This is a genomic window from Shewanella sp. MF08487, assembly GCF_050848685.1.
In the GTDB taxonomy this organism is placed as follows: domain Bacteria; phylum Pseudomonadota; class Gammaproteobacteria; order Enterobacterales; family Shewanellaceae; genus Shewanella; species Shewanella glacialipiscicola.
The window spans coordinates 230,685-285,795 of sequence record NZ_JBOZPB010000002.1 but is presented as its reverse complement, the minus strand read 5'-3'; the positions used below and the strand labels follow the sequence as shown (position 1 = coordinate 285,795).

At 45.6% G+C, this 55,111-nt stretch carries 45 protein-coding genes and 1 pseudogene (1 of these 46 running past the window's edge); 21 read left to right on the top strand and 25 right to left on the bottom strand.

Features of this window, described 5'->3' with window-relative positions; genetic code table 11:
- Positions 1 to 113: 113 nt before the first annotated feature.
- Positions 114 to 327 (bottom strand): annotated as a pseudogene (locus tag ACRN9H_RS02625) (DUF3624 domain-containing protein).
- Positions 328 to 669: 342 nt separating this feature from the next.
- On the opposite strand from ACRN9H_RS02625, the gene ACRN9H_RS02620 reads away from it, so the two are divergent.
- Positions 670 to 2,418, top strand: coding sequence for a GSCFA domain-containing protein (locus ACRN9H_RS02620; protein ID WP_432312341.1), 1,749 nt, complete (start codon positions 670 to 672; stop codon positions 2,416 to 2,418).
- A 41-nt stretch (positions 2,419 to 2,459) separates the two neighbouring features.
- Here ACRN9H_RS02620 and oleD read toward each other — a convergent pair whose 3' ends face one another.
- The 5 genes from oleD to ACRN9H_RS02595 all read right to left on the bottom strand — a co-directional run bounded on the left by oleD (position 2,460) and on the right by ACRN9H_RS02595 (position 9,159).
- Entirely contained in the window at positions 2,460 to 3,575 is a 1,116-nt protein-coding gene (gene oleD, locus ACRN9H_RS02615; RefSeq protein WP_432312340.1) for a 2-alkyl-3-oxoalkanoate reductase, read from the bottom strand.
- Between the two features lie 154 nt (positions 3,576 to 3,729).
- Complete coding sequence (gene oleC, locus ACRN9H_RS02610; protein ID WP_432312339.1) at positions 3,730 to 5,535, bottom strand: olefin beta-lactone synthetase; 1,806 nt, start codon at positions 5,533 to 5,535, stop codon at positions 3,730 to 3,732.
- Complete coding sequence (locus tag ACRN9H_RS02605; RefSeq protein ID WP_432312338.1) at positions 5,535 to 6,482, bottom strand: alpha/beta fold hydrolase; 948 nt, start codon at positions 6,480 to 6,482, stop codon at positions 5,535 to 5,537. The genes oleC and ACRN9H_RS02605 overlap by 1 nt, the downstream gene beginning before the upstream one ends.
- Before the next feature lie 94 nt (positions 6,483 to 6,576).
- On the bottom strand, positions 6,577 to 7,626 hold the full coding sequence (locus tag ACRN9H_RS02600; RefSeq protein WP_263188453.1) for a 3-oxoacyl-ACP synthase III: 1,050 nt from the start codon (positions 7,624 to 7,626) through the stop codon (positions 6,577 to 6,579).
- Positions 7,627 to 7,878: 252 nt separating this feature from the next.
- Entirely contained in the window at positions 7,879 to 9,159 is a 1,281-nt protein-coding gene (locus ACRN9H_RS02595; RefSeq protein ID WP_432312337.1) for a methyltransferase, read from the bottom strand.
- Between the two features lie 163 nt (positions 9,160 to 9,322).
- On the opposite strand from ACRN9H_RS02595, the gene ACRN9H_RS02590 reads away from it, so the two are divergent.
- Complete coding sequence (locus ACRN9H_RS02590; RefSeq protein ID WP_432312336.1) at positions 9,323 to 9,556, top strand: DUF1289 domain-containing protein; 234 nt, start codon at positions 9,323 to 9,325, stop codon at positions 9,554 to 9,556.
- Positions 9,557 to 9,616: 60 nt separating this feature from the next.
- On the opposite strand, the gene ACRN9H_RS02585 is transcribed toward ACRN9H_RS02590, so the two are convergent.
- The 3 genes from ACRN9H_RS02585 to ACRN9H_RS02575 form a co-directional block, all read right to left on the bottom strand.
- Positions 9,617 to 9,976: a YajD family HNH nuclease gene (locus ACRN9H_RS02585; RefSeq protein ID WP_220774491.1), complete on the bottom strand. Its 360-nt coding sequence runs from the start codon at positions 9,974 to 9,976 to the stop codon at positions 9,617 to 9,619.
- 128 nt (positions 9,977 to 10,104) lie between these two features.
- A complete protein-coding gene (locus ACRN9H_RS02580) occupies positions 10,105 to 12,081 on the bottom strand; it encodes a BCCT family transporter (protein WP_220774492.1) in 1,977 nt (658 codons plus the stop codon).
- Between the two features lie 401 nt (positions 12,082 to 12,482).
- On the bottom strand, positions 12,483 to 13,067 hold the full coding sequence (locus ACRN9H_RS02575; RefSeq protein ID WP_432312335.1) for a DUF502 domain-containing protein: 585 nt from the start codon (positions 13,065 to 13,067) through the stop codon (positions 12,483 to 12,485).
- Between the two features lie 495 nt (positions 13,068 to 13,562).
- On the opposite strand from ACRN9H_RS02575, the gene ACRN9H_RS02570 reads away from it, so the two are divergent.
- The gene (locus ACRN9H_RS02570; RefSeq protein ID WP_432312333.1) at positions 13,563 to 15,047 is read left to right on the top strand and encodes a SulP family inorganic anion transporter; all 1,485 of its coding nucleotides are present in this window, start codon (positions 13,563 to 13,565) and stop codon (positions 15,045 to 15,047) included.
- Between the two features lie 32 nt (positions 15,048 to 15,079).
- On the top strand, positions 15,080 to 15,931 hold the full coding sequence (locus tag ACRN9H_RS02565) for a universal stress protein (protein WP_432312332.1): 852 nt from the start codon (positions 15,080 to 15,082) through the stop codon (positions 15,929 to 15,931).
- Between the two features lie 114 nt (positions 15,932 to 16,045).
- On the opposite strand, the gene phoU is transcribed toward ACRN9H_RS02565, so the two are convergent.
- From phoU to ACRN9H_RS02545, 4 genes are all read right to left on the bottom strand, one after another.
- Positions 16,046 to 16,756, bottom strand: a complete 711-nt coding sequence (gene phoU, locus ACRN9H_RS02560; protein WP_220772798.1) for a phosphate signaling complex protein PhoU — start codon at positions 16,754 to 16,756, stop codon at positions 16,046 to 16,048.
- Between the two features lie 86 nt (positions 16,757 to 16,842).
- Entirely contained in the window at positions 16,843 to 17,661 is an 819-nt protein-coding gene (gene pstB, locus ACRN9H_RS02555; RefSeq protein WP_220772797.1) for a phosphate ABC transporter ATP-binding protein PstB, read from the bottom strand.
- Positions 17,662 to 17,694: 33 nt separating this feature from the next.
- Entirely contained in the window at positions 17,695 to 19,353 is a 1,659-nt protein-coding gene (gene pstA / locus ACRN9H_RS02550) for a phosphate ABC transporter permease PstA (protein WP_432312331.1), read from the bottom strand.
- A 59-nt stretch (positions 19,354 to 19,412) separates the two neighbouring features.
- Complete coding sequence (locus ACRN9H_RS02545) at positions 19,413 to 21,671, bottom strand: ABC transporter permease subunit (RefSeq protein WP_432312330.1); 2,259 nt, start codon at positions 21,669 to 21,671, stop codon at positions 19,413 to 19,415.
- 199 nt (positions 21,672 to 21,870) lie between these two features.
- On the opposite strand from ACRN9H_RS02545, the gene ACRN9H_RS02540 reads away from it, so the two are divergent.
- Together ACRN9H_RS02540 and ACRN9H_RS02535 are read left to right on the top strand one after the other, a co-directional pair.
- On the top strand, positions 21,871 to 22,371 hold the full coding sequence (locus ACRN9H_RS02540; protein WP_432312329.1) for a glycine cleavage system protein R: 501 nt from the start codon (positions 21,871 to 21,873) through the stop codon (positions 22,369 to 22,371).
- Between the two features lie 293 nt (positions 22,372 to 22,664).
- Positions 22,665 to 23,486, top strand: a complete 822-nt coding sequence (locus ACRN9H_RS02535; RefSeq protein ID WP_263188464.1) for a DUF2797 domain-containing protein — start codon at positions 22,665 to 22,667, stop codon at positions 23,484 to 23,486.
- 219 nt (positions 23,487 to 23,705) lie between these two features.
- Here ACRN9H_RS02535 and ACRN9H_RS02530 read toward each other — a convergent pair whose 3' ends face one another.
- Positions 23,706 to 24,317, bottom strand: coding sequence for a DUF4136 domain-containing protein (locus tag ACRN9H_RS02530; protein ID WP_432312328.1), 612 nt, complete (start codon positions 24,315 to 24,317; stop codon positions 23,706 to 23,708).
- 365 nt (positions 24,318 to 24,682) lie between these two features.
- On the opposite strand from ACRN9H_RS02530, the gene ACRN9H_RS02525 reads away from it, so the two are divergent.
- Both ACRN9H_RS02525 and ACRN9H_RS02520 read left to right on the top strand, forming a co-directional pair.
- Positions 24,683 to 25,276, top strand: a complete 594-nt coding sequence (locus ACRN9H_RS02525; protein ID WP_220772791.1) for a LysE family translocator — start codon at positions 24,683 to 24,685, stop codon at positions 25,274 to 25,276.
- 27 nt (positions 25,277 to 25,303) lie between these two features.
- Complete coding sequence (locus ACRN9H_RS02520; protein WP_432312326.1) at positions 25,304 to 25,852, top strand: DUF1415 domain-containing protein; 549 nt, start codon at positions 25,304 to 25,306, stop codon at positions 25,850 to 25,852.
- A 310-nt stretch (positions 25,853 to 26,162) separates the two neighbouring features.
- Here the strand turns inward: ACRN9H_RS02520 and sohB are convergent, their stop codons facing one another.
- Both sohB and ACRN9H_RS02510 read right to left on the bottom strand, forming a co-directional pair.
- Positions 26,163 to 27,179 (bottom strand): protease SohB, encoded by a 1,017-nt coding sequence (gene sohB, locus ACRN9H_RS02515; RefSeq protein ID WP_432312325.1) that lies wholly within the window; start codon positions 27,177 to 27,179, stop codon positions 26,163 to 26,165.
- 108 nt (positions 27,180 to 27,287) lie between these two features.
- Positions 27,288 to 29,771: a VolA/Pla-1 family phospholipase gene (locus ACRN9H_RS02510; protein ID WP_432312324.1), complete on the bottom strand. Its 2,484-nt coding sequence runs from the start codon at positions 29,769 to 29,771 to the stop codon at positions 27,288 to 27,290.
- Between the two features lie 263 nt (positions 29,772 to 30,034).
- Between ACRN9H_RS02510 and ACRN9H_RS02505 the strand changes: the two genes are divergently transcribed.
- On the top strand, positions 30,035 to 30,772 hold the full coding sequence (locus tag ACRN9H_RS02505; RefSeq protein ID WP_432312323.1) for a YciK family oxidoreductase: 738 nt from the start codon (positions 30,035 to 30,037) through the stop codon (positions 30,770 to 30,772).
- 136 nt (positions 30,773 to 30,908) lie between these two features.
- Here the strand turns inward: ACRN9H_RS02505 and ACRN9H_RS02500 are convergent, their stop codons facing one another.
- The 3 genes from ACRN9H_RS02500 to ACRN9H_RS02490 form a co-directional block, all read right to left on the bottom strand.
- Entirely contained in the window at positions 30,909 to 31,310 is a 402-nt protein-coding gene (locus ACRN9H_RS02500; protein WP_432312322.1) for a YbaY family lipoprotein, read from the bottom strand.
- Position 31,311: 1 nt separating this feature from the next.
- Complete coding sequence (gene tesB / locus ACRN9H_RS02495; protein ID WP_432312321.1) at positions 31,312 to 32,178, bottom strand: acyl-CoA thioesterase II; 867 nt, start codon at positions 32,176 to 32,178, stop codon at positions 31,312 to 31,314.
- A 92-nt stretch (positions 32,179 to 32,270) separates the two neighbouring features.
- Positions 32,271 to 33,209 carry an SDR family NAD(P)-dependent oxidoreductase gene (locus ACRN9H_RS02490; RefSeq protein ID WP_432312320.1) on the bottom strand — a complete coding sequence of 313 codons (939 nt, stop codon included), beginning with the start codon at positions 33,207 to 33,209 and terminating at the stop codon, positions 32,271 to 32,273.
- 350 nt (positions 33,210 to 33,559) lie between these two features.
- Here ACRN9H_RS02490 and ACRN9H_RS02485 point away from each other — a divergent pair, with 350 nt between their 5' ends.
- Positions 33,560 to 34,435: a 1,4-dihydroxy-2-naphthoate polyprenyltransferase gene (locus ACRN9H_RS02485; protein ID WP_432312319.1), complete on the top strand. Its 876-nt coding sequence runs from the start codon at positions 33,560 to 33,562 to the stop codon at positions 34,433 to 34,435.
- A gap of 142 nt (positions 34,436 to 34,577) precedes the next feature.
- Here the strand turns inward: ACRN9H_RS02485 and ACRN9H_RS02480 are convergent, their stop codons facing one another.
- Together ACRN9H_RS02480 and ACRN9H_RS02475 are read right to left on the bottom strand one after the other, a co-directional pair.
- Positions 34,578 to 35,393 (bottom strand): DODA-type extradiol aromatic ring-opening family dioxygenase, encoded by an 816-nt coding sequence (locus tag ACRN9H_RS02480; protein WP_432312318.1) that lies wholly within the window; start codon positions 35,391 to 35,393, stop codon positions 34,578 to 34,580.
- 97 nt (positions 35,394 to 35,490) lie between these two features.
- Complete coding sequence (locus ACRN9H_RS02475) at positions 35,491 to 35,973, bottom strand: DoxX family protein (protein WP_432312317.1); 483 nt, start codon at positions 35,971 to 35,973, stop codon at positions 35,491 to 35,493.
- A gap of 162 nt (positions 35,974 to 36,135) precedes the next feature.
- Here ACRN9H_RS02475 and ACRN9H_RS02470 point away from each other — a divergent pair, with 162 nt between their 5' ends.
- Complete coding sequence (locus tag ACRN9H_RS02470) at positions 36,136 to 37,035, top strand: LysR family transcriptional regulator (RefSeq protein ID WP_432312316.1); 900 nt, start codon at positions 36,136 to 36,138, stop codon at positions 37,033 to 37,035.
- A 158-nt stretch (positions 37,036 to 37,193) separates the two neighbouring features.
- On the opposite strand, the gene gndA is transcribed toward ACRN9H_RS02470, so the two are convergent.
- The 3 genes from gndA to ACRN9H_RS02455 all read right to left on the bottom strand — a co-directional run bounded on the left by gndA (position 37,194) and on the right by ACRN9H_RS02455 (position 41,439).
- On the bottom strand, positions 37,194 to 38,720 hold the full coding sequence (gene gndA / locus ACRN9H_RS02465) for an NADP-dependent phosphogluconate dehydrogenase (RefSeq protein WP_432312315.1): 1,527 nt from the start codon (positions 38,718 to 38,720) through the stop codon (positions 37,194 to 37,196).
- Between the two features lie 160 nt (positions 38,721 to 38,880).
- Positions 38,881 to 39,195 (bottom strand): quaternary ammonium compound efflux SMR transporter SugE, encoded by a 315-nt coding sequence (sugE, locus tag ACRN9H_RS02460; protein WP_432312314.1) that lies wholly within the window; start codon positions 39,193 to 39,195, stop codon positions 38,881 to 38,883.
- A 285-nt stretch (positions 39,196 to 39,480) separates the two neighbouring features.
- On the bottom strand, positions 39,481 to 41,439 hold the full coding sequence (locus tag ACRN9H_RS02455; protein ID WP_432312313.1) for a propionyl-CoA synthetase: 1,959 nt from the start codon (positions 41,437 to 41,439) through the stop codon (positions 39,481 to 39,483).
- A 291-nt stretch (positions 41,440 to 41,730) separates the two neighbouring features.
- Here ACRN9H_RS02455 and ACRN9H_RS02450 point away from each other — a divergent pair, with 291 nt between their 5' ends.
- The 10 genes from ACRN9H_RS02450 to ACRN9H_RS02405 all read left to right on the top strand — a co-directional run bounded on the left by ACRN9H_RS02450 (position 41,731) and on the right by ACRN9H_RS02405 (position 52,971).
- The gene (locus ACRN9H_RS02450) at positions 41,731 to 42,138 is read left to right on the top strand and encodes a MerR family transcriptional regulator (RefSeq protein WP_432312312.1); all 408 of its coding nucleotides are present in this window, start codon (positions 41,731 to 41,733) and stop codon (positions 42,136 to 42,138) included.
- A gap of 181 nt (positions 42,139 to 42,319) precedes the next feature.
- A complete protein-coding gene (locus ACRN9H_RS02445) occupies positions 42,320 to 43,489 on the top strand; it encodes an isovaleryl-CoA dehydrogenase (RefSeq protein ID WP_432312311.1) in 1,170 nt (389 codons plus the stop codon).
- 116 nt (positions 43,490 to 43,605) lie between these two features.
- Positions 43,606 to 45,213 (top strand): carboxyl transferase domain-containing protein, encoded by a 1,608-nt coding sequence (locus ACRN9H_RS02440; RefSeq protein ID WP_071939611.1) that lies wholly within the window; start codon positions 43,606 to 43,608, stop codon positions 45,211 to 45,213.
- 50 nt (positions 45,214 to 45,263) lie between these two features.
- Positions 45,264 to 46,136: an enoyl-CoA hydratase-related protein gene (locus ACRN9H_RS02435; protein WP_432312310.1), complete on the top strand. Its 873-nt coding sequence runs from the start codon at positions 45,264 to 45,266 to the stop codon at positions 46,134 to 46,136.
- Positions 46,136 to 48,193 (top strand): acetyl/propionyl/methylcrotonyl-CoA carboxylase subunit alpha, encoded by a 2,058-nt coding sequence (locus ACRN9H_RS02430; protein ID WP_432312309.1) that lies wholly within the window; start codon positions 46,136 to 46,138, stop codon positions 48,191 to 48,193. The genes ACRN9H_RS02435 and ACRN9H_RS02430 overlap by 1 nt, the downstream gene beginning before the upstream one ends.
- A gap of 1 nt (position 48,194) precedes the next feature.
- The gene (locus ACRN9H_RS02425; protein WP_432312308.1) at positions 48,195 to 49,139 is read left to right on the top strand and encodes a hydroxymethylglutaryl-CoA lyase; all 945 of its coding nucleotides are present in this window, start codon (positions 48,195 to 48,197) and stop codon (positions 49,137 to 49,139) included.
- Between the two features lie 87 nt (positions 49,140 to 49,226).
- Positions 49,227 to 49,931, top strand: coding sequence for a CoA transferase subunit A (locus tag ACRN9H_RS02420; protein ID WP_006082324.1), 705 nt, complete (start codon positions 49,227 to 49,229; stop codon positions 49,929 to 49,931).
- A 129-nt stretch (positions 49,932 to 50,060) separates the two neighbouring features.
- On the top strand, positions 50,061 to 50,717 hold the full coding sequence (locus ACRN9H_RS02415) for a CoA transferase subunit B (protein ID WP_432312307.1): 657 nt from the start codon (positions 50,061 to 50,063) through the stop codon (positions 50,715 to 50,717).
- Positions 50,718 to 50,946: 229 nt separating this feature from the next.
- Positions 50,947 to 51,708, top strand: a complete 762-nt coding sequence (locus ACRN9H_RS02410) for a sulfite exporter TauE/SafE family protein (protein ID WP_432312306.1) — start codon at positions 50,947 to 50,949, stop codon at positions 51,706 to 51,708.
- 105 nt (positions 51,709 to 51,813) lie between these two features.
- Positions 51,814 to 52,971 carry a PQQ-dependent sugar dehydrogenase gene (locus ACRN9H_RS02405; protein ID WP_432312305.1) on the top strand — a complete coding sequence of 386 codons (1,158 nt, stop codon included), beginning with the start codon at positions 51,814 to 51,816 and terminating at the stop codon, positions 52,969 to 52,971.
- Between the two features lie 141 nt (positions 52,972 to 53,112).
- On the opposite strand, the gene ACRN9H_RS02400 is transcribed toward ACRN9H_RS02405, so the two are convergent.
- Positions 53,113 to 55,111, bottom strand: the 3' portion of a protein-coding gene (locus ACRN9H_RS02400; protein WP_432312304.1) for a transglycosylase domain-containing protein. The gene runs 1,079 nt beyond the window's last position; the window shows 1,999 of its 3,078 coding nt (coding positions 1,080-3,078); the start codon falls outside the window, past its right edge; its stop codon occupies positions 53,113 to 53,115.

Below are 55,111 nucleotides of genomic sequence, written 5' to 3'. Positions count from 1 at the left end.
ACCTTTTAGAGCAGCATCCGCTAAAAGCCAGTAAACCAACCAAGATAAGAAAGGCAGCATGGAATGACGATTTTAGGCGCGAGATTTTCTTTGGTTAAGAGATTTAACAAAGCTTAATCCCGCCCTGTGAGGCGACGGTAAGCCAAGACAGTAAGGTGTAAGGCAAGTAACCCAGTAAAAGCGTTGCAGAAAAACAGTAAGGCAATCAAATTCACTTCCCTAGGCTCATCATAATAAAGCCATCAACAGCGGCCAAGTGATCACTGATGAAACCGTTAGCTGCCTTATACAAAGCTCATCATATTTTTGCCTAAAAAACCTCCAGATTTAACTTTTATCACCACAATAGCTACTGCTTCTATAATATCTATTGTAAAGTAAGACAACATAAACGAACCCTATAGTTAATCTCTTACATCATATATACCTGTAAGGACAACGTTGACGTTTAGAATGATAGAATATAAATGTAACCGTAAAAAATTACTCCTAAATGCCAAAACCAACAGATGAGTCAACACTAATTTAATCATTATTCATTTCTGCTATGATATTTATGATTAAATACCTAAAAATCTTTCGAGTTAAGTATAAATAATTTCGATTTTTATATAATGCCTGAATTTTTATAAATTTTATTGACAAAATATTTTAAAATGGAGTTATCTTATGACCACACTGCCCATTACTCCCTATAGTGAAAAAGCAGAAAAATCCTTTTGGAAAACGGGTGTTGCACAAGTTAACTTAGGAGATGAACCATTTAAGTTAATTCATAACCTACTTATATCAAAAGAAAATAGCAAATTATCATCTATAGGATCATGTTTCGCTCAACATGTTGGGAAATGGTTACTCGAAAATGATTATTCATTTAACCGTAGTCAACTTGATAAAAAACAAATATCAAGCTTTGCTTTTGGCAATGTTTACACCCCTAAATGTTTACTACAATGGTTGCAATCAAGCCGTTCAAGTAATAAATTCGATATTTATTATGATGAAAAAGTGGGACGTTACCTTGACCTTCTTAGACCGAGTGTTTTCCCTGAAGGGTTTGACTCGGAAGAGACATTGCGAGACTCAAGGAATGCAGCAAAAAATGAGCTGTTAGATACGTTAAAAAATACTAATGTGCTTATATTTACTTTAGGTTTAACTGAGGCTTGGAAAGATTTAGATAATATTTTCTACCCGAGTTGCCCTGGGGTTATAGCAGGAGAGTTTAATAAGAATATTTTTTATTTTCATGAGTTTAATTATAATGAAATACAATCTGATTTATTAGAAATAAAAGGTATAATCAAACATATCAATCCAAAAATTAAAATGATTTTGACTGTATCTCCCGTCCCTCTTACAGCAACAGCATCAGATAAACATATTCTTGTAGCAAGCCAATACTCTAAATCTGTACTACGATCTGTTGCTGGTTACCTATCTGATAATGATGATTTTTTTGACTATTTCCCATCATTTGAAATTATAACAGTTAATAATGTTGATGATTTTAGATTCAATGCGAATCGAAGAACTGTGTCAAATGATGCGATTGAATATGTTATGAGCCACTTCAAATCAGCATTTTCTAACGGTGAGATACATTCATCACAAAAAAACAAGAAAGAGCAATACGAAGAAACCGTTTGTGATGAAGAACGTTTAGAGGCATTAAACAAACTACCGATTAATTTAAATCACACCACAGTAAATCAATTAACGTTACTCGGTGATAGCCACATGGGTAAGTTAGCTACAGCACTCAAGGAAATGAAGATTATGTTTACTGGCGGTATGGTAATGAATGGTTCAGGATTTGCTCAAGGCAAATTCTCAATATGCCCCACTGAATATTTTGTACCACTAGAAAACGCCGCCTCACGGCAGCTTTATGCACCTATATTGAAAAATCTACAGGCACATGAGGAATCTCACTTTCAAGAAAAGTCGGTTATTATATCAAATATTGGTTTACAAACTCATCAAACAGTCGCTAGATTTTTCACATGGCTTCAGAAAAAAGAAGATGCAGATATTAAGAATATCACTCTACAAAATTATGTTGATTTTTTTCATGAAGATCAATCACAACAACTTTCAATATTGCTGGCAATGAAGGATAGGGGACATACCGTTATCGTGGTTTCTGATCCACCATTCTGTCGTCACTTCAAAGAATCGAATTCAATGGTAGGGCTAATATATTCTTACTTTGACGCAATTGAATACTTATGGTCACAGTTTGATATTTTATTTTTTAATGCAGCAAAAACATTCGATGAGGAAATTGATACTCCAATGATGTACGCCTCAGATATCGGCACTCCAGATGCTCCGCATGATTGGATCCACGGAAATTCATTATATTATAAATGGCTAGCAAATAAGTTATTAACAATTATCTCTGAAAACACCTAAAGTTCATACCAATGAGGACTCATAAAGTCCTCATTGGCTTGCTAGAATGATGCTTTAAGCCTTGCCATCCCTTCATTAATAGAAACTAGTGCACCATAGCCGAGATCTCGCTTGGCTGCGCTGATATCAAAATAATGGCTGCAGGATAACTGCCGTGCAACGAAGCGCGTCATTATGGGTTCTTCTTGCTTCTTTAGCAGCAAATACACACTCTCTAATACTGCGCCTGTCACATAAGCAACGGATTTAGAAACCCGCTTTGTCACAGGAGGTAAACCATCGCAGGCCAAAATCAGGTTGAGCATTTTTGCCATAGTGATGGGCTCATCATTACTCAAAAAATAGGCTTTACCTTGACACTTAGGCTGAGTTTGACAGAGCTCAAGCGCCGCCAGTACATGGGCGTAAGCAGCGTTATCAATGTAGATAGTATCGACCAGTTTATCCTCATGTCCAACCAGTTTTAGCTTACCTAAACGGCCGCACTCCAGCACTCGAGGCACTAAATGAGGATCTCCAGGGCCCCAGATCAAATGTGGCCGCAGTGCGACGGTTTTAAGCGCATAAGGCATTTGATTTATATCAGTATTCGCAGTCGCGGTATCACTCACTTGATTAGCATCCAGTATCATCTTTTCAGCGATGGCTTTGGAGTGGGCATAATAATTAAGGAATGATGTTGCATAGGGCGTGGATTCATCGATACCAGATTCATCTTGTCCCGCAAAGGTCACACTCGGCGTACTTGTGTACACTAAATTATTTATTTTTAATTCCTTACAAGCGGCAATCACATTAGCGGTGCCCTTAACGTTCGGGCTAAAATAGCTGCCCCTTGAGCCCCAAACGCCTGCTTTAGAGGCTACATGAAACACCATATCGCAGCCTTGCATCGCCTGTTGTAAAGCCTCTTTATTGACTAAATCCCCTTGCTGCATGGTCACGCCGAGCGCCTCAAGTTCGGGGTAATCTCCGCGCGCAAAGCCAGTAACCTTAATACCCGCAGCTAATAAGCGTACACAAATAGCTTTACCTAAAAATCCCCCTGCTCCCGTCACAAAGGCATGCGAAACCTTAAGGGCGAGCAGCTTAAGCGCCGTTTGCTCACGCGCATGATACTGCGTTAGCGTCGTACTGTTAGTTGGGTCTATCGTCATTTAGGTATCCATTTCTGCTCATTAATATGAGACTTAAAAGTCTGTGTAAGCATTTACAAAATAAGCATAAAGGCTAAAAAAGTTAAACAAGCTTAGTTAACGTGGGCACAGACTATAACGTAAAAAGGCAGAGAGAAGATCGCTGAGGCTAACATTAACCCTTTGTTTGTGATTGCGCCCAAACGGCTAATTTTTCTCTAAAAATTTTGGCGTTATGCCGTATGTCAACAGGAAAATCAGGATGAATAAGAAAGCGTTTTATGCCCTGAGTTTGGGAAAATTGCTCGGCAATATTGACGAGTTCTTGATACAGCTGCTGGCTCTTATTACATACCAGGGACTGGTCAAGTTCGATACAGATTAATGGCTCTATCTCGTTTGCTACCGTCACCGCCACTAATGCCGAACGTTTCACATTAGGATGGGTATTAAAGATGCGCTCGCAAGGAATGGAATAATAGCGCTTAGCAAACTGTCCTTTATGGGTGGCATCAACTCTGTGGGCCTTACGACCGCACATCCATAATCGGCCTTGGTCATCCAGATAACCCAAGTCGCCCATGCGATGCCTTACGCTGCTATTTACTGTGTCCCAAATTTTAGCCGTCGCTGTCGCGCCATCGAGTTGATAGTAGGCATGGCTCACCATAGGCCCTTGCACAACTATCTCGCCGATTTCGCCGCAATTAAGCAGTAATGTCTCATCCCATAGGGGGATGACATCTTCACTTATGCCAATAATACCAATCGTCACACCGTCAATCGCGCGGCCGACACAAATGCCGCCGCCGTTATCTGTGATGTCAGTAGTGGTAAATAAATCCTTACTGGCAATCATGCTAATGGGCAACGATTCAGTTGCGCCGTAGGAGTTTAGAATCGGCACATCTGGGTTAAGCATTTGCTTAAAGCGGGCAATAGAGGCAATAGTCGCGGGCGCACCGGCTGAAATAACCCGCTGTACACTAGGTAGCTTATGTTGTTTTTGTTGCCCAGCACGGCCTAAACGCTCTAATAAAGCAGGATTTACAAAAATATTACTGCATTGATATTTTTCAATCGCAGCAAATAGAAATTCGGGGTTAGCAGTAATCGGTTTACTGGCATCCATATCCGGTACGATAGATGCCATACCGAGCGCGGGTCCAAACAGCGAAAATAACGGAAACGTGGCTAAGTCGCGCTCACCGTGGGTAATACCATAATCATTTTTAAGCGCTTGAATTTGCGCTTCAAACATCCCATGACTGTACACAACGCCCTTTGGCGTACCTGTGCTGCCACTGGTGAATAAAATCGCCGCCATTTCATTAGGCTTTAGCATCACCATTGGATATTCAATGTGTTGCGTTGAGGTGTTTTTCGTTGAGGTGTATTGCAGCAAGGTCGATAAACTTATCGAGCCAGTCAGTATCTTCATCAGCTTAGCGGTTAGGTCAACTTTACCGCCATCCACATTGAGTAATGATCGAATACTGCCCTTACCCCAACCAAATAATCGTCTGGCAACATGGGCCTTAGGAATACCAATAAAGGCATCGGGCGACGCTTTTTCAAAACACTGTTTAAGATTATTAATGCCCATACCCGGGTCCACCAGAATGGGGATGATACCGGCTTTAAACAGCGCAAAGGTTAAGGCAAAAAAATCGAGGCTTGGCGTCACCATCAGCACAGCTTTCATGCCGCGCTCAATGCCATGGGCGTTAAGCGCAAAGGCGATGGTATCGCTCTGCTTATCTAGATTAAGGAAATCTAACTCGCTATAACGTAAATTCGCCACCGATGCACCATGCGCCTGTTGCACTGCCACAGCGAGGTGATGGGGTATCGCATGGGCAGCTTGCTTAAGGTGGCGGCAAATATTGGCATCAGCCACAGTTAAAACAGCTGATGTCGCGCTCGGTATAGATATGGATTGAGCCGACAGAGCAGCATCAGTCGCAAACAACGTAGACATTAACCGCTGACCTGTTCAGCCGCTGCCGTTTTGGCACTTGAACTCTCTATATTTGCAGTTTCTATCGCAGCACTATCTTCAGACATAAAGCCTTTGATGTGATGAATAACTTCATCACTGGCATCTTCCAAAATGTAGTGACCACAATCGGCAAATTCATGCACTGTTGCATGGGGCATGAGCTGACGCCATTGGGCCAAAAAGTGCTTATCAAATACAAAGTCTTTTAGGCCCCAACAAATCAACGTCGGGATTTTGGCAAATTGCGACAAACTCGCTGCAATATCAGAGACTAATTGATAGTTTCTGTCCCCTTCACGCAGCGGAATATCCTGCACAAAACGCAAGGTCGAAATCCGATTAGCCCAAGAGTTAAACGGCGCTACATAGGCATCGCGAATGTATTTCGACATAGGTTGGCGCTTCACGCCGACATAGGATGCAATAGATGAAAAAGCATTAAAACCACGAACTAGCACTGTACCTAACAAGGTATTACGGCAGATCCACAGCGGCCAAGGGAAAGGCTTAGACTTAGGTAGGTGAAAAGCGCCGGTATTTAAAATCACTAAGCGTTTAATGCGCTCAGGATAACGCGCCGCATAGCCCATACCTATCATACCGCCCCAATCGTGGACGACTAAGGTGATATTGTCTTTAACATTTAAGCTATCGAGCAGGGCTTCAAGATCGTCAATACGACTCTTAAGCGTATAATCATAACCGCTATCGTCGGGCTTATCTGACAAACCGCAGCCGATATGATCCGGCACTATGCATTGGTTAGTCTCTTTTAAAGCGCTGACTAAATTACGATAATAAAACGACCAGCTAGGATTACCGTGAACCATCACTACAGGTTCGCCTTGGCCTTCGTTTATATAATGCAACTTGTTGCCATTACGGCTCAAAAAATGACGTTGAAAAGGCAACAGAGTGTCTAACATAACGCTTCCTATCTTTTTAATACTATTGAACGCGAGCGCTATTTAAAGCGAATAAATATATTAGGTCGTAGAGATTAAAAGGCCTATGACGCTTTTACCACTTAATGCCTAACATCATACAATTTAATCCACTACCTATACCTAAAAAGCTCACTTGATCGCCCGCCTGTAAAAAACCTTGGTCGTGCGCCATCGCCGCAGTCACAGGTAAAGATACGGTGCCCATATTGCCAAGTAACTGGTAGGTTGGAAATTCTTTCTCTGGTGGAATATTGAGTGCACTAAGCACTTGCCTGCGGTTCGATGCACCGACTTGATGACAAATCACTTTATCAACTTGTTCAACCAGCCAATTGCGCTGCTCAAGAAAATGATCCCAAGTATGTTTGGCCAGCTCAACCCCTTCTTTGAGAAGCGTGACCGCATCGGTTCGCATAAACTCGCGATACAGATTGTGGCCTGCTTCCTGTAATCCCCACTGACATAGCTGGTGATGCTCAGGTGCCGATAAATGCGATGCGCCGAGCAATTGATGCTGACGCACATTGGTCAGTGGCAAACTGCCGTCGGTTAAGATAACCGCCACGGCGCCAGAGCCACCGGTTAAGGTCGCCAGCGACTGGGCAAAATTCTGCATGGTCGGATCGGCGAGCATGTTGTCGATAGTGACATCAACAATGTCCCTTGCCGATTCACATGACACCACCATACCTGCTTTAATTTGGCCCAACTCAATGCGATTAGCGATATCTAAAATACCCGATAACACCCCAAGGCAAGCGTTGCTGATATCGTAAATAGCGGTGTCTTTTGACACGCCCAATTCGGCAGCAATACGGCAAGCCGTGGCGGGTTCATGTTGGTCACGGCACACACCGGTGTAGACAACAGCACCTAAATCAGCAACGTTAATCCCGGTTTCAACCATGGCTTTACGGGCCGCTTTAATGGCACCGTCGGACAATTGATGCCCTTTTGGCCACCAGCGGCGTTCGGTGATCCCAGTCAATGCGGCAAGCTGTCCCATAGGAATACGGAACTTTTGATACAAAGGAGCGAGACGAGACTCTAGCTCACTACTGGAAACCACAACAGGTGCCAGTTCGTAGGCCAGGCTATTAATAAATACGCGGGAATATTTCATGAAACTGTTTTATTCGCTCACTAGAATGACTGACCTAAGATCAGCTTTCAGTTGTTATTCGTCATTAATGCGACATTTGAACAAGAAAAGCCGGATGATTCAATAAAAAACCATCCTCAGTGTAAGACTTGTCTCACAGCGCAGGTTCTAAACACGACGGCGTTGAATTTGCTTTAACTCATTTAAAATAGGCTAATAAGAAAATACTTCATAAAAAACATAACAGTACAGTATACTTTAAGACGTTCAAAATTATATCGCCATTTTTTGCGCTAAAATTAGCGCATTTCTAGGCGTGACGCTGTTTGCACAAAATTCACCCACGCAAACACCATATCCTTGTTCCTGCAAAAAACAAGCGCGATCTAAGATGAGCCACTGCTCCAGTACGCTACGAAATAAATGCGCCACTAAATCGATACGGCGAGTTAATTGTTGTCTTTGTCGCCCTATCTCAAGCCAAGCCTCAAAATCCCTGTTTTTGGCTAAATTAACGGCCTTCATCTGCGCCGCCCACAGGCAAAAATCAGTAAAACTGCCGCTCAACTGGCTCTGTTTTAACGAGGGTAAAGGCAAATATTCGTCGATTTGTCGACATTGACGTTGCAGTGCATCAAAGCCTAAGCGCCACGCGATTTCTTGATGGCGCAGCGCCTGTTGTTTGGGATTGGCGATCACGCTCTGCTGCAGCGGTAACTGTAAATCATGGCGGCTGAGTTTTAGGCTGCTCTGCTGAGCAAGATTGAATAACGGCTGATAATGGCTCGCTTGAATTAAATGATAGCAACAAGGAGAAATCGCCAATGCCTGCGTGCCCGCCTCGGCCGCCAGCGTTAACAGCCGAACATGCAAATCACCGCAAGCATGTAGTGCCACGACTTGTTGTTGCCTCGTGAATGGATTGGTATCAGCATCAATGGCAAAGGCATCAGCGCAAACAAAGGTTTGCGATAAGTGCCACTTATCGGCAAAGACTTGGCCAGCCTCACACAGTGGCGCTTGCCATTCTAGACTCACCACTTCGGCGCCGCGGGCCTTGGCAATCAAGCGGCCTAAATGGCCTTTACCCGCACACCATTCCAATACAGGTAAATCAAGATCCGGCAAATACTGCATAAATGCAGTAATTTGCTGCCATTTACGACCTTTAATGTGCGCACTAAAATGCGCTTCATCATCAATGGATAAACCATTAACCTGCGCCTCATCAACAACAAGTATTTTATCTGTAGCGGCAATCGATTCAGTGAATAAGGATAAATCCCAATCTTGGCCTAACGCCTTAAGATCTTCACTTAATGCCGGTGTTAGCGCCTCAACCAGCAAAGATTGCTCGGCATCGAGTTCATCAAGCTCATCGTCTGCCAGCATCCACACAGCGGCGGCCAACTGCGGAAAATCCTGTGCCCAAGGTAAAGCGATCACTTCAAATGCACGCACTTGCCACAGGGCAACGCTCTGTTCAAGCAACTGATTAAGTTGCTCAAATCGCTTTGAATAATTAAATGTGTTGTACGATTTATCTTGATTCACGTCATACCCAGTATCAAAAAACTTACCTTATTTTAGGCCAAGTGAATGCGCCTTAAAGATGACTTTATACGAAAAAATGTTAGTATCGCGCCACGTTAGACACTCAACCATATCGTTAACTGAAACCTTAACGTTATAACGATAAGGCACCCAGAGGACACCTATGCTTTCACCTTGCGTTGCACGCTGCGGTTTAAATGATGATGACTATTGCATGGGTTGTTTTCGGCATATCGATGAAATAGTCAGTTGGCGCACCGCCAGCGAAGCACAGCAAGCCGCGATTTGCGCACAATTACCAGCCCGTAAAGTCGCATTAGAAGGTCATGAAAACCAGCATGTTTTAAGCCGAGAAAAATGGCTCGCCGCTGAAGCGCGTTTTACCACTAAAGATTAAATCCCGCTAATTAACCCATCTGCCTTAACGCTAGCAATCTATCGCTCACATCATAAAAGGCTACTTTTTTAGCAGCGATTTCAAGTCAGCAAAAGGATTATAAGTGGCCGCCGCTTGCTTAGTTTCAGTGGTACCACCGTAGCGGATCAGCTCTTCAAAGCGGGAATGTTCGTTATCGTGGCAATACAGGCACAATAGCTCCCAGTTTGAACCGTCTGACGGGTTGTTATCGTGATTATGATCTTTGTGGTGGACAGTCAATTCACTTAAATTTTTAGGCGTAAACTCACGAGTACAACGACCACACACCCAAGGATAGAGTTTTAGAGCCTGTTCACGATAGCCACCTTCACGTTTGGCTTTGTACTCTCTCGCATCGGCTAATACTTTGTCTAATTTACTCTGGCCTGGTACTGACATAGTGACATTCCTAAAACAAACCCTAAAAAATTGCCCCAAGGATAATCGCTGTTATCACTTGGAGCAATATATCCCGCACTTTACAGGGTAATATGGCTTGAGATTTAGCCTTAGTAGGCTAAATAAAATTAGGTCACATGACCTTGGTCGGCATTAGACAAATGTAAATAGTGCAAGTATTTTTCATACTGAGTCACCACATCCGCGAGGATTTGGTCTTCGGTATAGCCCATCACATCATAATGCTGACCACCTTGCTCTAAGTAGACTTCAGCGCGGTAATACAAGGTATCACCCTGCTCGATTTCAGTCCCAACTGGGTTAATGATTTCAAAGCAACGCGTTCGTACACCGTAGACAAAAGGCAAGTTCAGCTCATTGCTGATCACCAGTCGTACCCGTCCATCTAAATATTCAAGATCGGCAGCAATCCCCTTAGCCATAAAATGTTGGCACACCTTTGACAGCGCAGGCGTTGCAACATTATTTAAGAAATACTGCGCTTCTTCATGGGTTGGATGCGAGACTAATACACCAATACGCTCCTCCCAGCTCATATTCGTCTTGGCATATTGCACGCTAGTATTGTGTAGCTGCACGCTATTAATTTTCAGCCAGTCATTCTTCAACGCTTTAAATAAGCCCAAACACATGAACAGCATCACCACTAAGAACGGCATAGCACTGGCGATAGCCGCGGTTTGTAGCGCCTGTAAACCACCAGCTAGTAATAATACTGATGCGACAACACCTTGTAATAACGCCCAAAAAACGCGCTGCCACACAGGAGCATTACTATCGCCACCGGAGGTTAGGTTATCGATCACTAACGATCCCGAATCAGATGAGGTGACAAAGAAAGTGACCACTAAACAAATCGCAATCCCCGAGAGTAATGTTGGGAACGGCATGTGCTCAAAAAATACAAACAACGCCACTGACACGTCGGTATTGACCGCATCAGCAAGATACTTAGCGCCGTGATTCATGATCGAATCAATCGCCGAGTTACCAAACACTGTCATCCAAAGGAAGGTCAGCGTCGATGGCACAAATAATACCCCAATCAAAAACTCACGAATGGTACGGCCGCGACTCACGCGTGCAATAAAGGTACCGACAAAAGGTGACCACGAAATCCACCAGCCCCAATAGAGCAAAGTCCAACCTCCGAGCCAATCTTCTTTATGTTGATAGGCATACAAGTTAAAGGTTTTATTAACTAAATCGCTTAAATAACCGCCCGTATTTTGCACAAATGCCTGCAGTAACATCACCGTAGGGCCAAGAACTAATACTATGATTAATAAAATAATGGCTAGACCAAGGTTAAGTTCGCTTAAACGTTTTACGCCCTTATCCAAGCCAGAAAACACTGACAGTGTCGCAAGCAAGGTTATAGCGATAATCAAACATACCTGCACGACAGCGTTATTGGGTAAACCTTCAAATAGATAACTCAGCCCTGAGTTAACCTGTAACACCCCAAAGCCGAGCGACGTCGCCACACCAAACATAGTGCCGAGCACGGCAAAGGTATCCACGGTATGGCCAATAGGTCCATAAATACGCTCACCAATTAAGGGATAAAGCGCACTTCTAGGCAATAAAGGTAACTTATGGCGATAAGAGAAATAAGCCAGACTCAATGCCACTACGGCATAAATCGCCCAAGCGTGCAGGCCCCAGTGGAAAAAAGTGATCTTCATCGCCTCTTTCGCAGCGGCGAGACTCTCAGGTGTGGCATCGGGCGGTGCAAGATAATGCATCACAGGCTCGGCGACGCCAAAAAACATCAAGCCAATACCCATACCAGCCGAAAACAACATAGCAATCCAGCTTTTATAGCTGTAATCCGGCACTGAATGATCTGGCCCTAGCTTGATATCACCAAAACGGCTGACCATAACAAAGAGGATAAAAATCAGGAAAAAAGCCACACTTAAAATGTAAAGCCATCCGGCTTGCGTTTCTATCCATGACTGTATTGATTTAAAAATAGTATTAGCCTCAGTGGGCCATACCGCGCAAATCATCACCATTAAAGTGATCAAAAAAACCGATGAATAAAATACCGGCGGATTAATACTCGATTTGATCGACATTGATTCTCCCAATTTCTAGCGAGTTCACTCTCGAAATATCTCAGCACACAGTGAGATAAGCATAAACTTATATTTAAAATTTGTTTTATGGGGTGGGTTTTTCCAATTGTAGTAAGGACTTATTTCCTCGGCTTATTATAACGATGCACTCTGGCTAAACGTGGTAAAGACTGACAAGCAGATTAATCGCATAACTTTATAAGTTAAGGCTATCTAACAACCTAAGCCGTAAACGCTAGGTAAAATAGCACTCAGCATAAAACAATTTTTTATTAGTATATTTAGCATAAAAAATGGCGACTAGATTAGTCGCCAAAAAATTATACCACAAAAATCATCAAACTTGATGTTAAACGCTAAAGCATACAAGCCAATAACGTAAAATCGCCTTTAGATAAAAGCTAAGGATTAGTCGGCGTCTGTGAAATTCCTGCGGTTAAATTAAAGCGCATCGCCTCTTCAAAAGACCAATCGACCATTATTAAATCGTCCCGTTTAATTAAACTTGTCACGCCAGCCATTTGATAGCTGAGTTGGAATAATACCGGCACCCAATCCCCTTCAGGTAAGGCATCGAGCAGCGGTTGTGGCGGCGTATCCGTCATGATAAACCCCACCACAAAACTGCCATTGGCTTGTTTCACTAACACTGTTTTTTGGCTCGTCGGTTTGCCATCACGATTCATTAACGAAGCAATATCTCGGATACTGCCATAAACCGATTTAAACAGTGGAAAGCGCATCAGTTGCCGCTCAATCCAACCATAAATCCATACAATTGGGCTGACGGAAAATAACAGCCCAACGAAAAACACTAATGCCACAACAAGGATAAAACCGGTACCAACAATATGTTGGTTAATACCCACTAGCTCTAAAATAACAATCCCTAGACCATCTAAGGATACAAATAACGACCAAAACAGCCACAAACTCAAGGCCATAGGTAACAAATTCATCAAGCCACGGGCTAAGGTATTCTTCATCACACTCTCATTTAGTCACAGGTTCACTAGGCATAAGATATTTACGCAAAAATGCGTGGCAGATGCTACCACAGAGTCAGCAATGCACCAGCACATGATGTATTCAACGCTTCTTGCACACTTTTTATCACCACTGCTTATATTCGCTATTTTGACTTTCCAGCCCCACAACTGTACTATTCGCGGCCACTTTAAGTAGCATGTGTAACTTAACGTCAGCGTTCTATTCATCTCACATTTAACATTTAATAAGGTTATTTTTTGTAATGAACGCTAAGCCACATTAGTTTACCCCTTCTTGTTCAGTCCACTGCGTATGCCCATAGTGACTACAGTCTTGAGGGCTGTTTGCTATAACCTATGATTCCAATCGTAATGTCGTTTTGCTAAATAAGTGCTGAATAAGTACCTGAAGCTGTACGCTGACATTTCTGCTTTTAGCCTTCATCTTTATTGTTGAAACGTATAACGACATTTTAAACAGAGTAAAAAGACATGATACAAACCCTAAAAAAAGAATGGTTCTCTAATATCCGCAAAGATCTGTTAGCCGGTATTGTGGTGGCACTGGCGTTAATTCCAGAGGCGATTGCCTTTTCTATTATTGCAGGCGTTGACCCTAAAGTTGGTCTGTACGCCTCTTTTTGTATTGCGGTGGTCATAGCCTTTACTGGTGGTCGGCCGGGAATGATTTCAGCAGCAACAGGGGCTATGGCGCTGTTGATGGTGACCTTAGTTAAAGAACATGGGCTTGAATATCTACTTGCTGCCACCCTACTTACCGGTGTACTACAAATTGCTGCGGGTTACTTAAAGCTTGGTAATTTGATGCGCTTTGTTTCGCGTTCTGTCGTGACTGGGTTTGTGAATGCGTTAGCAATTTTAATCTTTATGGCTCAATTACCTGAGCTCATCGACGTGACTTGGCATGTGTATGCAATGACGGCCGCAGGCTTAGGCATCATCTATTTATTTCCATTAATTCCAGTCATTGGTAAATCCTTACCCTCACCGTTAGTCTGCATTGTTACCTTAACGATATTTGCTATTTATATGGGTTTAGATATTCGCACCGTTGGCGACATGGGACAGTTACCCGATACATTACCGATATTTCTCTGGCCTGATGTGCCATTGACGCTTGAAACCCTGCTCATCATTTTCCCTTATTCTGCCGGTCTTGCTGTGGTCGGCTTACTGGAATCAATGATGACAGCCACCATAGTAGATGATTTAACCGATACACAAAGTGATAAAAATCGTGAATGTAAAGGCCAAGGTATCGCTAATATTGGCGCGGGTTTAATGGGCGGTATGGCCGGTTGCGCCATGATTGGTCAATCTATTATCAACATAAAATCTGGCGGGCGCGGACGATTATCAACACTAACAGCGGGCGTGTTTTTATTAGTGTTAATTGTGTTTCTTGGTGAATGGTTAAAATTGATCCCCATGGCAGCACTTGTTGCCGTGATGATTATGGTATCCATCGGCACTTTCTCTTGGGATTCTATTCGTAATCTTAAGCACCACCCAATATCGACCAACCTTGTGATGGTAGCCACGGTTATTGTGGTAGTCGCAACGCATAATTTAGCTATAGGTGTTTTTGTTGGTGTGTTACTCGCTTCACTGTTTTTTGCCAATAAAGTCGGTCGTTTTATGGTGGTTAAGAGTACAACCGCTGATGCTGGTCGTTGTTATCAAATTATTGGCCAAGTGTTTTTTGCCTCAGCAGATAAATTCTGTAACTCATTTGATTTTAGAGAAGTCCTTGATAAGGTAACCATTGATTTAACTCAAGCGCACTTTTGGGATATTACTGCGGTATCGGCACTGGATAAAGTGGTGATTAAATTCCGCCGTGAAGGAACCCAGGTTGAGTTAATTGGCCTTAACGAAGCCAGTGCAACGATAGTGGATAAATTTGGAGTACACGATAAACCAGAAGATGTTGAAAAAATCATGTCTGGTCATTAAGTCTGTAGTAACGCCGTTAAAGGAGAATAATAATGACAAATGTGATTGCCTGTATCGACGGTTCAAAAGCAATGCTGTCAGTCTGTGATGCCAGCGCATGGGCAGCGCTGAGATTAGATGCGCCAGTAACCCTATTACATGTTTTAGATAAATCATCCTACCTTACTGGATTTAATTTATCTGGCAGCATAGGTTTAGGCACCCGCGAACATTTACTGGCTGAAATGGTTGACCTTGATGAGCGCAGGAGCAAGCTGGCACTTGAGCAAGGTAAATACATGCTACAAGATGCAAGCGCGCATATTATTAAGCAATCCCCTGTCGTCGTTGAAACACTGCAGCGCCATGGAGGCTTAATTGAAACGCTGCTAGAACAAGAGCCTAACGCCAGACTGGTGGTGATTGGCCGTCAAGGTGAGCAACATCAAGAACAGACACAAGCCATTGGCAGCCATTTAGAAAGTGTTATTCGCACCCTGAAACAGCCTATCTTAGTCGTCATTGCTGAGTTTGAGGCGCCAAAGCGTTTTATGATCGCTTACGATGGCAGTGATACCGCCAAAAAAGTCATTAATCGGGTGATAAGCAGTCCGCTACTAAAAGGGCTGGAATGTCATTTGGTGATCGTATCGGGTAATCAGTCACAAGGAGAAGCGGAACTGGCATCGGTTGCTGTATCCCTTACAGAAGCTGATTTCAACGTCGTAACGGCAGTTTGTCAGGGTGAAGTACAAACCGCCCTTGAGGTTTACCAGCAAGAAAACCATATTGATTTGATGGTCATGGGGGCTTACGGCCATTCACGTATCCGTGAGTTTTTTGTTGGTAGTAACACCACTCGTATGATCAGCAAAAGCCAGATTCCATTATTATTATTGCGTTAATAGTGACTACTGCGTGAGTTACTATTTCGTTAGTATCCGATAAGATTAACGCCTATGCAGCTAAACTGCATAGGCGTTAAATACCCGTAAAAAGCACGTAAGCCAACATAAATCTTAGCTTTGCATGTCCTTTTCCATTTCTTCGTAGGAAGTGTGGCGCACATCTTTGCCTTTCACATAATAGATAATATATTCGCAAATATTTTTACAACGATCGCCTACACGTTCTACCGCGCGCGCCGCCCACAGTACATCTAATATATCGGGAATTGAGCGCGGATCTTCCATCATATAGGTCATTAATTGTCGAATAATGCCTTCGTACTCGCGATCTAACTTAGCATCTTCTTTGTGCAAGGCTAATGCGGCATCGGCATCCATACGAGCCAAGGCATCTAAAGTGGCATGTAACATACGGGTTGCATGGCGGCCCATATTTTCAACACTCACCAACAAAGGTTGTTGATTATTCAAACGCTTATCTAATGCGGCTTTCGCAATTCGCACACAGGCATCACCAATGCGTTCAAGATCGGCAATGGTTTTTGAGATGGCGATAATTAAACGTAAATCGCTGGCAGCAGGTTGGCGCTTAGCAATTATGCGCGTGCACTCTTCGTCAATCGACACTTCCATGCCATTCACCTTGTGATCGCCCACTATCACCTGCTGTGCAAGCTCGGCATCTAAAGCACTTAAAGCATCAATGGCTTGTTCTAATTGACGCTCAACTAAGCCGCCCATCGCCAAAACTCGATTACGAATATCATCCAGTTCGGCGGTAAATTGTCCGGATATATGCTTGCTTAAATTCATGTTTTCCATTGTAAACTCACCTTTTACTTAACGGTTGGTCAACCCACGCGAATAAGACAGTGCTTACAGCGCAATTCGTTAACGGCCTAGGACAATTAACCGTAGCGCCCAGTAATATAATCTTCAGTCTTACGCTTTCGGGGCGTAGTAAAAATAGTATTGGTATCTGCGTATTCAACCAATTCGCCCATATACATAAAAGCGGTTTGATCTGAGACTCGCGCCGCCTGTTGCATATTGTGCGTGACGATAACAACGGTATATTTAGTTTTAAGCTCAGAAATCAACTCTTCAATGGTCAAGGTTGAAATCGGATCCAGTGCTGAAGTCGGCTCATCGAGTAATAACACCTCAGGCTCGATGGCAATCGCGCGGGCAATCACCAACCGTTGCTGCTGACCGCCCGATAAACCAAAGGCGTTGTCGTGCAATCTGTCTTTTACTTCGTCCCAAATTGCTGCGCCGCGCAGTGAACGCTCGGCCGCTTCGTCAAGTTCACGGCGGTTATTCAACCCTTGTAAACGCAAACCATAAACCACGTTTTCATAAATCGATTTAGGGAACGGATTCGGGCGCTGAAACACCATCCCCACGTTACGGCGCAGGGCCGCGACGTCGATTTTTTTGTCGTAAATATTCTGACCGTGCAGCAAAATCTCACCGTCAATGTGGCAGTTATCAACTAAGTCGTTCATACGGTTAATACAACGCAGCAAAGTTGATTTACCGCAACCGCTGGGGCCGATAAAAGCGGTGACTTGCTTCTTGGGGATCTTCATCGATACATTAAACAGCGCTTGTTTATCACCATAGCGCAAATCTAAGTTACGGATCTCAAGCGCGGTGTCGTTGGGCGCTAAGTTAGCTAAATCAAGGTTGTTAGCTTTCAGGGCAGTCGAATCTATAGAAATCATATTCAGTCCTAATACTTTCAGGATAATCGCTGATTAGTGCTCAAGCGAACGGTATTTTTCACGTAAGTGGTTACGTACACTAATGGCCGTCAAGTTCAATGCCACAATCACAGACACCAACAAGAAGGAGGTTGCATACACCAGAGGACGCGCCGCTTCAACGTTAGGGCTCTGGAAACCAACATCATAAATATGGAACCCTAAGTGCATGAACTTGCGCTCTAAATGCACAAACGGAAAGTTAAGATCTAATGGTAATGTTGGTGCTAATTTTACCACGCCCACCAACATCAGCGGTGCCACTTCACCAGCAGCGCGAGCGACAGCTAAAATCAAACCCGTCATAATCGCTGGGCTTGCCATTGGCAGCACGATGCGCCACAGAGTTTCGGCTTTAGTTGCCCCCAATGCCAAACTACCTTGACGCACGGCGCTTGGGATACGGCTTAACCCTTCTTCGGTAGAAACAATCACCACTGGCAGCGTTAAAATCGCTAAGGTTAATGCTGACCAAATCACTCCGGGCGAACCAAAGGTGGGTGATGGCAATGCTTCAGCGTAAAACAATTGGTCAATCGAGCCGCCCATCACGTAGACGAAGAACCCTAAACCAAATACGCCATACACAATCGAGGGCACGCCAGCTAAGTTAATCACCGCAATGCGGATCATCTTAGTGACGGGACCTTTCTTAGCGTATTCATGCAAATAAACCGCCGCGACCACACCAAATGGCGTGACGATAACCGCCATTAACATCACCATGAACACAGTACCGAAAATAGCCGGAAATACGCCGCCCTCGGTATTGGCTTCACGCGGGTCGTCACTCACAAAACGGCCAATACCAATAAACCATTTACCGACTTTATCGATAAGAGTTAAGTGATTTACGTAGGTTACATCAAGCACAGTATCGAGCTTAAGTTCGACGTCTTTACCGCGCATATCCCGCACGATAACCGAGTCACGCGCCGCATCATCACGCAGGGCAAATAATGCTTTTTCAAGCACGAGATAATCTTTTTGCAGTTGCGCTTTGTTAGCAGCTAGCTCGGCTTTATTACTGTCGGTTAGCTCGCCATCTAACTCGTAACGGCGCTCCTGCAAACGCAGCTTTTCAATCGCGTAGTTAATCGAGCCGATGTCTTGTTTTTGCAAATCGACCGCTTTATCCGATAAGGCCACAGCGCGCTCAATATGATCCATTAAGGATGATTCAATCGCATCGTTGACTAAATCAAGACGTTTACCATTTTCAATTACAGCCACGGGATAACCATAAAAGTTACCGTTTTTGGTCCGTTCAATCATGGCGACATCGTTTGGCGTAGTACGGCTTAAAATATCTGTGCTAAGTACCCAGCGAAAATCTAAGCCAACAAATTCACGGTTGCCGGTTTTGACAAGATAACGGCTTACAAACTCACCAGGAGGCTGCTTAAACACATGGCCCGCAGCAATCAAACGCTCCGTTGGCACTTCTTCCCTGTCATAAATCTCACCAATTAAGGTTGACCGCACACCGGTGTTATCTTCCAGTTCCCACTGGTACACAGTGGCGGGCCAAAAGTAACTTAAGCCGCGCCATGCGATTAACAGTAGTAAGCCTAATACGGCAATCAAACTGATGCTCACCGCGCCGCCCGTCATCCATATCCATGGCGAGCCTGATTTTACCCACTTACCCATTGCACAAACCTCTCAAGGTCGTTGGCGAAATAGTATTTAATGTCATTATGTTATCCCCGTTACAGCGAGCTATAGCGTTCACGTAGACGCTGTCTCACCACTTCTGCAATGGTGTTAAAGAAGAAGGTAAAGATGAATAGCACAAACGCCGCGAGGAACAGCACGCGATAATGCGAACTACCAATAGCCGACTCGGGCATTTCAACAGCAATGTTTGCCGCTAAGGTTCGCATCCCTTCGAACACACTCCACTCCATAATGGCAGTGTTACCGGTTGCCATTAATACAATCATGGTTTCACCCACTGCGCGGCCAAGACCCATCATAATGGCCGAGAAAATACCTGGACTTGCGGTTAACAGCACCACCCGCGTCAGTGTTTGCCAAGGCGTGGCACCTAAGGCTAAGCTGCCGTTTGATAAATGGCGTGGCACGGAGAAAATGGCATCTTCTGCGATAGAGAAAATGGTTGGAATAACCGCAAACCCCATGGCAATACCCACCACCAGCGCGTTACGTTGATCGAAAGTGATGCCCAATTCGTTAGTAATAAACTCACGGGTATTACCATCAAACAGCGCCACTTCAATGGCAGGACTGATGAAAAAAGAGAACCAACCCACAAAACAGACCACAGGGATCAACATCAGTTCTTGGTAAACTTCAGGTAAACGTTGTTTCCAAATAGCAGGTAACTGACTCCAGCCATAGGCGGAAGCAAGAATCGAGGTGGGTAACAGGATAAGTAAAATCAAAATACCGGGCAGATGCTCCTCAATCAGCGGCGCTAACCACAGACCCGCCAAGAAACCTAAGATAACCGTCGGTAAGGCTTCCATAATTTCGATGGTCGGTTTAACTAAACCGCGCACTTTGGCCGACATAAAGTACGCCGTATAAATCGCACCGGCAATGGCTAAAGGTACGGCAAATAACATGGCATAGAACGCCGCTTTCATGGTGCCGTAAGCTAATGGCATTAAGCTCAGCTTAGCTTCAAAATCGTCAGATCCCGAAGTGGACTGCCAAACGTATTGTGGCTCTGGATAACCTTCATACCACACCTTGTCCCACATGGCGCTCCATGACACTTCTGGGTGGGTGTTTTCCACACTGAAGATATGTAGCTTTTTATCAGCCTCAACCACAATGCCGTTTGAGCGGGGGGTAAAGCCCATTTTACCGGGGTTTTTAAGGTCGAATTTTTCGTCAAACAGTTCACGATGACTCGTGGTGTAGAGCAATGTCAGCTCGCCCTCAGGGCTCACAGTCGCAAAACTCTTACGGTAGAATTCAGAGGTAAGTGACTCGATAGGCGGTAAGTCATCAAACTGGCGAATTTCTTGATACAAGCGCCCTTTGGGGCCGTTGACTTGGAAGTACTGCGCCACAATACCTGTATCGTAGCTGACCAGTAATGAACTCGCCCCCGCCAGTAAAGCCACGTTATTAACTTGTGCTTTGGCGCGTTCAACATCAATTACCTGCAGCAGATCAATACTGTCAGCCTCTGCAATGCTATACACGAAGATTTTATTGCCAGTTTGCAACATCAATTGACGTTGATCTGGCGTCATCAGCTCATGGGAGACTTTCTTCGGTGCATCTTGAATTTGTGACGTCGTAGACACCCACTCCACTTCTTCAGTCATCATGTTCTCTTGCCCTTCAAGGCGAGTCAGACGCCAAACACCACTGTCATCTTGATAGGCAAAGCTCATTTTGTCTGAACTGTAGGTGAAGGTCAGTTTATGAATTGCACTGCCCGTTTCATCGACTGTAATTGGGGTTTCGCCTGCGGGATAACGCAGTTTAGGCGTGATTAAGCGCTTGTTGTTTGGGTAACTTAAACCAAACTCTAGGCCAGCCACTAGGACCTGACCATTACTTAATCCCAGCGCAAAACGCTGTTCACTCGGCACGGCAACGGCGGCACTGGTCACCGTCACGCCCGCTGGCAACGGCGGTGTAAAGCTAGAAAGTAGGCTACCGTCGGCAACGGTATAGAAGTCCACTTGGCCATCAACGGCCACACGGTACATCACCTCATTTTGCTCTTCAGCCCCCACCATTAACGTAGGTACATCCGCGTGTTGATAGCTCACCGTTTTAACCGGCGTGACATCAGCACTATCGAAAATGGGTTTAATCACATACAACAGATAAAAGAAGATCAACAATAAGGCGACAAACACCATAGTGCCGCCAATAGTGACGCCGATTTGCGCCGCTTTATCCTTAAAGGCCCTGCGATTCGAGCGTCCGCCTTTAAGCATACTGTGCGATAAAGAACCAGGTTGAGTGACCTGACTTTCCATGAAGAACCTCGATGATTAATAACTAGCGAGTTTTCCGCTAGGATTTGCTAAGTGCTATGCTTACACTGTTTGAACGTAAACTGAGCAATAACAACATCCTTTATTCTAAGTGCGTTGGATTATATGACGCAAAGATGACAGTTGTGTTACACCCCACTTTAAAATCGGTGCTTTTTATAAAAAATAGGAGTCAGTCACTATGCTACGATATTTAATCACCTTACAAGCACCTGATAGAAAAGGATTAGTAGAACAAATCGCCCATGCAGTAAGCCGCCACGGGGGTAATTGGCTCGACTCAGAATTGCGCCATATTGACGGTGTTTTTGCTGCAATATTACTACTCGAAATGCCCTCACTGCGTATGGATGAGTTAATTGAAGCGCTAGAGTGCATCGATAGCCTCACCCTCACCTACTCAAAAACAGCTATTTCCCTTAAGCCAATCAAACGCTTAAGTTATAATTTAGTCGCCTATGATAGACCCGGACTCGTGCTTGATATCTCAAATAAAATTAATGCTCTTGGCATTAATATCGAGCAGTTTAGTAGCCAATATGAAACCGCTGGCCATACTGGCATCGCCCTGTTTAGAGCAACCATCGGCCTTGGACTCACAGATCCCGCCCAAGAAGATAAACTGCTGCAATCTCTCTATGATCTTGGCGATGATTTAGTGCTCGATAGATTAAGCCGTTAGCATACAAACAAATAGCAAGAGGTAAACAGTGTTCAATTTGCGAACAGTCCTATGCTGGCGGTTCGCATTAAGCCATCGATGCGGCTGGAACGGCAAACTGACTCAGCTGACGTTCTCAATTAACTCTCCCAATGGCTTCTCTCCTCCCCTCTCAATCGAGAAATTCTATCTAAACGGTATTGGATAATCTTGTATACTGACTGCCACGCTATGATGATAAAGATAATCTCTGTACTTAAACGCTTGATGGGCGACTTAAAGTACACCGATGACCGCAATACATTAGGATGACCATGTTAGGAACGCTAAAAAAAATGCGCGCACAGTTAGATGACGCGCAGCAAGTGCAATACCAGCTCGTAGTGGGTGATGAGTTACTCCCGCTCAATCCATTGATAGGCAAGCAATTAACCTTGACTCATACGGGCAATATTTTTTGCTGTAACTGCGGTAAAAAGAGCAAAAAGAGTTACTCGCAAGGCCATTGTTTTGTCTGCATGCAAAAGCTCGCCAGTTGCGATATGTGCATCATGAAGCCGGAAACTTGTCATTACGACCAAGGCACTTGCCGCGAACCAGAATGGGCGCAAAGCCACTGTTTTGTGCCGCATTATGTTTATCTGTCCAATACCTCGGGTGTCAAAGTGGGCATTACTCGCCACAATCAGCTGCCAACACGCTGGATTGACCAAGGTGCAACACAAGGCTTGCCGATTTTTAAAGTGTCGACCCGACAACTGTCTGGTTTAGTGGAAGTGGAACTGGCAAAACTGGTCAACGACAAAACCCATTGGCAAGCCATGTTAAAGGGCCACGCTGACGATATTGATTTAACAGCAAAAGCGGCTGAACTTATCCCACTAATTGAGGCTAAGTTGCACGAAATCGGTATGCAAAAAGGCGATTACAGTATTGAACGTTTACATGAAACGATTCAGCCGATTCATTATCCGATCAACACGTTCCCGAAGAAAATAACATCACACAACTTTGATAAAGAAGTGGTGGTTAGCGGCATTTTACAGGGCATTAAAGGCCAGTATTTAATGTTTGATACGGGCGTAATTAATATTCGTAAGTTTTCATCCTACGAAGTCACCGTTGAACACGGCTAATTATTCCGAAGAACAATACCCAGAGTATAAAAATAAGCATTTGAGAATTAAGCACAAAAAAGCGCAGCAGTTTTCACTGTCGCGCTTTTTTATTAGGATAACCATTGCTCAAACATGCCTTTGCGGCTCAAATCATCACTAAAAATAGCAAACACTTCGCAATTAAACCCCACTTGTATTTACATGGTTAACGCTGTGATAAAAGGCTTTTTACCTGTATTAAGGCGTCACATTAACCAAGGGCAGATTAGTCAACATTGAATCGATTAAGCTGTCAAAGTTTGTCGTCAACTCATCTATTTTTTCGACGTTACCAAAACCTTGGGCAAGCACTCGCCAAATGAGATCATTACCCCCTTGCACTCCGATAGGTTTAAAAAGCGCAATTAACACCGTACCTTTATCATATTTTTGGGTGTTAACACCTTCGGTAGACAACCCCGCGACCAATCCTGCTACTGCGAGAATTTGTGCATCACTCATTTCAGTACCCATAGCGACGCCAAATCCCACCTGAAAATCCGCCAATTGTGGATCTTCAACAAAACGATAACCCTTAGCTTGCAAGGTCTGTTTCAACACATCTTGCATATGCTGTGATACTTGCTGTGGATCCAATCGTTTATCGGTAATAATTCTATGTAACTCGGGATGCCAAGAAAATGTCGTTGCAGAAGTAGATAATCCACTGAGATCGCCAGCCATAACAATGGTGGTTCTCAAGGGCTGTGCAGCATTATTTTCTACTGTGACACACCCTGTCAGGCTGGTGATGGCCATAAAACTCAGGGCTAACATCCGCAAACATCTGTTTAACAGGCTATCTATCATGCTCGTTTACCCCATTTAGTCCAATTTGCTGTAAGGATAGTGACTATTTTAAGCTTTAAAAGTTGATATCCATCATAGTGTTAAATCATCTTTTTTCGATATTAACGTACCATGTGCTTAATAGCTAAAAAATAACCACCATGCTCATGCCAATAACCGTTTCAAGAAAACATATTTCGTTATTATTTTTATCTTATAAACTCGTTATAACCTATAGGCGTTGCAATCTTTAACCGCTAAAATGCGTCGCCTGCGCTAAATTAACCATATAAATAACAGCTTGATTACTAACAAGTGAGCAAATTGCCACTATATAAGATAAGCAATTCGATAACCACAACACACTAAAGGTATAAGATCTATCTATGGAGTTAATACTCGCTATCGCGCTATTTGCCTTTTCATCTGGGATAACCCCTGGACCGAACAATATTATGTTGATGACCTCTGGGGTTAACTTCGGCGTTAAACGCAGTATTCCGCACCTTATGGGGATAAGCCTTGGGTTTCCCACCATGATCCTCGCGATTGGTTTAGGGTTAAGCGCCTTATTTCAAACTTATCCCGTTATCCATCAAATCATTAAGGTCGTAGGTATCGCGTACCTTTTATATCTATCGTGGTTGATTGCCAATAGTAGTAGCAAAATGGAAGGCAAGACCATTGCCAAACCCTTTAGCTTTATTCAAGCCGCTGCATTTCAATGGGTTAATCCTAAAGGTTGGATTATGGCTGTAGGCGCTATAGCGACCTTTACATCGGTACAGCAAGATTTAACAGCACAAGTGATCACTATCGCCACAGTGTTTTTATGTATTGCTTTCCCCTGCGCGCTCGTCTGGCTTGGTTTTGGCGTGGTGCTAAAGCGCCTGTTGAAAAATCCTCGGCAGCAAAAAATATTCAATATCAGTATGGCCGTCTTGCTTGTGGCGTCTATCATCCCTATGATCGCCCCCTAGTTTTAACTCCAGCACGAGCCACCTACCATGAACGAAACCGACATGATCATTGAACACACCGACAACTGGGTCAAAAATGTGATCATGAAATATAATATTTGCCCGTTCGCCAGGCGAGAAGTCGAGCGCGGCAGTATTCGGTATCTGGTGGTGGAACAAACAAAAGTTAAATTCGTACTCAAAGCATTAATTGAAGAATGCCAATTCCTCGACGCGCACCCAGAAGCCGAAACCACGCTATTTATTCTACCCCGCGGTTTTGAGGGTTTTTACGCCTATCTCGATCTTATCGATATGGCAACTGATGCGCTTATCGACAACGACTATGAAGGTATCTACCAACTGGCCACCTTTCACCCAGATTATTGTTTCGATGGTGAACCACAGGACGCTCCAGCCAATTTCACCAACCGCGCGCCCTACCCAACCCTACACATCATCCGCGAAGCCAGCATGGAACTCGCATTAGCCAACTACACAGATCCCGAAACCATCCCAGAGCGCAACATCGCCTTTTGCCAACGTAAAGGCAGTAACTTTTTCGTCAAGCTGTTAGCTGAATGTATGGGGAAATAGCTTTTACATTTCATTCTTAGCGATGAAAATAAAGTCATTATGAAGGATTAGTAAAACTTAACGCAGACATATGGATCTGGAGGTTTGATCATGGAATATGGAAGTTATTGGAAGCTAACGATACCACAAGGACTTTGCCTTGTATAAAATCTAGCCAAACCTAGGCAAAAACTGACGCTAAAAAGTTAACACATCCTAATCATTCAAAAGTGTTATTAGGGTTGAGGTGTCCACTACTTTGCTAGATTGTAGATAAATATTTACTGCAAAAAAGTGTGAATACTCATCAAAGTATCCACACTTTGACCCATTACATTGGGCGGTTTTTCTCGATAAGACGATTAAAAATCGCGTTCACAGATAACGAAGCGCCATGGGCAATTTTATCGGCTAATTTTTTTCTAATTTGATAACGTATCTTGTACACAGTACGCTCTGTGGCGAGTGACATTATCACATCATCACTGGTCGAAATCGCATCAACTAAACCTAATTCAATAGCTTGCTGACCGTACCAATGCTCGCCAGTAGCGACTTTCACTAAATCCAACTCAGGGCGATACTTACCAACAAACGCTTTAAATAAAACATGGGTTTCTTCCAATTCTTCTTGAAACTTCTGTCTTCCCTCATCGGAGTTTTCACCAAATACTGTCAAGGTGCGCTTAAAATTACCGGCCGTATGTTGCTCATAATCAATTTCATGCTTTTTCAGCAGGCGATTAAAGTTAGGCAGTTGAGCAACAACACCAATAGAACCGACAATGGCAAAAGGTGCAGCATAAATTTTATTCGCTACACAAGCCATCATATAACCACCACTGGCAGCCACTTTATCAACGCACACCGTGAGCGGGATATTTGCTTGGCGTAAACGATCCAATTGGCTAGAGGCTAGGCCATAGCCATGTACCATACCGCCGCCACTTTCAACATTAACAACCACCTCATCGCCTTTGTCGGCAATCGCCAAAATGGCACTGATTTCTTCACGCAGTGACGCAACCTCAGCGGCATCGATACTACCTTTGAAATCGATGACAAACACTTTGCCCGTGCTGGCATCATCAGCAGCTTTGTCTTTCGCTTTTTCTTCAGCCTTTAGTTGCTTTTCATAGGCTTTGAATTGCTTCTTTGAAAGGAGTTCTTCTTTTAAGCCATGCTTCAGTTCTTCTAACTCTTCAGACAGATTAGTGATCCTTAGCTCGCCCTTATCTGACTTATGCTTAACAGTGGAAGCCAACACCACAATAATAACAGCAACAATTGCGACAACTATCGTGGCAGCTTTCGCCAAAAACATTCCATACTCGTATAAAAATTCCAAAGCGCTCTCCGTTAGGGTACTTCACTCAATCAATTACGCGCTATTCTAACAGCCTAAAGGCCCATAAAAAAACCCAGCATTTGCTGGGTTTTTCAGATTAAAGCAAGATTAGTTAGGACACGTCGCAATGACTTCATTGTTTGTCACTAAAATCGTCGCATCGTTTTTACCTGCAGTAGCTGCATAGGTTGACACTTGAGTCTGCATTTCAACCGTGGCAGCCGCAGCCATACCATCCGTTGATTCCTTTTCTTTAGGATCGACAATCGAACTGTGGTGACCTTTAGCGAAGCGCACAACGCCATGACCTTTGCTCGTGCTATCGGCACAAGGTAGCCCGATTGCAGCGATCAGCGGCTCAGTGCCCGATAATGGGAAGTTATCTACCCGGTTCGGCAGCACTTGATCGGCTAAGTTACCGTTACCATCACCCGCCACTTCAATTAAGTGCACAGGTAAGCCTGTCGCTTTTAACATAGCAGCATGGTTAACAGGATCCGCCGAATCCACGGCCGTTTGTACTGCAAAGGCAAACGTCGGAATAAACTGTGCGTATACCGCCTGCACCAATGCCGCATATTCAGGGCTACCGGGCTCATAACCTGCTGTATTAGCCGCATCGACCTGTGCTTGGAAAGTTGCAGATGCAGTAATATTACTAAACAGCACTGGGCCAAAGGTTGCAGAACCTGCGAATGATCCGGCTAATCCACCTGCTGGCGCAACTAAGGATACAGCATTGATAGCATAAGCATTTGGCAAGGCATCGCCGGTTGCTGGATTCTTCATGCCTGTGCTGGCATAGGTCGCAAAATCGGTGCCCACAATGGCACCTAAACTCAGACCTTGCGCACTGATTTTAGTCACATCAAATACTTGCGGCTGACCTGCTTGTGCTAAGCCCTGTGCTAAGCCCGTAAGAGCAAGACGCACCCCTAAATGGTCCATCGTCGCTTGACGGAAGTTATCTCGCACCGACAAAGTGCTAGAAATATTCACAAACACCAACGGGTTACCATTTTTAAAGGCGTCCGGTTTACCAACAACTGCACCGAAGGTAGGATCTGTCGCAGAGACTTCATAAATCCCATCACCGTTAGCATCGAATGAACGCGCACCGTGAAGTGGCATATCAATAGCAACAGTCGCAACCCCCATTGCTGCATAAGTGCCGGCATAGGCCAATGACATTTCTTTACCGCCACCTAAACCGTGAAGGGCAATGGTTGTTGGCCAACCAGATGTAGGAGGAATAAACTCACGACCTTGCTGTTGATAAAAAGCGGCCAATTTCGTTGCATTGGGCATAGAAATCAGCACAGATACTGTTTCATAACCTTTGATTGCTGGAATAGGATTGAATTTAGTCAGATGTTTGGTTTTATCAACTGCCGTACCATCGTCTAAAACCCATGTTTTACCCGCCATTAAAGACGGATTCGCTAAAGCATCGGCAGGATTTGCAATACCATTAGCGACTGCCTGCATACCAAAATTGGTTTGACTTAGTTTACCTGTTTGTAATGCAAGCAATACCGAGACAGGGCTATCACCTTGTGCTTTCCAATGGCCGTTAATTAATGGCTGCCCTGCAGACGATAAACAGCTCACTGAAGAACAGTCACCGTAAATAGGCAGTTTAATTTTAGCGGTATACACATCGGCTAAACTTGATACTACGTAGGCAGCTCCAGCTGCCTGCGTTAAGCCTGCGGCTTGTGCGACTGTATAACCGGCTGGTGTTGGCGTTTCGACAAAACTTGGTGCATAGGGAGCCCCCCTCGCCATCAGTAGTTTGGTGGTTTCATATACGTTGGCGACGGATTGGGTTGTAAATAAACCAGAGTAACTAATCGTTGATGGATCAACATTGTGAGCCGCAGCGATCCCTTTTTCATAGCTATTGATTAAGGTTTGCAGCATGAGCTGGTCGGGCGTTTCTAACGGTAACGTATCGATATCCATCTTCAACAAACCATAGGTTGATGATGGCGCAATACCGCGACCATCAGAATCTTGAATAAGATTTGTTGTCACATAAATATAAGATTGACCTGCTTTCAGTGGCTTAAGAGGCACAATCACCACTTTTTTACCCGATGCGGTAGAGACAAAGTCAACGCCAAACTGCAATTCAGCGCCCACTTTACACGCTGACACCGACGGCTTGGCCGTACATTCGGGATCAGAGGACAATGGACCGCCAACCGTAGCCTCAAACACTCTTACCGCGCCCGGTTGTGCAACCGATGCAGCCACTAACGTCAGTGGTGTGCCATCATTCTTTTTCGCTAAATCGATATCAATAGAAATGGGTGATGTTGTCGACCAACCATCTAACGCCCCAAGCGCTATTTGTGGGTCCACATAGTTGCCCGAGCTTTCACCGGGAATGGATAAGGTACCGTCAGTGGTACCACTGAAGAGCAAATCGTTTGGTAATGGTACTTTAGCATTGGCAGGGTCGAACACCATGTGCGATTCAGGGACGAGCGGTTCTGTCTTATCCTTGAGTTCGTTATAGCTATCCTCACCACATCCAGTGAGTCCTAGCGCAGATGCAATCGCAACACCCAAAATGAGTCTTTTCATCTTTTTTCCCCAAATCTTGTTGTAATAGTTTTGTTTTCCCCAATAAATTAGTCACAATAGCTTCCAGCTCTGTGACTAAATAGGGCTTATGTTAGCCCCTAACTCATTTCAAGTTAACGTAAAAATATTTAGTTAGCTACAAGTTTGTCACAAATACTACGGCTATTAATAACAAAGTTTCATTCATTTGTTTGAAACATGCGTTTATCACTTCGGCGACTCTAGAAGTGGCGGGCATTCCCGCCAAGAGGAAAAAGAGACTCATGTTGGAATATCAAGCAGTAAAAGATTTACTCCAAGGCAAAACGATTTTAGTGACAGGTGCTGGGGCTGGTATTGGTCGCACTGCTGCCATAGAGTTTGCAAAGCACGGCGCTACGGTGATTTTACTGGGTAAAACAGTGAAAAAACTAGAGGCTGTTTACGATGAAATAGAACAAGCAGGTTACCCCAAACCTGCAATCGTCCCATTAGATCTTAAGGGCGCGACCGAACAACATTATCGTGATATGGCTGATACCATCGCTGAGCAATTTGACTCTTTAGACGGCTTATTACATAACGCGAGTTTGCTTGGCGCCTTAGGTCCGTTTGAACACATAGATATTCCATCACTCGAAGATGTATTGAAAGTAAACGTCATCGCGCAAGTCATGCTAACAAAAGCCTTATTGCCTGTGATGCGCCAAGCGCCAAGCGCCTCGATTATTTTTACCTCAAGCAGTGTCGGTCGCCAAGGTCGTGCTTATTGGGGGCCTTATGCCTTCTCTAAATTTGCTACCGAAGGCATGATGCAAGTCCTCGCCCATGAGTGCGATGGCACGTCAATCCGTGTCAATAGTATCAATCCTGGAGCGACTCGCACTGAAATGCGCGCTAAGGCTTATCCTGCTGAGAATCCATTGGATCTTAAAACCGCAGAGGAGATCATGCCGACCTATTTATACTTAATGGGTTCAGACTCAAGCGCTGTGAACGGTCAGCAGTTTAACGCTCAATAGATTTCGTTACGCACAAAAAAGCCCTTTCAACCGAACATTGAAAGGGCTTTTTTTAAATCAAAATCAGGTTCCGACTAGGCAATAGCCATAGTGACTTCGCCCATCGTTATTTCAGCTATAGCTATTTCGGCTACAACTACTTTGCCATAACTGCTTTCATTAATACTTCAGTGGTGAATTTATCATTATTGATCACCGGGAATCTGTCATAGGTTTGGAAAATCACTTGGTCTTGATACTTAATCATAGCCACAACGCCATATTGAATATTTTTGTCGATTGATTTGGCGGGTAGCGTAAATTTAAATGGCACAGGCGCCCTAGCAATATTAAAGGTTTTTTGCGCAACAATAACACCCGGTGTATTCAAATCTATGATAGCAATAGTAATTTGACAACCTTGTGGTAACGGTAGCTGTTCTAAATAACCAGCGGCGCCATTGATGATAACAGGCTGCTCGGGTTGTACCGTCACGCAGCCATTAAGCAACAATGCCATCAGAGAGAATATAATTAACGTCTTAATTTTAAGATACATCTTAATTTCCTTTTACCCTACGGATCAGCCCTTCTTGCGTAGCTGAAGCAACTAACTCACCCTGTTGATTGAAAAATTGCCCTCTAACATAACCTCGGCCACCACTGGCATTGGGGCTATCAATACTATATAGCAACCATTCGCCCATATTGATGGGACGATGAAACCACATCGCATGATCTATCGTCGCCATTCTTACGCCAGGCGTTAAAAATGACACGCCGTGGGGCTGAGCTGCCGTCACTAAAAAGTTAAAGTCGGATGCATACGCGAGTAAATACTCATGAATATGTGCATCATTTGGCATAGGGCCATTAGCTCTTAACCAAACATAACGATAGGGCTGGGTTTCATTAGGAGCAAACGGGTGTAATGGATTGACGAGCCTCATCTCGATTGGCGCATCGGCCATAAATTTTTCGAGCATCCTTGTCGGTACTTTGTCCCGCAACGTCATCGCTAATTCTTGTTGGTTCAATAACCCTTCTGGGCCAACCACTTGCGGCATCGTCGCTTGGTGACTAAACCCTTCCTCTGGTTCTTGGAAAGAACAGGTCATATGGAATATCGGCCGGCCCTTTTGGATAGCACTAACACGGCGGGCGCTAAAACTACCACCATCACGCATGTTTTCCACTTCATAGACAATGGGTAACTTCTCGTCACCTGCCCTTAAAAAATAAGAATGTAATGAGTGAACTTTGCGTTCAACGGGGACAGTTTGTTTCGCAGCACTCAATGCTTGTCCCATCACTTGGCCACCAAATACATGTCCAAATCCCAGATCTTGACTTTGACCACGGAACAGACCGATTTCAATTTGTTCAAGGGAAAGTAATGATAAAAGATCGTCTAATACCTGACTCATGGGGATCCTATTGCACAATTAGCCATTAATGCTAAAGGGTAACTCAGTTGGCCTTTAGCTGACTAGCCTTGTGTCGATTATTCGCAATCTGATCAATCAATTTTAATATGATGTTCTAGGGCACTTAAGATAGACCAAGACAGTACCTTATCTTCACCACAGGGATGTAAAGTTACAGGGAAAGAGCGGTATAACTGTCGCCAATGTTGTAACAGGTTATTAGGCGTCAGCAGATCTTCATTAAAATACATCGGCTCAAACTCGACAAACATACCATGGCTAACACTGCCAGCTCCGGCAAGTAAATGTTGACCGTTAGGCGCTTGTTCGCTCACTAAAAATGCGGTAGTCGCCGTTAATGACTCAAAAGAAAATAGCGGCTGAATAACACTGGCTAAATGATGCTCTGTCATCGCAGTAACAGCGTGGGGACATAAACTATTCACGTAAATATTATACGCATCACCTTCTAATGATAGGCAATTCACCATACCTACCAGCGCCATCTTACTCGCACTGAATCCTACTTGATGCAAATCGCCAAACAAAGCCGAAGTGCCAGTGGTCATCATCACTCGGCCAAAATTTTGTTGCTGCATATAGGGCCATACGGCTTGAGTCAGATAAAAGCAACCATTAAGATCGACATCCAATTGCCGTTGCCACTGCTCAAGCTTAATGTGCTCGAACGGACAAGCGCCGTAAACTCCCGCGTTATTAATCAAGATATCAATGCGATGCCAGCGTAGGATCACCTCCTCGACCATTCGATTAACCTCATCCCTGTGGCTCACATCAAGCATAAAGTAAATACAATCGCCACCGAGTTTAATAATACTGTCGTAAGTTTGTATTAACGCCTGATTAGTCTGAGCGGCCTTTTCGCCGTTAATAAGCACTGACTCCTTGCAAGATAGCAACTGATCGACAATTACGACTTTAGCCCCCCTCTCGGCCAACATAATTGCATAGGCACGTCCAAGCCCTGCCGCCGCCCCAGTGACTAATGCCACTTTATTATCGAAACGCATCCCAATGTGTCCTTACTGGTGAAGTTATGGCAGCAAAGCTTCGCCAAAATAGTGCATAAAGTGCAACCGTAATGAGCATCAATCGCCTCGTATGGCCTCAAGCCATATATTGAAGTAATCAACAATACGAGCCCCCATCAACATCAACTATAGGAACACAGACTTTTATGCTTTTCTTTGAGCTTGGCGACAAATATCCGCCAACATCAATGCACATATGTGCGCCAATTCAAACTCTGTTGCATGCGTTTATTAGATAGTGCTCACTTTCGAGTTAAATCTTGTTATGCTATGCATTAATAGAGCCCTTGCTTGAACCCATTCCCATTTACCCATAACGACTGGACACTATGAATCCTTGGATTTTAGCCATAAGACCTCGTACGCTCCCCGCAGCCATAGGTCCTTTACTCATCGGCAATATTCTTGCCCTGCATCTTGAGAGTTACAGCTGGTTAATTGCTGCAACCTCTATGCTTTGCGCTGTTTTATTACAGATTGCAGTCAATCTCGCTAACGACTATTTTGATTTTAAAAATGGCATTGATACCGCAGAACGCTTAGGACCCATTCGCGTGACTCAAAGTGGTTTAATTTCACCAACAAGCGTTCGTAATGCGATGATCTTATGTCTGCTAATGGCGCTTGCGGTTGGTTCTTATTTAATTTGGCATGGTGGCTGGCCTATCGCCATTCTCGCCGCAGCCGCTATTTTAGGTGCTCTTGGCTACAGTGGTGGCCCCTATCCCCTCGCCTCCCATGGGCTCGGTGAAGTCGCGGCATTTGTCTTTTTTGGCTTAGTTGCAGTGGTGGGCAGTTATTATCTGCAGGCGGGCGATACGACTATTAATGCTTGGTTATTAGGCTGTGCGATTGGCTTATTTAACGCTGCGATTATGTTGGTGAATAACACTCGCGACATCCGTACCGACACCCAAGCGGGCAAGCATACTCTAGCGGTACGTATTGGCGAAGCTCAGGCAAAAGTGCTTTATCAAGCTTTAATCTATTTGCCCTTTGGCTTAGTCATCGCTGGCTTTTTATTCGGTATTTTACCCGGCTTACCAGTACTACTTGCGGGATTATCTCTGCTTATTGCCCGCAAACTCAGTAGCGATTTTTATGCGGTTTCTGGTGAAGCCTTAAATCCGTTACTCGGCCGCACAGCTAAGTTAACCATGATTTTCAGTACCTTGTTTAGCGTGGGTTTAGTGTTTACCGCATAAAAGTAAAGCCGCTATAAGACGCCCAAGCTTAATCCTGATACAAAAAAGGTTCGTATCCTCAACAGATACGAACCTTTTTATTGGCTGGCGAAGCTTAATCTTAGTTTACTGCCATGTTCAACCACGGCAATCCAACATCCGACTATTGCCATATATAGCCTGAGATCAGTGTATTTAGCAAAATACCGTTAAAGTTACGTAGCGCTTGGGATGTATCACTGTGACCAGCGCCGAAACACACATGCAGAGGTAATAAATGCTCTTCCCGCGGATGGCTAAAACGCGCTTCAGGTGCCATTTCCCAGTGGATTAACGCAGCTTTAGCCTCGGCAGAACTAACACTTGCCGTTAAAGTTTGCGTCAACCAATGATCAAATTCTGCACTGCGGCTTTGCACTGTGAGATCGCTTGAGAAAAACGCCCGCATATTATGAAACGACATGCCAGACCCCACGATCAACACCCCTTGGTCCCGCAGCGGCGCTAAAGCCTCCCCAATCGCTATATGGGTTTTAGGATCGAGACTGTGGACTAACGACATCTGCACCACGGGAATATTCGCCTCAGGATACATCAACTTAAGTGGTACAAAGGTACCGTGATCAAATGCGCGTTCGCGGTCTAAGCGGGCGGCGATGCCCTTATCCGCTAGCATATTCGCAATCTGTGCGGCTAATTCTGGCTCACCGAGTGCAGGATATGTCAGCTGATAAGCCTCAGGTGGAAATCCATAGTAATCATACAAAATACTTGGCTTTGGGCTACTCGACAAGGTCACTACAGATTCTTCCCAATGGGCAGTGATCAACACAATCGCCTTCGGAGTTGGCATTGACGCTGTTACTGAAGTTAAAAATGCACGCAATTCCCTATGATTAACATCATTGAGCAAAGGCATTGGGCCACCACCGTGGGGCACAAATAGCACAGGCATACGACTCGCGTTAACTTGCATCATAATCCTCTCGTGTTGATTAACTTATATCTGTACTACTGGCTTTAAACTCAGCACTTCTCGCTTAACTCACTGTTCTACATAACACTTCAATGCACGCTTAAAATGCGGAACGACTCTGCACCAACTGCCGCTGAAATCGCACTAAACGCTCAACAATTTCATCGAGTTTAATAATCAGAAAGAGTCCTGCCGATAAGCTCAATGCCGGCAGTGCATTAATCGGCGCTTCATAGTTAAAGTGAAAATAAATCGCCCCCATCATAATCGCCAGCAAACCGCTCGCCGACAGCACTCGATAGTCACGTAGACACAATCCAAGGGCGCCAATCACTTCCATCAAACCAATAAAATAGCCAAATCCGGTGGGAAGATTCATCAAAGTAAACGGAACATGGAACATAGGCACGCCAAATAACTTGGTAAATCCCGAGATAAAAAACACTATACTCATCGCCAGTGTGACGGTTGCGGCGGCGCGATTGAGTGTATTGGCACAAAGGAATCGCTTCTGAATATCGGCCTCAGCAACTAAGCCATTGATACTTGAGCCCTTAGCACCACATAAGTTTGAAAATCGCATCGCACACACCCCATTGATCTTAATATTGCCATCAGTCTTGGGCATAAATGCGCAAACGACGAGCGAGAATGGAGTAGATTATGAGCCGATAAAAGATAAATAAATATGGAATAAAATCTAATATCTCATAAACTAATACTTTATGACTTGCGAGCAATCCCAGTGACCTTAGACCAACTGCTGATGTTTAAAACCGTGGCTGAGGCGGGCTCACTCAAAGCCGCCAGTGACAAGCTACATAAAACCCAACCCGCCATTAGCCAAAGTATCAAACAGTTAGAATCTCAACTCGATCTCATCTTATTTAACCGTGAAGGTTATCGACTCGCTATCACAGAGCAAGGCCGAAAACTGCTGCAACATACCCAGCGGGTACTGAACGAAGCGCAGGAAATGAAGCAAGTCGCGAAACATTTAGCCAAAGGCAACGAAGCGAGTATCACCTTAGCTTTTGAAGCTTCTTTCAATCTCGCTCGAATTCTACCGATTTTAGAGCTGACTCAAAATGAGTTTCCCTACACCCAAATCATTCTCAAACAAGAATTTTTAACTGGTGCGCTCGAAGCGCTGAATCAAGATAAAGCCGAAATCATCATCTCAGCGGGCGGAATTGAGCCCATACGTTCGAGCCATTTAGAATTAGCCTATCTATTTTCCGGTAGCCTGCTCGATGTCGCCGCGCCGCGCATGCTTGAGCGCCATCCGACACTGAACTACGCACGAGAGCTCGTTAACGAATACCAAATCGTGATCCAAGATACGGGCTCAGGCACTGCGAATATTGAGTTTGGGGTACAGGCGGGGCAACGACGTTGGTATGTTAATGATTTTTATACCAAGAAAATGCTTATTCAAAGTGGTATGGGCTGGGGCAAGCTGCCGCACTATATGATTGAAGATTCACTCAAACAGGGCGCATTGATTGCACTGGATCTGCGTGAAAGGCAAAACAATATTCAACTCGATTACTATGTGATGCGAAAACCCCACTCACCTTTAGGCCCCGTCGCCCAAGCACTCTGGCAAAAGCTGATCACCTTTTCATCTGAGCTGAATGCTTAAGACTTCAAGCTTCAGGTTTGGTTTTAGTGGCTTTAAATAAGGTGAAGTAACCAAGGTATATGCCCTTATAAAGTCATCGGCCATAAACAAAAACGCCCCTCGATAAGGGGCGTCTTTCATTTCAATAACAGGCTAAACCTTAGATTTAAACCTTAGACTTAAACCTTAGCTAAGGTGCGCTCTTTAGCGCTCCAATCTAAGTGATATTTCTCGCCGGCTGGGGTATCGATACGCTCAAATGTATGGGAACCGAAAAAATCACGCTGACCTTGGAGCAAGTTTGCCGGTAATGTTTCGCAGCGGTAACTGTCGTAATACGCCAGAGCCGAGCTAATACACGGTGCTGGAATGCCTTGCATCACCGCAGTCGCGACTGCGGTACGCCATAGGCCTTGCTTTTCAGACAAGGCAGACGCAAAACTGTCCGCCATCAACAGATTGCTAAGATCAGATTTGTCTTCATAGGCTTGAGTGATTGATTGCAAGAAAGTCGCGCGAATAATACAACCCGCACGCCAAATTTTTGCAATTTCAGCAAAGTCTAACTGCCATTTTTGTTCATGAGCCGTCATCGCCATCAACTGGAAGCCTTGGGCGTAACAACACACTTTCGCGCAATATAACGCGCTTTCAAGGGCTTCAATCAACAGTGCTTTTTGTGCGTCATCGATAACAGGTGCATTTGGCCCAGCCAATTTCTGGCTGAGTTGTAGACGTAAGGATTTTTGGGTACTTACGGCGCGCGCATACACAGCTTCAGCAATCGTCGGCGCGGGACAGCCAATTTGTAAACTGCTCACGGCCGTCCACAAACCCGTGCCTTTTTGGCCCGCTTTATCTAAGATCATTTCCACCAGCGGTTTACCCGTTAAGGGATCGGCCTGTTTTAATACTTCGGCGCTAATTTCCATCAAGTAGCTATTCAAGCAGCCTTTGTTCCAACGTTCAAACACATCGCCCACTTCCGATGCGCTCATGCCTAAACCGTCATGCAACATTTGATAGGCTTCGCAAATCAACTGCATATCAGCGTATTCGATACCATTGTGCACCATCTTCACATAATGGCCAGCACCCGCAGGACCTATATAGGTGGTACATGGCTCTCCTTCAAGCACTGGATTACCCGGCTCGAAGCGTTCGATAGGTAGCCCAGTTTTGGCATCAACCTTAGCGGCAATGGCTTTCCAAATCGGCGCAACATGATGCCATGCATAGATATCGCCGCTAGGCATAAGTGAGGGGCCGAAACGCGCACCGACTTCGCCTCCCGAAACTGCAGAACTGAAAAATACAAACTGCCCTTTGTAGCGTGCTTCACGCTCAACAGTATCAGTCCATAGGCTGTTACCAGTATCGATAACGATATCATCGGACTCAATTCCGGCAGAAATCAAAGCACTACAGACACCATCAACGGGTGCACCAGCAGGAACAGAAAGCACAAGAATACGGGGTTTTGTGAGACTGGCTAACATTTCGGTAAGATTAGCACAGCCAAGAATACGAGGTTCGAGTCCAACGCGTTCGTGCTTTTCTTGCTGTACAACAGCATTAACTTTATCAGCATCGAGGTCAAATGCACTGACGTTATATTGATTATCCGCGATGTTTAGCGCAAGGTTTTTACCCATTACGCCAAGACCTATTACGCCGATATCATTAAGGTTTTTGTGGTTTTGCATTATATTATTCCCACGGGTCACAGAGGTTAGATCTAACCAATTTTGAGGCGTAATTATACCGATCTTTGTAACTTAATTACCAGAGACATACGATTGGCAATTTCGATTGTGCCGAAAGTACCAATCGTTTAGGTCTCATTTTATCCAGTAGAACAGCCAATTAATAGGCAAGTTTAAGCCCTAAAACACCCAGTAATATCAATGTCAAACTGGCGATTTTAAGTAAGCTAACGCCTTCTCCTAAGAGGATAATTCCCGCAATCGCCGTACCCATGGCACCAATGCCAACCCACACGCCGTAAGCCGTACCAATAGGCAAATGCTTAACTGCGAGTCCGAGTAGCAACATACTCACGGCCATCGACGTGACGGTAAAGATACTTGGCCACAAACGCGTAAAACCTTCGGTGTATTTCAGCCCAACGGCCCAACCAATTTCGAATAAACCCGCAAGGATTAATAAAAACCAGCTCATAGTAAACCCCCATAAAGGGGTCGTCCCCATGATAGATTTGGCGTATTTAGGGTCGTCCCTAGGCCATTTGATTACAGTAAAACTGTAGGTGATGATTTTACGTGATAGCTGTGCGTGATAACTGTACGTGATGAGCCTGCAAGACTAGCAAATTTGAGGTGGAAATTTCAATCTTTGATTTTACCGAAATAAGAAATGCAATGAGCAAAAAGGTGATAGTAAGCTTGGTCAATTTACTATCGCCTTGATATTTCAACTCTCTATAAGACCTTTACGCTCTATTGCTTACACTAAGGCATCGGCATAACCCATGCGAGTAAGTGCAGTGCGCACTAGCTCTAAGGTCTGTGGATCTTCTATGGTCGCAGGTGCGGTATATTGCTGATTATCGGCAATTTTTCGCATAGTACCACGTAAAATCTTACCCGAGCGCGTTTTAGGTAATTTTTGAATCGCACTGACTAACCTAAAGGAAGCGACGGGACCAATCTCTTGACGCACCAAGGTAATGAGCTGTTTATGCAGCTCTTCATCACTGATCGTCACGCCCTTTTTCAGCACCACTAATCCTAAAGGCACCTGACCTTTAAGCTGATCATCCACACCAATCACCGCCGCTTCGGCCACATCAGGATGTTGACACAAGACTTCTTCAAAACGTCCCGTCGATAACCTGTGCCCCGCCACGTTTATGATGTCATCAATACGACTCATAATGTAGAGATAACCGTCTTCATCGGTATAACCCGCATCGCCAGTTAAGTAATAACCTGGATACATAGACAAGTAACTATCTTGATAGCGTTGATCATTTTGCCACAGAGTCGTTAAGGTTCCCGGCGGCAAAGGCAGCTTGATCACTACATTTCCCGAGGTATTGGGCGCAACTTGTTCTCCCAATTCATCCACCACTTCAACCGCATAACCAGGCACAGGTAAAGCGGGCGAGCCCGGCTTAATGGCGACGGGCGCTGTGCCCATCAAATTTGCCGCGACTGGCCAACCCGTTTCGGTTTGCCACCAGTGATCGATAACAGGTTTAGCGAGTTTAGTGTGTGCCCAAACTAAAGTGTCGGGATCGCAACGTTCTCCCGCCAAAAACACGTTTTTAAGACAAGCTAAATCAATACCTTGTAGATACTCACCATCAGGATCTTCACGCTTGATTGCGCGAATGGCTGTCGGCGCGGTGAAGAAACTTTTAACCTTATATTTGGCAATCGTACGCCAAAAAGCACCGGGATCGGGCGTACCCACAGGTTTGCCCTCATACATTAAGGTGGTAGCACCCACCAGCAGCGGTCCGTACACAATGTAAGAATGACCCACAACCCAGCCCACATCAGACGCGGCCCAAAACACATCGCCCGCTTGAATATCGTAAATATGCTGCATCGACCAAGCCAGTGCCACTGCATGGCCGCCATTATCGCGCACCACACCTTTAGGCTGACCCGTGGTGCCAGAGGTATAAAGCACATACAAGGGATCGGTAGCCTTGAGGACGACACAATCGGCCTTAGGTGCAGTCGCTAACGCGGCTTGCCAATCTAAGTCACGGCCCTCCTGCAAATCGGCTTGATACTGGCTACGATTTAAAATCAGGCAATGCTCAACCTGATGAACAGCATGTTCCAATGCTTTGTCTAGTAAAGGCTTATAAGGAATGAAGCCCGAGGGCTCGATTCCGCAGGATGCTGACAATACCAATTTAGGCTTGGCATCGTTAATCCGAGTCGCGAGTTCATTGGCGGCAAAGCCACCAAAAACCACAGAATGAATCGCACCTATGCGAGCACAGGCCAGCATAGCGAAGGCGGTTTCCGGCACCATAGGCATATAAATCACCACACGGTCGCCCTTCTCTATACCAATCGATTGCATAAAACCCGCAAGTCGGCTTACTTGAGCCTGTAACTCCGCGTAGCTAATGCCGTATTCAGTGTCTGTCACTGGGCTCACATATTGGATCGCCACTTGATCACCGCGTCCGGCCAACACATGGCGATCAACGGCGTTATAACAAGTGTTCATCTCACCATCGGCGAACCAGTGATAAAACGGTGCCTGCGACTCATCGAGTACCGTTTGCGCCGGCTTAATCCAATCGAGCGTCTTCGCCGCTTCTCCCCAGAATTCGGCTTTATTAAGCAAGGATGCTTGGTGCAACGCTTGATGTTTTTGTTGGTTCTGTTTTTGATTTGCGGCTTGCGCTACAGATGCATTTTGCTGTTCGGTCAACATATGTCCTCCAATCAGGACTGCGGCTAAAATCGTCAGCCGCAATAACTACCCCTTCCCACAACCATTATTAACAGGGGGACCTCAAGCCCACTATTAGACGTTAGCCTATAACCAGAAGATATTTGTGGTTTTATGTGAGAACACTAATTTAAAGCACTCGTTTTAATCTCGCTGTACAGGCTTATGGCAATTGGGATTGACACTTTTTTGCCAACAGAATAAAAGCCAAAATCTTTACCTTTACGTAAACTTCATATATCTTGCTTAAAACTGATTATTTAGGGTGCATAAATGAGCGTTACGAACACACCACAAACGACTTACTCGATCAGTGATCTCTCAAAAGAGTTTGATATCACTACTCGTAGTATTCGTTTTTACGAAGACCAAGGTTTGCTTAAACCTAAACGCCGCGGCCAAACCCGTATTTATAGTCTCAAAGACAGAGTGCGTCTCAAGCTCATTCTTCGCGGTAAACGCTTGGGCTTTTCTTTGGCAGAAACCCGTCGCTTGTTCGAATTATACGATGCCGACAAGAGCAGCACCTCACAGCTCAATACCATGCTGGCGCTAGTGGAAGAAAAGAAATCCTCCCTACAGCAGCAAATGGACGACATTAAAGTGGTGTTGATGGAACTCAATTCCGCCGAGCAGCAGTGCCGCTTAGCCTTAGAAGATAACAAAACGGCAAAAGCCTAAATCCCAGTGATAACAAGATCAAGTCAATATGATTGGCTAGCGCATCTCAAGACGCAGGATGTTAGCACTAGGATTAAGGACAAGATTTAAAAGACTCAAGCACCTAAAAATCATAAAAACTATAAATTTAAACATCAGAGTTTAACCATCTGAAATTAGAACATCTGAAAGGACACAAGCAATGAACTCTCTCTACACAAGTCTAAATTTTGGCCTAGGCGAAGACGTCGATATGCTGCGCGATGCAGTGCAGGATTTTGCCGCGAATGAAATCGCTCCGATTGCCGCGAAAGTGGATCACGACAATGCCTTTCCCAATGAACTTTGGCCTGTGCTGGGGAGTATGGGATTGCTCGGCGTAACCGTACCCGAAGAGTACGGCGGCGCGAACATGGGCTACCTTGCCCACGTCGTGGCGATGGAAGAAATCTCCCGCGCATCCGCTTCTATCGGCCTAAGTTACGGCGCCCACTCAAACCTGTGTGTGAATCAAATCAACCGTAACGGTAATGCAGCGCAAAAAGCCAAGTACCTGCCAAAACTGGTGAGCGGTGAGCATATTGGCGCGCTGGCCATGAGTGAGCCAAACGCGGGTTCTGACGTGGTTTCGATGAAGCTGCATGCCCGTAAAGAAGGCGACCGATTCATCTTAAACGGCAACAAAATGTGGATCACTAACGGCCCCGATGCGCACACCTATGTGATTTACGCGAAAACCGACTTAACCAAAGGCGCACACGGTATTACCGCCTTTATCGTTGAGCGTGATTCGAAAGGCTTTAGCCAAGCGCAAAAACTCGACAAACTCGGCATGCGCGGCTCTAACACCTGCGAACTGGTGTTTGAAGATGTAGAAGTACCAGAAGAAAACATTTTAGGCGGCCTCAATAACGGCGTAAAAGTGCTGATGAGCGGCCTAGATTACGAGCGCGTCGTGCTTTCTGGCGGCCCGCTGGGGATCATGAACGCCTGTATGGATATCGTTGTGCCTTACATCCACGAGCGTGAGCAATTTGGCAAATCCATCGGTGAATTCCAACTAGTGCAAGGCAAGTTAGCCGACATGTACACAGGCATGAATGCCGCCAAATCCTATGTGTATGCCGTGGCAAAATCCTGCGATCGCGGTGAAACCACCCGTAAAGATGCCGCGGGCGCCATTTTGTATAGCGCAGAACTCGCCACCAAAATGGCACTGGATGCAATCCAACTGCTCGGCGGCAATGGTTATGTGAACGAATACGCCACCGGCCGCTTACTGCGTGATGCCAAACTGTATGAAATCGGCGCAGGCACCTCAGAAATTCGCCGCATGCTGATTGGCCGCGAACTGTTCAATGAGTCGAAATAACGCGAGTTCCAATAATCTCTCACAAGTGAATGGGTAGCCCCTCACTGTAATTTACAGTTTGCGCCACCCATTCGAGCAAGGTGATACCGAGTTTCCGCTTTATAAGGACAATCAAAGTGACGCAAATAAGCAGTCGTATCAACGCCCGTAGCGATGAATTTAAAGCAAAATCCGACGATATGGCCGCCCTAGTGGCCGATCTTAAAACTAAACTCAATAAAATCGAACTCGGCGGCGGCCCTGTGGCGCTGGAGCGCCATTTATCTCGCGGTAAATTACTCCCACGTCAACGGGTTGAAAAGCTGCTCGATGCAGGTTCACCCTTTTTAGAACTGTCGCAATTTGCCGCGTTTGAAGTCTACGACGAAGAAGTGCCCGCAGCGGGCATTATTGCCGGTATCGGCCGTGTGAGTGGCGTGGAATGCATGATCATCGCCAACGACGCAACAGTTAAAGGCGGCACTTACTACCCGATTACCGTCAAAAAACACCTTCGCGCCCAAGATATTGCCAGCCGTTGTCACTTGCCTTGTATTTATTTAGTCGACTCGGGCGGCGCTAACCTGCCCCGCCAAGATGAAGTGTTCCCAGACCGCGACCATTTCGGCCGTATCTTTTACAACCAAGCGCAAATGTCCGCCAAAGGTATCCCACAAATCGCTGTGGTCATGGGCTTATGTACCGCAGGTGGTGCCTACGTGCCCGCCATGGCGGATGAATCCATTATCGTAAAAGATCAAGGCACTATCTTCTTAGCGGGCCCGCCATTAGTGAAAGCGGCCACTGGCGAAGAAGTTAGCGCCGAAGAACTGGGCGGCGCCGAAGTGCACACCAAAATTTCCGGCGTGGCGGACCATTTAGCGCAAAACGATGAGCACGCGCTGGAGCTTGCCCGCCGCGCGGTATCACGCCTGAATCATCAAAAAGAAATCAAATCACTGCTGAGCCCAGTCAAGCCGCCAAGATTTGACATTAGCGAACTGTACGGCATTGTCGGCACCGATCTTAAAAAGCCCTTTGATGTCAAAGAAGTGATCGCCCGTATCGTCGATGATTCTGATTTTGATGAGTTTAAAGCCAACTACGGCGCAACCTTAGTGTGCGGTTTTGCCCGTATTCACGGTTACCCTGTCGGTATCGTCGCCAACAACGGCATTCTGTTCTCAGAGTCGGCGCAAAAAGGCGCACACTTTATTGAACTATGCTGCCAGCGCAAAATTCCGCTGCTGTTCCTGCAAAACATCACCGGCTTTATGGTGGGTAAAAAGTACGAACACGAAGGCATAGCCAAACACGGTGCCAAAATGGTAACCGCGGTGTCTTGTGCCAATGTGCCTAAATTTACTGTGATTATCGGCGGCAGCTACGGCGCGGGTAACTACGGCATGTGTGGCCGCGCGTTCGAACCGACCATGATGTGGATGTGGCCTAACGCCCGTATCTCTGTGATGGGCGGCGAGCAAGCCGCAGGCGTTCTCGCCACAGTGCGCCGCGACGGTTTAGCCCGTAAAGGTGAAGAATGGTCACTTGAGGATGAAAAAGCCTTTAAAGCGCCGATTGTCGCCCAGTACGATAAAGAAGGTCATCCGTATCATGCCAGCGCCCGTTTATGGGATGACGGCATTATTGACCCAGCGCAAACCCGCGATGTGGTCGGCCTTGCCCTATCGGCGGCATTAAATGCTCCTATCGAAGACACCCGTTTTGGTGTGTTCCGTATGTAAAAGGCACATGTGAAAAACATATGCCACACAAGAAGATAGGGGAAATAATAATGACAGACACATTAAACAGCACTAGCGGCACAAAGGATTTAAGCAACTTACAGCACGTCACTTATGCGCTCAATAACGGCGTTGCCGAGCTTATTCTTGACCGAGCAGAAGTACACAACGCCTTCGATGAAGTGATGATTAGCGAAATGATTAGCGTCCTTAGCTATTTTGCTGAGCACAAGCAATGCCAAGTGCTGGTGCTCAAAGCGAACGGCAAAAACTTCAGCGCCGGCGCCGATCTCAATTGGATGCGCAAACAAGCCAAAATGGACTTTGAGCAAAATCTAAATGATGCCAAAGCCTTAGCAAAACTGATGCAGGATTTAGATACCTTTCCTAAGCCCACCATTGCATTAGTGCAAGGCGCAGCCTTTGGCGGCGCACTGGGATTAATTTGCGCCTGCGATATCGCTATCGCAACGACGCGCGCCAGTTTTTGCTTGAGCGAAGTGAAACTCGGATTAATTCCTGCGGTGATAAGCCCTTACGTTGCCCGCGCTATGGGTAACCGCGCATCGCGCCGCTACATGTTAACGGCTGAGCGTTTTAGTGCAGAAACCGCATTAAAGCTTAACGTCATTCATGAGATCAGCGATGACTTAGACGCCGCCGCAAAGCCTATGATTGACGCGCTGCTGGCCAATAGCCCGCAAGGCATGGCGTGGGTAAAAACACTGCTGTCGCATCTTGAAGCTGGCGTGATAGACCAAAACACCATTGATTACACTAGCGAGCGTATCGCCCGCATTCGGGTATCAACCGAGGGCCAAGAAGGCTTAAACGCCTTTTTTGAGAAACGTCTGCCTAACTGGCAACAAGCGCTCTCAACTCCCCCCACGCAAAAGCCAAGTGATACCCAAGGAGCCCTTTGATGTTAACCAAGCAAATGTTTACCAAGCTATTGATTGCTAACCGCGGTGAAATCGCCTGTCGCATCATCAAAACCGCCCATGCCATGGGCGTTCGCACCGTTGCCCTATATTCCGATGCCGATAAAGAAGCACGCCATGTCGCCATGGCCGACGAATCCTTCTATCTAGGCGGCAGTGCGCCGGCAGACTCCTATTTAAAGGGCGATTTGATTATCGATATCGCTAAAAAAGCCGGCGCCCAAGCCATTCATCCAGGTTATGGTTTCTTATCTGAAAACGCCGACTTTGCCCGTAAATGTGAAGCAGCAGGCATCGCATTTGTTGGCCCAGGCAGTGATGCTATCGATGCCATGGGCAGCAAAAGCGCCGCCAAATCTATTATGACAGCGGCAAACGTGCCCTTAGTGCCGGGTTACCACGGCGATGACCAAACCGATGCGACCTTAAAAGCTGAGGCACTGAAAATCGGCTTCCCTATGCTGATTAAAGCGGCTTATGGCGGCGGCGGTAAAGGCATGCGTATCGTCGAGAATGAAGGCGAAATCATGGAAGCCGTTAACTCGGCGCGTCGTGAAGCGGCCTCTTCTTTTGGTAACGACAAGTTATTGATGGAACGTTATTTACGCCAGCCGCGCCACGTCGAAGTACAAGTGTTTGCCGACACCTTTGGCAACGCAATTTACTTATCGGATCGCGATTGCTCGATTCAACGTCGCCACCAAAAAGTGGTCGAAGAGGCGCCGGCACCGGGCTTAAGCGATGCACTGCGCGCCCAAATGGGTGATGCGGCCGTCGCGGCTGCCAAAGCCATCGATTATGTTGGCGCGGGGACGGTAGAGTTTCTGTTAGATACGGACAATAGCTTCTATTTCATGGAGATGAACACCCGTCTACAGGTTGAGCATCCCGTCACCGAAATGGTCACAGGCCAAGATTTAGTGAAATGGCAATTACTGGTCGCCAGCGGTCAGCCACTACCTCTTAAGCAAGATGAAGTGCGTATTCACGGCCATTCCTTTGAAGTGCGTATCTACGCCGAAGATCCGCAAAATGAGTTTTTACCCGCCAGCGGTAAGCTCAACTTTTTGCGTGAACCTGAGCAAAGTAAGTTTGTGCGTATCGATTCGGGTATTCGTGAAAACGATGTGATCAGTAACTTCTACGATCCTATGATTGCCAAGCTTATTGTTTGGGATGAATCGCGCCCGCGCGCCCTGCAACGTTTAGTGCATGCCTTAGAGTCGTATCAAATCAGCGGTCTTAAGCACAACATTGAGTTTTTGGCGAACATTGCCGAGCACCCAGCGTTTGCCAATGCCGACTTTAGCACTGACTTTATTGGCCGTTATGGCGACACCTTAATTGGTACAGCTTCAAGTGAAGCCGACACTGCGCTTGCCTTTGCCGCGCTGTATCAAGTGCTTGCCCGTAAAGAAGCCGCCAAAGCGCAAGCTGTCAACAGCGCCGATCCTTACTCACCTTGGGGTCAAGTGAGCGGCTTTAGACTCAACAGTTGTAGCCAACACAATATTGCCCTGCTCGATGACGCCCATGAATTACAGCAGTTGGTGATGCTCGATTTAGGCGGCATGTATCAGTTGCCACTGCACGGCCAAGATTGGTTGCTCAATGGCGAACTGAAACAAGACTTACTGCTCGCCGAAATCAACGGCCATAAGAGTAAAGTGCCGGTTAGCGCACAAGGTGATGACTTTACGCTATTTTTATCCTCTGGCAGTTACCACTTCAAAGCAGTGCAAACCTTAGTGGTCGAAGAACAAGCCAGCAATGCTGACAAGTTAAAAGCGCCCATGAACGGTACGGTAGTGACCCATTTAGTCGATGTCGGCGCACAAGTTAAAGCGGGCCAAGGTTTATTGGTGATGGAAGCCATGAAAATGGAATACACCATCGAAGCGCCCTTTGATGGCACTGTCACTGAATTCTACTTTAAGGCCGGCGAGCTTGTAACCGATGGTACAACCTTGCTCAATGTTGAGCCGCTAGAGCCATTATTAGCATCTGACGACGAGCAAACAGCGAGCAAGGAAGCTTAAGATGTCTTGGAAAACGAGTGATAGCAGCAAACAAACAAGTTGGGGTAAAAAACCTCAAAGTGACAGCGTGAGCATTTTTGAGATGGGCGCACGCGACGGCCTGCAAAACGAAGTCGCTGTGCCGACGGTAGCTAAAATCGCCTTGATTGAATCGCTGGCAGATGCAGGGCTTAAGCGCATCGAAGCGGGCAGTTTTGTGTCACCTAAATGGGTGCCACAAATGGCCGATTCTGCCGATGTGCTCAAGCAAATACAGCGTCAAAGCGGCGTGGTGTATAGCGCGCTCACGCCAAACGTCAAAGGCTTTGAACTGGCACTGGATGCAAACGCTTCCGAAGTAGCGATATTTGGCGCCGCTTCACAAAGCTTTAGTCAGCGCAATATCAACTGCTCGATTGAAGAGTCGATTGAACGCTTTATCCCTTTGATGGAATTAGCAAAAGCGCACAATATTCCAGTGCGCGGCTATGTGTCCTGCGTGCTCGGCTGCCCCTACGAAGGTGAGATAGCGGTCAGTGAAGTGACTCGCGTGTCTGAAATCCTTTACAAAATGGGCTGTTACGAAATATCGCTCGGTGACACTATCGGTATCGGCACGCCGCAAAAAGCCCGTAGAATGCTGCAAACTGTGGCTGAACGTGTGCCTATGGAAAAACTGGCGCTACACTTTCACGACACCTATGGCCAAGCACTCGCTAACATTTTGGCCTGCTTAGACTTAGGTGTGCAGGTGTTTGACTCCTCGGTTGCAGGTCTTGGCGGCTGTCCCTATGCCAAAGGCGCATCGGGCAATCTTGCCACCGAAGACTTAGTGTATATGCTGCACGGCATGGGATTAGAGACAGGTATCGATCTCAACAAGCTAGCGTTGGCAGGGCAAGCTATCAGCACACAGCTGAATCGCAACAACGGTTCGAAAGTGGCCACGGCCCTGTTAGCAAAATAGAACAACAATAATTAACGACACCAACAACCGTTATTAAAAACGCGTGTTATTTCCCGCGCGTTTTATACAGCATAAAAGGACATCACAATGGCAGGACTCAATAAAGTAGTCAGCAGCTATGAAGAAGCGTTAAATGGCTTATCAAACGACATGACCATTATGGTCGGCGGCTTTGGCCTATGCGGCATTCCAGAAGGCTTAATCAATCAAATGGTTAAGATGGGCGTTAACGGCTTAACGGCGATTTCAAACAACGCTGGCGTTGACGATTTCGGCCTTGGCTTACTATTAAAACATCGCCAAATCGCCACTATGATCGCCTCTTACGTGGGTGAAAACGCCACTTTCGAGCAGCAAATGCTCTCTGGCGAACTGAACGTGATTTTAACGCCCCAAGGCACGCTGGCGGAAAAAATCCGCGCAGGCGGCGCAGGTATTCCGGCATTTTTCACCGCTACAGGCTACGGCACGCCGGTAGCTGATGGCAAGGAAACCCGCGAAATCAAAGGTCGCCATTACGTGTTAGAAGAGTCGCTGACCGCAGATTTTGCCTTAGTGCGCGCATGGAAAGCCGATACCATGGGTAATTTGGTATTCCGTAAAACCGCCGCCAACTTTAACCCTATGATGGCGACCGCGGGCAAAATCACTGTGGTTGAAGCCGAGTTTATTGTTGAGCCAGGCGAGCTAGACCCAGATCATATCCACACGCCGGGCATCTATGTTGACCGCGTTATTCAAGGCACGTTCGAGAAACGTATCGAGCAACGCACGGTAAAAGCCGCGAAATAAAAGGCGCAGGCAAAAACCTTGAAACACAGTTAACGCAATTGGCACTTAGCTCCCTAAAGTAAAAAACTAAAGGTAAAAGCCTAAGAGTAAAGACCAAAGCGTCAAAGCCAAATAGAAAGGATAGATATCATGGCATTATCAAGAGAACAACTGGCTCAGCGCGTCGCCAAAGAATTAAAAGACGGCTACTACGTCAACCTCGGCATTGGCATTCCAACACTGGTGGCCAACTACATTCCCGAAGGCATGGAAGTCATGCTGCAATCGGAAAACGGCCTACTCGGCATGGGTGAATTCCCCACCGAAGACACCATAGATCCCGATTTAATCAACGCGGGTAAACAAACCGTTACCGCAGTCAAAGGCGCCTCGTTTTTCTCATCGGCGGAAAGCTTTGCCATGATCCGTGGCGGCCATGTGGATTTAACCGTACTCGGCGCCTTTGAAGTCGATGTGAACGGCTCTATCGCCTCATGGATGATCCCCGGCAAGCTTATTAAGGGCATGGGCGGCGCAATGGATTTAGTCGCCGGCGCCGAAAACATTATTGTGACTATGATGCACGCCGATAAATACGGTAATTCTAAGCTGCTGCCCGTATGCGAATTGCCACTAACTGGTTACGGCTGCATTAAACGCGTCGTCACAGATTTAGCCTTTATCGAAATCAAAGATGGCGCATTCCATTTACTCGAGCGCGCACCAGGTGTCAGCGTAGAAGAAATCGTCAGCAAAACCGCTGGCAAGTTAATCGTGCCAGAGCATGTACCAGAGATGACATTTTAAGCTCTTAACTTGCATCTTGTTGTCCGTTTTGCTGACCTAAGCCTAGAGAGTGTCTCTAGGCTTTTTTATGTTAATCAAGCGACTCGGTATTAAACATCACCCTCAGCTAATACTTAACTTTCAATATCTAAATCATCCTGTTAGGGTAATGTGTTTAGATTGCGCCATAACGACAAACACCTTGTTAACTCTCAGATAAACTGACTAATTGCCCAAAGGAAATATTTCTATGGATTGGTTGATTATTGCACTCGCTGGTTTTTTAGGTGGCATGCTCAATGCCGTAGCAGGCGGTGGCAGCTTTATTACGCTTTTAGCATTAGTGTTCGTTGGTGTGCCGCCAATTGCGGCCAATGCCACGGGGACCGCAGCGCTATTACCCGGTTATATCGCTAGTGCTTGGCGCTTTAGAAAAGATATCGAATATCCGGCCAGCCTTAGCCTTAAAAATCTGATATTGATTGCCCTTATCGGCGGCAGTATTGGCGCGGGTATTTTATTAACCACCAGCGAGCAAGTGTTCGCAACACTGATCCCTTGGCTAATTTTACTGGCCACTGCAGCCTTTATTATTGGCCCTTGGCTAATCAAGAAAAGAATGGCATTGCAAGGCATGAATACCTCTTCTACGCCGACATTACGCCCAATAACAACGCTTTTAATGCTGGCCACTGTGTGTATTTATGGTGGTTATTTTAATGGCGGCTTAGGCATTATCTTACTCGCCAGCTTTGGGCTAATGGGTCAAACCAATTTACATGGGATGAACGGACTTAAAAATTTAATATCTGCCCTCCTCACCGCTATTGCTGTAGTGATTTATGCATTGGGTAATGTCATCGATGGACAATATCTGTTGCTGCTTGCCGTTATGGCAATTATCGGGGGTTATGTGGGCGCAGTGCTGGCTTATCGTATTTCACAACCTTTACTGCGCGGCTTTATTGTCATCGTAGGTTTAGCGATGGCGTTAGGTTTTTTTATGCGTTAGGCTTTTTGTACGTGAGCCACTATGCCGATAAACTGCGCGTATGTTACCGGTTTATTTATTACCCTGCCCTAGCATTTAGGAAAGCACGGTTACTAAAGGATAGCTATGAAACGGATCACCTTAAGTCTTGCCCTGTGCCTTTTTACGTTCTCAGCAGCGATTTACGCTGAAGTCACTCGCGCTGCAACCCTTAACGTCAAAACAGAAGCGGAAAATATCCAGATAAAAACCATAGCCCAAGGGTTAGAAAATGTCTGGGGTATGGCATTTTTACCCGACGGCAGCATGCTGGTGACTGAACGTGCTGGCAGAATGCGCATTGTCAGCACCGCAGGCAAAGTGGGTGAACCCTTAACGGGTTTACCGCCGATGTATGCCAAGGGTCAAGGTGGTTTACTTGATGTGGTACTTGCGCCAGATTTTGCCAGTAGCAAAAAAATCTATTTCAGTTATTCAGAACCCGCTGAAGGTGATGCAAGCTCTCTCAATAGCACAGCGGTCAGTTTTGCCACGCTCAATGGTAACAAACTTGAAAATCTCACCCGCGTTTTTAGCCAGCAACCCAAAATAGATAGCAGCCACCATTTTGGATCTCGTTTAGTGTGGGCACCTGACGGTACGCTGTTTATCACGCTTGGCGACCGCTACAGCGAAAAAGATAAAGCCCAAACATTAGATAATCATTTAGGCAAAGTCGTGCGGATTAATGCCGACGGCTCTGTGCCTCAGAATAACCCCTTCGTCAATATGGCTGGCGCTTTGCCAGAGATCTGGTCGATTGGTCACCGTAATATCCAAGGCGCAGCCATTAATCCTATCAGTAAAGTATTATGGACTGGCGAGCATGGCCCGCAGGGCGGCGATGAACTCAATATCGACCAAGCGGCCAAAAACTATGGTTGGCCTGTGATTACCTATGGTGAGAATTATGGCGGCGGTAAAATTGGCGAAGGAACCCACAAAACGGGAATGGAGCAACCTGTCTATAAATGGGTACCTTCCATTGCCACCGCGGGCTTTATGTTTTACACAGGTGATAAATTTCCACAGTGGCAAAATAATATTTTACTCGCCAGCCTAAAAGAAAAAACACTGGTGCGTTTAGTGCTTGATGGTGACAAGATAATTAAAGAAGAGCGCCTGCTAAAAATCGAACTGGGGCAAAGATTACGCACAGTCGTGCAAGGGCCAGATGGACTAATTTATCTTGTGACCGATGAAGCGAAATCAAAAATCTATCAGATCTCACCGCAGCAATCTTAAGTACTATCTTTAATAACAGCGCTTTGCCCACAGTAATAGGCTCAATCAAAAGTTTAAGCGACAAATAGCATAAAGAGCATTCTTAAGGAATGCTCTTTATGGTCAGCTTACGGTTGTTAGCTTGGCACTAAATCCCAGCCTTTATTCGTTTACCACGCACATCCCCTGCTCTGTTTTTACATAGGGTGACAAAATGGGCATCATGCCTTTCATCACTTGTAAGGGTAGAGCAGAGGTAAAGCTAAAGTCATCGGATTTACTGCCAGGAACAAAAGCCGTCAACGTACCAAAGTATCTATCACCAAGATAAAACACGAAAGTCGCAGTACGGTTCACAGCCGTAGTTGCTACTCTTTTGCCTTGCTGCATTTGAGTCACAATACGGTTATCACCGGTGCCGGTTTTACCGCCGATAGGTAGCATGCCGCCTTGCTCATCGGTAAAAATACCCTTCAAACGCCTCGCTGTACCATTTTGCACTACGTTGGCTAACGCAGCTTTTAAGGCTTCTGCTACTTCATGGCGCATCACCCGCTCACCTTGGGTATTCTGGTTATCCAATGTCACTTCGTAAGGCGTATTTGCCGCAAAATGCAGCTGATTAATCCGCACTGTCGGTAAACGGTAACCGTCATTTTGAATAATGCCCATCAGCTCAGCTAAGGCTGCGGGTCTATCGCCCGAACTGCCAAGCGCAGAGCCTAAAGATGGCACCATAGAATCAAATGGATAACCTAAACGCGCCCAACGCTGATGTATGTCAAGGAAGGCTTCTACTTCGAGCATCACTTTTACTCGTACATCACGGGCGTTTTTATGGCGCGTTCTAAACAGCCAACGGTAAACTTCTTGGCGCTGCGCTTCACTCGCCTGTTTGACATCACTTAAGATGGCATCGGGATTATGGTTTAAATAATCGAGCACCCACAGTTCTAATGGATGCACCCGCGCGATATAACCTTGATCGGGAAGATTAAATTTATCCGGACCGTATTTGTTGTATAACTCCTTAATACGTCGATCGGTATAGCTCACTCGAGGTATTCTTTGCTGTATAAATGCTTTATATGCCGAGATAGGCTCATCGGGCAATAAATAGCGATACGCCGCAGTTAATTGTTGCTCCGACTGAGATTGGCCATCAAAAAACATAGCAAAACGCTCATTGGCGGCGACTTTTTTATACTTACGATAAAACTTAGTCACAAACGTATTGCCTTCGCGGTCGGCAAATATTCGCAAATATTCGTCACGGCGCGGATCTTTATCACTGCGCAGTAACTGGGCCATATTGCCCTCGTTTTGCATACTACTGCTGTAGTTGACTATGTCACGCATCAACCTTACAAAGGGCAAGTTAATCGAATCCTGCAGGGCTTGATAGAGTGTCGGAGTTTTCAGATCTTCCGTTTTCTTAAAGTTATTAAACACATGTAAACCACCACCAGTGAAGAATTGCTCACTGGCTGAGGCTGAATATTCACGCTGCAGCGCCGCATCTAGCATGTGATCTAAGCGCCTGCCGGGGTTTACAATCAAGTAATCAATCGCCCAACGGGTTAAGTGATCCCGCGGCTCGATAATGATCGATTCCAATTCAATGCCGTGTTTCTTAGAATATTTATCGTAGATCTCAGCGATAATTTCTAAATACGTTGCCATCACCCGTAATTTAGCGGTTGAACCTAGCTCTAGCTTACTGCCCTCATTGATATCAAAGGGTTGATCGGTACTATCAGTTTGCACCCGAACCCGATTGGCGGTATCGGTTCGCTCATAAAGCGTAAAACTATAAAGTACATTTTGTAACTGGCTTGGCTCAAGTAAACGCTCACCTAATAGTCCGACTTGCTCCGCTGCAGATACTTGTGCAAGGCTGCGTAAGTAATTGCTCACTTGTTGCTGCAAGTCACTGTGTAAACTACTTTTTACCGTTAAATCGAGCCGGTCTAAATCGTACAATCCCACGTTTAGCATACCCGCGGTGCGAATGCGTACTGTGTTCACACCTTTATCGGCACCTGATTGAATATTGCGCTGTGGTTTAACGACTTTAAAATGCAATTTCTGCGCGAGTGCGGCATCACGCAAACCACGATCAATGAGATAATACTGGCCAAGTAAACGAATATGGCTATCG

What these genes read in the sequence shown, in the direction of transcription:
- ACRN9H_RS02450 (WP_432312312.1), top strand. Translation starts at nt 41,731, where the DNA reads ATGAGCGTTACGAACACACCACAAACGACTTACTCGATCAGTGATCTC.
- ACRN9H_RS02540 (WP_432312329.1), top strand. Translation starts at nt 21,871, where the DNA reads ATGCTACGATATTTAATCACCTTACAAGCACCTGATAGAAAAGGATTA.
- ACRN9H_RS02545 (WP_432312330.1), bottom strand. Translation starts at nt 21,671, where the DNA reads ATGGAAAGTCAGGTCACTCAACCTGGTTCTTTATCGCACAGTATGCTT.
- ACRN9H_RS02605 (WP_432312338.1), bottom strand. Translation starts at nt 6,482, where the DNA reads ATGTTAGACACTCTGTTGCCTTTTCAACGTCATTTTTTGAGCCGTAAT.
- ACRN9H_RS02535 (WP_263188464.1), top strand. Translation starts at nt 22,665, where the DNA reads ATGTTAGGAACGCTAAAAAAAATGCGCGCACAGTTAGATGACGCGCAG.
- ACRN9H_RS02575 (WP_432312335.1), bottom strand. Translation starts at nt 13,067, where the DNA reads ATGAAGAATACCTTAGCCCGTGGCTTGATGAATTTGTTACCTATGGCC.
- sugE (WP_432312314.1), bottom strand. Translation starts at nt 39,195, where the DNA reads ATGAGCTGGTTTTTATTAATCCTTGCGGGTTTATTCGAAATTGGTTGG.
- oleC (WP_432312339.1), bottom strand. Translation starts at nt 5,535, where the DNA reads ATGTCTACGTTGTTTGCGACTGATGCTGCTCTGTCGGCTCAATCCATA.
- ACRN9H_RS02415 (WP_432312307.1), top strand. Translation starts at nt 50,061, where the DNA reads ATGGCATTATCAAGAGAACAACTGGCTCAGCGCGTCGCCAAAGAATTA.
- ACRN9H_RS02565 (WP_432312332.1), top strand. Translation starts at nt 15,080, where the DNA reads ATGACAAATGTGATTGCCTGTATCGACGGTTCAAAAGCAATGCTGTCA.
- ACRN9H_RS02510 (WP_432312324.1), bottom strand. Translation starts at nt 29,771, where the DNA reads ATGAAAAGACTCATTTTGGGTGTTGCGATTGCATCTGCGCTAGGACTC.
- pstB (WP_220772797.1), bottom strand. Translation starts at nt 17,661, where the DNA reads ATGATTTCTATAGATTCGACTGCCCTGAAAGCTAACAACCTTGATTTA.
- ACRN9H_RS02445 (WP_432312311.1), top strand. Translation starts at nt 42,320, where the DNA reads ATGAACTCTCTCTACACAAGTCTAAATTTTGGCCTAGGCGAAGACGTC.
- ACRN9H_RS02430 (WP_432312309.1), top strand. Translation starts at nt 46,136, where the DNA reads ATGTTAACCAAGCAAATGTTTACCAAGCTATTGATTGCTAACCGCGGT.
- ACRN9H_RS02410 (WP_432312306.1), top strand. Translation starts at nt 50,947, where the DNA reads ATGGATTGGTTGATTATTGCACTCGCTGGTTTTTTAGGTGGCATGCTC.
- ACRN9H_RS02405 (WP_432312305.1), top strand. Translation starts at nt 51,814, where the DNA reads ATGAAACGGATCACCTTAAGTCTTGCCCTGTGCCTTTTTACGTTCTCA.
- oleD (WP_432312340.1), bottom strand. Translation starts at nt 3,575, where the DNA reads ATGACGATAGACCCAACTAACAGTACGACGCTAACGCAGTATCATGCG.
- ACRN9H_RS02455 (WP_432312313.1), bottom strand. Translation starts at nt 41,439, where the DNA reads ATGTTGACCGAACAGCAAAATGCATCTGTAGCGCAAGCCGCAAATCAA.
- tesB (WP_432312321.1), bottom strand. Translation starts at nt 32,178, where the DNA reads ATGAGTCAGGTATTAGACGATCTTTTATCATTACTTTCCCTTGAACAA.
- ACRN9H_RS02475 (WP_432312317.1), bottom strand. Translation starts at nt 35,973, where the DNA reads ATGCGATTTTCAAACTTATGTGGTGCTAAGGGCTCAAGTATCAATGGC.
- ACRN9H_RS02520 (WP_432312326.1), top strand. Translation starts at nt 25,304, where the DNA reads ATGAACGAAACCGACATGATCATTGAACACACCGACAACTGGGTCAAA.
- phoU (WP_220772798.1), bottom strand. Translation starts at nt 16,756, where the DNA reads ATGGAAAACATGAATTTAAGCAAGCATATATCCGGACAATTTACCGCC.
- ACRN9H_RS02500 (WP_432312322.1), bottom strand. Translation starts at nt 31,310, where the DNA reads ATGTATCTTAAAATTAAGACGTTAATTATATTCTCTCTGATGGCATTG.
- ACRN9H_RS02420 (WP_006082324.1), top strand. Translation starts at nt 49,227, where the DNA reads ATGGCAGGACTCAATAAAGTAGTCAGCAGCTATGAAGAAGCGTTAAAT.
- gndA (WP_432312315.1), bottom strand. Translation starts at nt 38,720, where the DNA reads ATGCAAAACCACAAAAACCTTAATGATATCGGCGTAATAGGTCTTGGC.
- ACRN9H_RS02590 (WP_432312336.1), top strand. Translation starts at nt 9,323, where the DNA reads ATGCTTTCACCTTGCGTTGCACGCTGCGGTTTAAATGATGATGACTAT.
- ACRN9H_RS02505 (WP_432312323.1), top strand. Translation starts at nt 30,035, where the DNA reads ATGTTGGAATATCAAGCAGTAAAAGATTTACTCCAAGGCAAAACGATT.
- ACRN9H_RS02485 (WP_432312319.1), top strand. Translation starts at nt 33,560, where the DNA reads ATGAATCCTTGGATTTTAGCCATAAGACCTCGTACGCTCCCCGCAGCC.
- ACRN9H_RS02530 (WP_432312328.1), bottom strand. Translation starts at nt 24,317, where the DNA reads ATGATAGATAGCCTGTTAAACAGATGTTTGCGGATGTTAGCCCTGAGT.
- ACRN9H_RS02585 (WP_220774491.1), bottom strand. Translation starts at nt 9,976, where the DNA reads ATGTCAGTACCAGGCCAGAGTAAATTAGACAAAGTATTAGCCGATGCG.
- ACRN9H_RS02570 (WP_432312333.1), top strand. Translation starts at nt 13,563, where the DNA reads ATGATACAAACCCTAAAAAAAGAATGGTTCTCTAATATCCGCAAAGAT.
- ACRN9H_RS02525 (WP_220772791.1), top strand. Translation starts at nt 24,683, where the DNA reads ATGGAGTTAATACTCGCTATCGCGCTATTTGCCTTTTCATCTGGGATA.
- ACRN9H_RS02600 (WP_263188453.1), bottom strand. Translation starts at nt 7,626, where the DNA reads ATGAAATATTCCCGCGTATTTATTAATAGCCTGGCCTACGAACTGGCA.
- ACRN9H_RS02435 (WP_432312310.1), top strand. Translation starts at nt 45,264, where the DNA reads ATGACAGACACATTAAACAGCACTAGCGGCACAAAGGATTTAAGCAAC.
- ACRN9H_RS02480 (WP_432312318.1), bottom strand. Translation starts at nt 35,393, where the DNA reads ATGATGCAAGTTAACGCGAGTCGTATGCCTGTGCTATTTGTGCCCCAC.
- ACRN9H_RS02580 (WP_220774492.1), bottom strand. Translation starts at nt 12,081, where the DNA reads ATGTCGATCAAATCGAGTATTAATCCGCCGGTATTTTATTCATCGGTT.
- pstA (WP_432312331.1), bottom strand. Translation starts at nt 19,353, where the DNA reads ATGGGTAAGTGGGTAAAATCAGGCTCGCCATGGATATGGATGACGGGC.
- ACRN9H_RS02490 (WP_432312320.1), bottom strand. Translation starts at nt 33,209, where the DNA reads ATGCGTTTCGATAATAAAGTGGCATTAGTCACTGGGGCGGCGGCAGGG.
- ACRN9H_RS02425 (WP_432312308.1), top strand. Translation starts at nt 48,195, where the DNA reads ATGTCTTGGAAAACGAGTGATAGCAGCAAACAAACAAGTTGGGGTAAA.
- ACRN9H_RS02620 (WP_432312341.1), top strand. Translation starts at nt 670, where the DNA reads ATGACCACACTGCCCATTACTCCCTATAGTGAAAAAGCAGAAAAATCC.